This is a genomic window from Thauera sp. 28, assembly GCF_000310145.2.
GTDB classification, from domain to species: domain Bacteria; phylum Pseudomonadota; class Gammaproteobacteria; order Burkholderiales; family Rhodocyclaceae; genus Thauera; species Thauera mechernichensis.
Window position 1 is genome coordinate 1 of the sequence record NZ_AMXA01000001.1, and the last position, 54,605, is coordinate 54,605.

At 67.5% G+C, this 54,605-nt stretch carries 61 protein-coding genes and 1 pseudogene (1 of these 62 running past the window's edge); 45 read left to right on the plus strand and 17 right to left on the minus strand.

Annotated elements, in window-relative coordinates; translation table 11 throughout:
- Positions 1-160: 160 nt before the first annotated feature.
- Genes C662_RS00005 through C662_RS00015 form a run of 3 tightly spaced genes read right to left on the minus strand, consistent with a single transcriptional unit; the run spans position 161 to position 2,864 of the window.
- Positions 161-811 carry a response regulator gene (locus C662_RS00005; protein ID WP_002923373.1) on the minus strand — a complete coding sequence of 217 codons (651 nt, stop codon included), beginning with the start codon at positions 809-811 and terminating at the stop codon, positions 161-163.
- Positions 808-2,175, minus strand: a complete 1,368-nt coding sequence (locus C662_RS00010) for a sensor histidine kinase (RefSeq protein ID WP_002923375.1) — start codon at positions 2,173-2,175, stop codon at positions 808-810. Before C662_RS00010 ends, C662_RS00005 begins: the two co-directional genes overlap by 4 nt.
- Positions 2,172-2,864: a hypothetical protein gene (locus tag C662_RS00015; RefSeq protein WP_002923376.1), complete on the minus strand. Its 693-nt coding sequence runs from the start codon at positions 2,862-2,864 to the stop codon at positions 2,172-2,174. The genes C662_RS00010 and C662_RS00015 overlap by 4 nt, the downstream gene beginning before the upstream one ends.
- A gap of 332 nt (positions 2,865-3,196) precedes the next feature.
- On the opposite strand from C662_RS00015, the gene C662_RS00020 reads away from it, so the two are divergent.
- The 8 genes from C662_RS00020 to C662_RS00055 all read left to right on the plus strand — a co-directional run bounded on the left by C662_RS00020 (position 3,197) and on the right by C662_RS00055 (position 10,823).
- Complete coding sequence (locus C662_RS00020; protein WP_002923377.1) at positions 3,197-4,198, plus strand: ABC transporter substrate-binding protein; 1,002 nt, start codon at positions 3,197-3,199, stop codon at positions 4,196-4,198.
- Positions 4,199-4,260: 62 nt separating this feature from the next.
- On the plus strand, positions 4,261-5,055 hold the full coding sequence (locus C662_RS00025) for an ABC transporter permease (RefSeq protein WP_002923378.1): 795 nt from the start codon (positions 4,261-4,263) through the stop codon (positions 5,053-5,055).
- 3 nt (positions 5,056-5,058) lie between these two features.
- Positions 5,059-5,853 carry an ABC transporter ATP-binding protein gene (locus tag C662_RS00030; protein WP_002923382.1) on the plus strand — a complete coding sequence of 265 codons (795 nt, stop codon included), beginning with the start codon at positions 5,059-5,061 and terminating at the stop codon, positions 5,851-5,853.
- Entirely contained in the window at positions 5,846-6,601 is a 756-nt protein-coding gene (locus tag C662_RS00035) for an ABC transporter ATP-binding protein (RefSeq protein ID WP_002923384.1), read from the plus strand. Before C662_RS00030 ends, C662_RS00035 begins: the two co-directional genes overlap by 8 nt.
- An 89-nt stretch (positions 6,602-6,690) precedes the next feature.
- Positions 6,691-7,680, plus strand: a complete 990-nt coding sequence (locus C662_RS00040; protein WP_002923388.1) for a PQQ-dependent catabolism-associated beta-propeller protein — start codon at positions 6,691-6,693, stop codon at positions 7,678-7,680.
- Positions 7,681-8,098: 418 nt separating this feature from the next.
- The gene (locus C662_RS00045) at positions 8,099-9,334 is read left to right on the plus strand and encodes a hypothetical protein (protein ID WP_002923390.1); all 1,236 of its coding nucleotides are present in this window, start codon (positions 8,099-8,101) and stop codon (positions 9,332-9,334) included.
- Between the two features lie 92 nt (positions 9,335-9,426).
- A complete protein-coding gene (locus C662_RS00050) occupies positions 9,427-10,236 on the plus strand; it encodes an ABC transporter permease (RefSeq protein ID WP_002923400.1) in 810 nt (269 codons plus the stop codon).
- A 44-nt stretch (positions 10,237-10,280) separates the two neighbouring features.
- Positions 10,281-10,823, plus strand: a complete 543-nt coding sequence (locus C662_RS00055) for an SRPBCC family protein (RefSeq protein ID WP_037983877.1) — start codon at positions 10,281-10,283, stop codon at positions 10,821-10,823.
- Between the two features lie 28 nt (positions 10,824-10,851).
- Here the strand turns inward: C662_RS00055 and C662_RS00060 are convergent, their stop codons facing one another.
- On the minus strand, positions 10,852-11,847 hold the full coding sequence (locus tag C662_RS00060; protein WP_002923402.1) for an MBL fold metallo-hydrolase: 996 nt from the start codon (positions 11,845-11,847) through the stop codon (positions 10,852-10,854).
- 26 nt (positions 11,848-11,873) lie between these two features.
- On the opposite strand from C662_RS00060, the gene C662_RS00065 reads away from it, so the two are divergent.
- Positions 11,874-12,413 carry a DUF3280 domain-containing protein gene (locus tag C662_RS00065; RefSeq protein WP_002923403.1) on the plus strand — a complete coding sequence of 180 codons (540 nt, stop codon included), beginning with the start codon at positions 11,874-11,876 and terminating at the stop codon, positions 12,411-12,413.
- Positions 12,414-12,434: 21 nt separating this feature from the next.
- Here the strand turns inward: C662_RS00065 and C662_RS00070 are convergent, their stop codons facing one another.
- The 7 genes from C662_RS00070 to C662_RS00100 all read right to left on the minus strand — a co-directional run bounded on the left by C662_RS00070 (position 12,435) and on the right by C662_RS00100 (position 18,851).
- Positions 12,435-13,271, minus strand: a complete 837-nt coding sequence (locus C662_RS00070; protein ID WP_002923404.1) for a quinoprotein dehydrogenase-associated SoxYZ-like carrier — start codon at positions 13,269-13,271, stop codon at positions 12,435-12,437.
- 21 nt (positions 13,272-13,292) lie between these two features.
- A complete protein-coding gene (locus tag C662_RS00075) occupies positions 13,293-14,261 on the minus strand; it encodes a quinoprotein relay system zinc metallohydrolase 2 (RefSeq protein WP_002923405.1) in 969 nt (322 codons plus the stop codon).
- A 37-nt stretch (positions 14,262-14,298) separates the two neighbouring features.
- Entirely contained in the window at positions 14,299-14,670 is a 372-nt protein-coding gene (locus C662_RS00080) for a hypothetical protein (RefSeq protein WP_002923406.1), read from the minus strand.
- A 25-nt stretch (positions 14,671-14,695) separates the two neighbouring features.
- A complete protein-coding gene (locus tag C662_RS00085) occupies positions 14,696-15,433 on the minus strand; it encodes a hypothetical protein (RefSeq protein WP_002923407.1) in 738 nt (245 codons plus the stop codon).
- A gap of 53 nt (positions 15,434-15,486) precedes the next feature.
- Positions 15,487-16,383, minus strand: coding sequence for a quinoprotein dehydrogenase-associated putative ABC transporter substrate-binding protein (locus C662_RS00090; RefSeq protein WP_002923409.1), 897 nt, complete (start codon positions 16,381-16,383; stop codon positions 15,487-15,489).
- A 16-nt stretch (positions 16,384-16,399) separates the two neighbouring features.
- Complete coding sequence (locus C662_RS00095) at positions 16,400-16,822, minus strand: c-type cytochrome (RefSeq protein WP_002923410.1); 423 nt, start codon at positions 16,820-16,822, stop codon at positions 16,400-16,402.
- Positions 16,823-17,012: 190 nt separating this feature from the next.
- Complete coding sequence (locus tag C662_RS00100; protein WP_002923413.1) at positions 17,013-18,851, minus strand: methanol/ethanol family PQQ-dependent dehydrogenase; 1,839 nt, start codon at positions 18,849-18,851, stop codon at positions 17,013-17,015.
- 427 nt (positions 18,852-19,278) lie between these two features.
- Between C662_RS00100 and C662_RS00105 the strand changes: the two genes are divergently transcribed.
- The 7 genes from C662_RS00105 (at position 19,279) to fae (C662_RS00135) (ending at position 26,163) form a co-directional block, all read left to right on the plus strand.
- Complete coding sequence (locus C662_RS00105) at positions 19,279-20,472, plus strand: ATP-grasp domain-containing protein (protein ID WP_002923414.1); 1,194 nt, start codon at positions 19,279-19,281, stop codon at positions 20,470-20,472.
- Positions 20,469-21,368: a triphosphoribosyl-dephospho-CoA synthase gene (locus C662_RS00110; protein WP_002923415.1), complete on the plus strand. Its 900-nt coding sequence runs from the start codon at positions 20,469-20,471 to the stop codon at positions 21,366-21,368. Before C662_RS00105 ends, C662_RS00110 begins: the two co-directional genes overlap by 4 nt.
- A gap of 73 nt (positions 21,369-21,441) precedes the next feature.
- A complete protein-coding gene (locus tag C662_RS00115) occupies positions 21,442-22,491 on the plus strand; it encodes a beta-ribofuranosylaminobenzene 5'-phosphate synthase family protein (RefSeq protein WP_002923418.1) in 1,050 nt (349 codons plus the stop codon).
- Between the two features lie 80 nt (positions 22,492-22,571).
- On the plus strand, positions 22,572-23,477 hold the full coding sequence (locus tag C662_RS00120) for an NAD(P)-dependent methylenetetrahydromethanopterin dehydrogenase (RefSeq protein WP_002923420.1): 906 nt from the start codon (positions 22,572-22,574) through the stop codon (positions 23,475-23,477).
- 13 nt (positions 23,478-23,490) lie between these two features.
- Complete coding sequence (mch, locus tag C662_RS00125) at positions 23,491-24,495, plus strand: methenyltetrahydromethanopterin cyclohydrolase (RefSeq protein ID WP_002923422.1); 1,005 nt, start codon at positions 23,491-23,493, stop codon at positions 24,493-24,495.
- 1 nt (position 24,496) lies between these two features.
- Positions 24,497-25,456 (plus strand): ATP-grasp domain-containing protein, encoded by a 960-nt coding sequence (locus C662_RS00130; RefSeq protein WP_002923423.1) that lies wholly within the window; start codon positions 24,497-24,499, stop codon positions 25,454-25,456.
- 197 nt (positions 25,457-25,653) lie between these two features.
- A complete protein-coding gene (fae, locus tag C662_RS00135) occupies positions 25,654-26,163 on the plus strand; it encodes a formaldehyde-activating enzyme (protein WP_002923426.1) in 510 nt (169 codons plus the stop codon).
- An 88-nt stretch (positions 26,164-26,251) separates the two neighbouring features.
- Here the strand turns inward: fae (C662_RS00135) and C662_RS00140 are convergent, their stop codons facing one another.
- Positions 26,252-26,773 (minus strand): dihydroneopterin aldolase, encoded by a 522-nt coding sequence (locus tag C662_RS00140; protein WP_002923428.1) that lies wholly within the window; start codon positions 26,771-26,773, stop codon positions 26,252-26,254.
- A gap of 267 nt (positions 26,774-27,040) precedes the next feature.
- Between C662_RS00140 and C662_RS00145 the strand changes: the two genes are divergently transcribed.
- The 5 genes from C662_RS00145 to C662_RS00165 are packed head-to-tail and all read left to right on the plus strand — an operon-like array spanning position 27,041 to position 31,318.
- Entirely contained in the window at positions 27,041-27,697 is a 657-nt protein-coding gene (locus C662_RS00145; RefSeq protein WP_002923430.1) for a flavoprotein, read from the plus strand.
- Complete coding sequence (locus C662_RS00150; protein WP_002923431.1) at positions 27,676-29,103, plus strand: DUF6513 domain-containing protein; 1,428 nt, start codon at positions 27,676-27,678, stop codon at positions 29,101-29,103. The genes C662_RS00145 and C662_RS00150 overlap by 22 nt, the downstream gene beginning before the upstream one ends.
- A complete protein-coding gene (locus C662_RS00155; RefSeq protein ID WP_002923432.1) occupies positions 29,100-29,681 on the plus strand; it encodes a DUF447 domain-containing protein in 582 nt (193 codons plus the stop codon). The genes C662_RS00150 and C662_RS00155 overlap by 4 nt, the downstream gene beginning before the upstream one ends.
- 1 nt (position 29,682) lies before the next feature.
- Complete coding sequence (locus C662_RS00160; protein WP_002923433.1) at positions 29,683-30,435, plus strand: (5-formylfuran-3-yl)methyl phosphate synthase; 753 nt, start codon at positions 29,683-29,685, stop codon at positions 30,433-30,435.
- 7 nt (positions 30,436-30,442) lie between these two features.
- The gene (locus C662_RS00165) at positions 30,443-31,318 is read left to right on the plus strand and encodes a trypsin-like serine peptidase (RefSeq protein WP_002923434.1); all 876 of its coding nucleotides are present in this window, start codon (positions 30,443-30,445) and stop codon (positions 31,316-31,318) included.
- Between the two features lie 41 nt (positions 31,319-31,359).
- Here the strand turns inward: C662_RS00165 and C662_RS00170 are convergent, their stop codons facing one another.
- Genes C662_RS00170 through C662_RS00180 form a run of 3 tightly spaced genes read right to left on the minus strand, consistent with a single transcriptional unit; the run spans position 31,360 to position 34,185 of the window.
- Complete coding sequence (locus tag C662_RS00170; protein ID WP_002923435.1) at positions 31,360-31,929, minus strand: amino acid kinase family protein; 570 nt, start codon at positions 31,927-31,929, stop codon at positions 31,360-31,362.
- Positions 31,917-33,101, minus strand: a complete 1,185-nt coding sequence (locus tag C662_RS00175) for a hydantoinase/oxoprolinase family protein (RefSeq protein WP_002923436.1) — start codon at positions 33,099-33,101, stop codon at positions 31,917-31,919. Before C662_RS00175 ends, C662_RS00170 begins: the two co-directional genes overlap by 13 nt.
- Entirely contained in the window at positions 33,079-34,185 is a 1,107-nt protein-coding gene (locus C662_RS00180) for an ATP-grasp domain-containing protein (protein ID WP_157354405.1), read from the minus strand. The genes C662_RS00175 and C662_RS00180 overlap by 23 nt, the downstream gene beginning before the upstream one ends.
- Between C662_RS00180 and C662_RS00185 the strand changes: the two genes are divergently transcribed.
- From C662_RS00185 to C662_RS00270, 24 genes and pseudogenes are all read left to right on the plus strand, one after another.
- Positions 34,184-34,894 (plus strand): HisA/HisF-related TIM barrel protein, encoded by a 711-nt coding sequence (locus C662_RS00185; RefSeq protein WP_002923440.1) that lies wholly within the window; start codon positions 34,184-34,186, stop codon positions 34,892-34,894. The two genes, C662_RS00180 and C662_RS00185, sit on opposite strands and share 2 nt — an antisense overlap.
- Before the next feature lie 14 nt (positions 34,895-34,908).
- Positions 34,909-35,076 (plus strand): annotated as a pseudogene (locus tag C662_RS20190) (IS91 family transposase); the annotation flags it as partial.
- Positions 35,077-35,792: 716 nt separating this feature from the next.
- The gene (locus C662_RS20195; RefSeq protein ID WP_157354406.1) at positions 35,793-36,395 is read left to right on the plus strand and encodes a hypothetical protein; all 603 of its coding nucleotides are present in this window, start codon (positions 35,793-35,795) and stop codon (positions 36,393-36,395) included.
- A gap of 106 nt (positions 36,396-36,501) precedes the next feature.
- Complete coding sequence (locus C662_RS20200) at positions 36,502-36,678, plus strand: hypothetical protein (RefSeq protein ID WP_157354408.1); 177 nt, start codon at positions 36,502-36,504, stop codon at positions 36,676-36,678.
- Between the two features lie 190 nt (positions 36,679-36,868).
- Entirely contained in the window at positions 36,869-37,582 is a 714-nt protein-coding gene (locus C662_RS20205) for a hypothetical protein (protein WP_157354410.1), read from the plus strand.
- Positions 37,583-37,734: 152 nt separating this feature from the next.
- A complete protein-coding gene (locus C662_RS00190) occupies positions 37,735-38,025 on the plus strand; it encodes a hypothetical protein (protein ID WP_002923442.1) in 291 nt (96 codons plus the stop codon).
- Positions 38,022-38,408, plus strand: coding sequence for a VOC family protein (locus tag C662_RS00195; protein ID WP_002923445.1), 387 nt, complete (start codon positions 38,022-38,024; stop codon positions 38,406-38,408). Before C662_RS00190 ends, C662_RS00195 begins: the two co-directional genes overlap by 4 nt.
- A gap of 89 nt (positions 38,409-38,497) precedes the next feature.
- The gene (locus C662_RS00200; RefSeq protein ID WP_002923447.1) at positions 38,498-38,878 is read left to right on the plus strand and encodes a hypothetical protein; all 381 of its coding nucleotides are present in this window, start codon (positions 38,498-38,500) and stop codon (positions 38,876-38,878) included.
- A 120-nt stretch (positions 38,879-38,998) separates the two neighbouring features.
- Positions 38,999-39,376, plus strand: a complete 378-nt coding sequence (locus C662_RS00205; RefSeq protein ID WP_002923450.1) for an NAD(P)H-dependent oxidoreductase — start codon at positions 38,999-39,001, stop codon at positions 39,374-39,376.
- Between the two features lie 80 nt (positions 39,377-39,456).
- Positions 39,457-40,587 carry an ISAs1-like element ISTha2 family transposase gene (locus C662_RS00210; protein WP_083485707.1) on the plus strand — a complete coding sequence of 377 codons (1,131 nt, stop codon included), beginning with the start codon at positions 39,457-39,459 and terminating at the stop codon, positions 40,585-40,587.
- Positions 40,588-40,719: 132 nt separating this feature from the next.
- Entirely contained in the window at positions 40,720-40,854 is a 135-nt protein-coding gene (locus C662_RS20685; RefSeq protein WP_002923459.1) for a hypothetical protein, read from the plus strand.
- A 98-nt stretch (positions 40,855-40,952) separates the two neighbouring features.
- A complete protein-coding gene (locus C662_RS00220) occupies positions 40,953-41,699 on the plus strand; it encodes an SAM-dependent methyltransferase (RefSeq protein ID WP_002923460.1) in 747 nt (248 codons plus the stop codon).
- Between the two features lie 148 nt (positions 41,700-41,847).
- Complete coding sequence (locus C662_RS19840) at positions 41,848-42,288, plus strand: hypothetical protein (RefSeq protein WP_002923467.1); 441 nt, start codon at positions 41,848-41,850, stop codon at positions 42,286-42,288.
- 74 nt (positions 42,289-42,362) lie between these two features.
- Positions 42,363-42,548, plus strand: coding sequence for a DUF4124 domain-containing protein (locus tag C662_RS20710; RefSeq protein ID WP_353736325.1), 186 nt, complete (start codon positions 42,363-42,365; stop codon positions 42,546-42,548).
- Positions 42,549-42,713: 165 nt separating this feature from the next.
- The gene (locus tag C662_RS00225; protein WP_037983882.1) at positions 42,714-43,217 is read left to right on the plus strand and encodes a DUF3291 domain-containing protein; all 504 of its coding nucleotides are present in this window, start codon (positions 42,714-42,716) and stop codon (positions 43,215-43,217) included.
- Between the two features lie 27 nt (positions 43,218-43,244).
- Entirely contained in the window at positions 43,245-44,036 is a 792-nt protein-coding gene (locus tag C662_RS00230; RefSeq protein ID WP_232433179.1) for a class I SAM-dependent methyltransferase, read from the plus strand.
- A 56-nt stretch (positions 44,037-44,092) separates the two neighbouring features.
- On the plus strand, positions 44,093-44,611 hold the full coding sequence (locus C662_RS00235) for a CIA30 family protein (RefSeq protein ID WP_002923477.1): 519 nt from the start codon (positions 44,093-44,095) through the stop codon (positions 44,609-44,611).
- 148 nt (positions 44,612-44,759) lie between these two features.
- Positions 44,760-46,070 (plus strand): hypothetical protein, encoded by a 1,311-nt coding sequence (locus C662_RS00240; RefSeq protein ID WP_002923479.1) that lies wholly within the window; start codon positions 44,760-44,762, stop codon positions 46,068-46,070.
- On the plus strand, positions 46,067-47,743 hold the full coding sequence (locus tag C662_RS00245; protein ID WP_002923481.1) for a formylmethanofuran dehydrogenase subunit A: 1,677 nt from the start codon (positions 46,067-46,069) through the stop codon (positions 47,741-47,743). Before C662_RS00240 ends, C662_RS00245 begins: the two co-directional genes overlap by 4 nt.
- The gene (gene fhcD / locus C662_RS00250) at positions 47,740-48,717 is read left to right on the plus strand and encodes a formylmethanofuran--tetrahydromethanopterin N-formyltransferase (RefSeq protein ID WP_232433180.1); all 978 of its coding nucleotides are present in this window, start codon (positions 47,740-47,742) and stop codon (positions 48,715-48,717) included. Before C662_RS00245 ends, fhcD begins: the two co-directional genes overlap by 4 nt.
- Entirely contained in the window at positions 48,714-49,577 is an 864-nt protein-coding gene (locus C662_RS00255; RefSeq protein ID WP_002923487.1) for a formylmethanofuran dehydrogenase subunit C, read from the plus strand. The genes fhcD and C662_RS00255 overlap by 4 nt, the downstream gene beginning before the upstream one ends.
- Positions 49,578-49,622: 45 nt before the next feature.
- Positions 49,623-50,156: a formaldehyde-activating enzyme gene (gene fae / locus C662_RS00260; protein ID WP_002923488.1), complete on the plus strand. Its 534-nt coding sequence runs from the start codon at positions 49,623-49,625 to the stop codon at positions 50,154-50,156.
- Positions 50,157-50,166: 10 nt separating this feature from the next.
- A complete protein-coding gene (gene pabB / locus C662_RS00265) occupies positions 50,167-52,134 on the plus strand; it encodes an aminodeoxychorismate synthase component I (protein WP_002923491.1) in 1,968 nt (655 codons plus the stop codon).
- A complete protein-coding gene (locus tag C662_RS00270; protein WP_232433181.1) occupies positions 52,127-52,873 on the plus strand; it encodes an HAD family hydrolase in 747 nt (248 codons plus the stop codon). The genes pabB and C662_RS00270 overlap by 8 nt, the downstream gene beginning before the upstream one ends.
- A gap of 9 nt (positions 52,874-52,882) precedes the next feature.
- Here C662_RS00270 and C662_RS00275 read toward each other — a convergent pair whose 3' ends face one another.
- Both C662_RS00275 and C662_RS00280 read right to left on the minus strand, forming a co-directional pair.
- Positions 52,883-54,538, minus strand: a complete 1,656-nt coding sequence (locus tag C662_RS00275) for a ShlB/FhaC/HecB family hemolysin secretion/activation protein (protein ID WP_002923500.1) — start codon at positions 54,536-54,538, stop codon at positions 52,883-52,885.
- Positions 54,539-54,579: 41 nt separating this feature from the next.
- Positions 54,580-54,605: the final stretch of a leukotoxin LktA family filamentous adhesin gene (locus C662_RS00280; protein ID WP_002923505.1), read on the minus strand. 16,021 nt of this gene lie beyond the right edge of the window; the window shows 26 of its 16,047 coding nt (coding positions 16,022-16,047); its start codon lies beyond the right edge, outside the window; its stop codon occupies positions 54,580-54,582.

Genomic DNA, 54,605 nt, shown 5'->3' on the forward strand with positions numbered 1-54,605 from the left:
CGTACGAGCGGCCCCAGCCGCGAGCTTTTCATCGCACCCGCCCCACGCCCGTCGCCTTCAACCCCTCGCGGCTCGCGCCGCTCCTACGGCGGGAACGAACGCTGCGGCGCTCTCCTGTAGGAGCGGCGCCAGCCGCGAGCTTTGCCTGGTTCGAGACCGGTCAGACTTCGATAAGGCCGCTGCGGATTGCCACCAGGGCAAGCTCGGCGGCGTTGGAGACGTTGAGCTTCTGCTTGATGTGATACAGGTGCGTCCCCACCGTGCTGGGGCTGAGATTGTGGCTGTCTGCGATCTCGGCCACCGTGCGGCCTTGGGCGAGCTGCAGGAAGACGGCGAACTCCTTTTCGGTGAGCGCGGTGACCGGATCCTGACCACCGGAGAACTGCGCGAGCGCGAGCGCAGGGGCGATGTCGGGGTCGATGTAGCGTTGGCCGCGGGCCACGGTGGCGACTGCGCGCAGCAATTCCTGGGGCTGGGCACGCTTGGACAGGTAGCCGGTGGCACCTGCACGCAGGGCGCGCGCGGGAATCTGGGCGTCGTCGTGTGCGGACAGGATCAGCACGCGTGCATCGGGGTGGTGGGCGAGCAGGCGCTCGAGCGCGCCCAGACCGCCGATGCCGGGCATCGAGACGTCCATCATCAGCATTGAAGGCTTCAGTTCGGAGAAGGCGGTCACCGCCTTCTCGCCGCTGTCGGCTTCGCCGACCACCTCGGCGCCCGCGCCTTCGAGCAGCAGGCGAAAACCCATGCGCACGGCGGCGTGGTCGTCGGCCAGCAGGATGCGGAGGCCCTGGAGGGTGTGCACGGTCATCCTTGTTCGGTGTGGAGGGGGTGCGGCAGGCGGGCCCGCACGCACAGGCCGCCTTGCGGCGGGCGGCAGAGCTCGAGCCTGCCGTGCAGCTCGGCAACGCGTTCGCGCATGCCCATCAGCCCGTAGCGGCCCGGGCCCGGATTCTCGCCGAGGCCGCACCCGTTGTCGATGACCTCGATCTCGATGTCGCCGTCGCGCAGTCCCAGCCGCACCTCGACGCGGCTGGCGCGGGCGTGGCGCACCACGTTGGTCAGGCTCTCCTGCACCATGCGCAGGATGGTGAGGCCGACGGCGTCGGACACCGCCTGTGCCAGGGGTTCGATGGTGCATTGGATCTCGATGTCGCCATGATGCCTGGCCCACAGTTCGCAGTAGCTGCGGATCGCTTCCTCCACGTGCAGGCCATCGTCGCCGGTGCTGGTGCGCAGGCGCTGCAGGATGGTACGCACGCCTTCCTGCATCTGTCCGGTCATGGCGAGGATGGCCTGTGCGCTGCCGTTGAGCCCGGGCTGGTCGGTGCTGCGCTGGATGATGGCGCCGGCGATGGCGCGCACTGCGGTGATGCCCTGGCCGAGCTCGTCATGCAGTTCGCGCGCGATCAGGCGCCGTTCCTGCTCAAGTCGCAGTTGCACCGCATGGGCGAGGGCCTGGTCGTGCTCGAGGCGGGCGTTCTCGGCCAGGCTCTGGTCGAGGCTGTCGGCGAGCCTGTTGTAGCTGCGCGCGAGCAGGGCGAGCTCACGCGTAGGGTATTCGGGCAGGCGCAGGTCGAAGCGGCCCTGTGCGCTGCGTTCGAGTGCCGAGTGGATCTCGGCGACCGGTGCGAGCGCGCGATTGATCGCGAACCGGGTGGCGAGCCAGATCAGCATCAGCAGGGCGACGGCCCAGCCGAGCGCGGCCGTGAGCTTGTCCCAGGCGTCGAGCACGGCGCGCGAGGTGTCCGGCGTGAGCACGATGGTGAGCTCGCCCGCAGGCAGGTTGCGCGGCGCCACGGTGGGTTCGACCCAGCGTGCGAAGCCGTCGGGGGCGAAGCGACCGGCCTTGTACGGTGAGTCGGGGGACAGGTAGAGGCGCCCGCCAAGGCTGTCGAAGACTTCGAGGCGGTTGGCGCGGATACGGCCGACCGCTTCGAGGTGGTGCATCAGGCGCTCGCGGGCTTGCGGGCCGTCGGCCAGGGTTTCGGGAATCAGCACGTTGAGCCATTGCTCGGCGACGCGGGTGGCGGCCTCCACCTCCTCGTGGATGGCATTGCGCGTCTCGCGCATCCAGACCACGGCGGTGACCGCCATCATTACCGCGATGAGGGCGGTGAGCACGAGGCTGATATGCGCCTTGAGGCTGGGCGTGTGGTGGAGGCGGTCGGTCATGGGTGGGCTCCCCGGCGCAGGCTTGCACGGGCGGAATACTGCATGCCGCGGCGGTCGCGCAGCGTGAAGGGCTGGCGCAGGCCGAGTGCGGCGTAGCCGACGATGCCTCGCCAGTGGGTGGTGAAGCAGGCGGGCGCATCGGTGGCGCCGTCTTCGGTGCATGAGGCCAGCAGTTCAAGAGCGACCCGGTTGGCGGCGAGCACGCAGCCTTCGGCGTCGAACAGCGTCAGCGCCTCGAGCGGCGTGCCGAGCACCGCGGGGTAGCGATGAAAGCGCAGCAACAGAAAGCCTTCCGGTTCGGACTCGATCAGGCGGTGCTCGATGATGCGAGCCGCCGTCTGCACCAGGGCGTTGGCATGCGTGAGCCAACCGAGTTGCGAAATATCGACATCGATGAAGCCGAGCAGACCGCCGGCGGGCGGCAGGATGGGGGCGGCGATGCCGATGCCCTGGGGCGCGATGGTGTCCGCCGCGCGCGGGCGTGTGCCGATGGCGCGCAGCACGGTGCCTGCGCTGTCGGTCAGGATGACGGTGACCGAGGGGCTGTCGAGCTGGCGGTGGAGGTCTTCCATGGCGGGGGCCGACAGTGTCACCAGGCGTGCATGGCGCTCCGGCTGCAGCGTGCTGGGCGGATGTGCGGACGGCGTGAGCGCGTCGGGTGAGGGGCGCGAGTCGTGCTGTTGCTTCATGTTGCGCGTGGCCGGCAGTCCTGCGATTCGGGTGTCCGGGCGGACATGCAGGATCCATGCCGGCTGGATGCATGCCCGGTCGCGGCGCCTTGTGCGGCGCAATAGCCGCAGTCGGGGTGCCTGGCGTTCGTGGGGGGCTGCTGCGGGATTGAACAATTGATGTTCCCATTTGGAACAGGTTCGCCCGCGCGACACTGCGCAGCGTCGGGCAGATCGCCGGACGGTGTCCCGCATGTGCCGCGTTTCGGCTTCGTGGCACGGAATCTGCAGGTGTCGGAAAAACAATGCGTCTGTGCCCCAAGGCAAAGGCGCGGACATGGAGACACGGGTTCATGCGAGGGTTCTGGAGCAAGCTGGCGTGTGCGCTGATGCTGGGCGGTGCGATGGTGGCGGGGGCCGTGGCGGCCGAGCGCCAGGTGGTGCGCGTCGGCATCCTGCAGTTCGGTACCGTGAGCTGGGAGCTCGACGTCATGCAGCGCGAAGGCTTTGCCGAGCGCGAGGGGGTCGAGATCCGCATCGTTCCGCTGGCGCTCAAGGATGCGGCCAACGTGGCGATCCAGGGCGGTGAGGTCGATGTCATCGCCAACGACTGGATCTGGGTTTCGCGCATGCGCAGCGAGGGGCGCGACTATGTGTTCTCGCCCTACTCGCAGGCCGTGGGTGGCGTCAGCGTACGCCCGGATGCGGGTATCGCGAGCTTTGCCGACCTCAAGGGCAAGCGCCTGGGCATTGCAGGCGGGGCGCTCGACAAGAGCTGGCTGCTGCTGCGCGCCTATGCGCGCAAGACGGTTGGCGAGGACGCAGCCACCTTCGTGCGCCCGCAGTTTGCCGCGCCGCCCCTGCTCAACGAACTCGTCATGCGCGGCGAGCTGCCCGCGGCGATGAACTTCTGGCACTTCAGTGCTCGCCTGTCTGCTGCCGGCATGGCCGAGCTCATCACCATGCCGCAGATCCTCGCAGGGCTGGGCATCGAGGATGCGTTGCCGCTGGTGGGCTGGGTGTTCAGCGAGCGCTGGGCACGTGCCAACCCGGGCGCCATCGAGGGCTTTCTGCGTGCCTCGGCTGCGGCCAAGGACCTGATGCTTGCCTCGGATGCGGCCTGGGAGGTGCTGCGGCCGCTGATGCGGGCCGAGAACGAGGACACCTTCATCGCCCTGCGCGAAGGCTTCCGGGCCGGGATCCCGCGTGCCGATGGCGAGGATGGCGAACGCGAGGCCGAGCGTGTCGCAGCCCGCGTATTCGCCATCCTCGCCGCAGAAGGCGGTCCGGCACTGGTCGGCAGGTCCGACGCGCTTGCGCCGGGCACCTTCTGGCGACGGGGAGGGGCGCAGTGACGGGGCGGCCTCAGGTAAGCGCTCAGGCTGGCACTCAGGCAAGCATCGATCCGCCACGCTTCATGCCGTCCAACGCACGCAACCAGGCCCAGACCACGAGCGTGTCGCCGGCCAGCCGCCGCGACCGCTGGCTCCGCCTTGCCTCCCTGCTCGTATTCGTGCTGGTCTGGCAGCTCGGCGCGTTGATCGCCGACAACCACACGCTGCCCACGCCGGCTGCAGTGTTGGCGCGCATCTGGGACGAAGTCGCGTCGATGGCGCTCCCTGGTCATCTTGCCGTCACCCTTGGCCGGGTGGTGGTCGCCTTCACGGCAGCGATGCTCATCGGCGCCCTGGTGGGCATGGCAATGGGGCGGTGGCGGCAGTGTGACGCCTTCTTCGACGCCTGGCTGGTGCTCGGCCTCAACATCCCGGCGCTGGTCACCATCATCCTGTGCTACGTGTGGTTTGGCCTCAACGACTGGGCCGCCATCCTGGCCGTGGCGATCAACAAGATCCCGACCGTCATCGTCACCGTGCGCGAGGGCGCGCGGGCGGTGGACCCCAAGCTGCTCGACGTCGCGCGCGCCTACCGTCTGTCGCGCCGGACGACCTTCCTGCGTGTGTACCTGCCCCAGCTCGTGCCCTACCTGATGGCGGCGGCGCGCTCCGGACTGTCGCTGATCTGGAAGATCGTGCTCGTGGTGGAACTGCTCGGCCGCAGCGACGGCGTGGGCTTCCAGCTCAATGTCTTCTTCCAGTTCTTCGACATCACCGGCATCCTTGCCTACACCCTGGCCTTCGCCGCGGTGGTGCTGACGGTCGAAGCCTGGATGCTGCGCCCGCTCGAGCGCAGGCTGACCCGTTGGAGGGGCTGAGCGATGCTTGAGATCCAGATCGACCACAAGCGCTACCCGGACCGTGGCGGGCGTCCGCACCTTGCCCTGTCCGGGTTGCGGCTGTCCGTGCGCCAGGGCGAGTTCGTCTGCGTGGTGGGGCCGTCGGGTTGCGGCAAGAGCACCCTGCTCAACATCGTCGGCGGGCTCGATCGCGACATGAGCGGGCGAGTCGATCTCGACGGCGCGTTTCCCGAGGACATCGGCTTCATGTTCCAGGAGCCACGGCTGATGCCCTGGCTGAGCGTGCTCGACAACGTGCTGCTCGTCGCCCGCGCGGCCGACCCGCGTGCGGCTGCTGTGGTACGCGAGCGTGCCGTTGCCTTGCTGCGGGCGATGGAACTGGGTGACGTGCTCGACGCCTATCCCGGCAGGCTCTCCGGCGGCATGATGCGGCGCGTCGCGCTGGCGCGGGCGTTCGTCAATGAACCGCAACTGCTGCTGATGGACGAGCCCTTTGTGTCGCTCGACACCCCGACCGCCAATCGACTGCGGGAGATGCTGGTCGAGCAGTGGCAACGCTGCGGTGCCAGCGTGCTGTTCGTGACCCACGACTTGCGCGAGGCGCTGGCGTTGGCCGATCGCGTGTGTTTCCTGTCGTCTGCGCCAGCCCGCGTCGTGCTCGAGCATGAGGTCGAATTGCCGCGCCCGCGCCAGCCGGGCTGCGCAGAGGTCGGGCGGCTGCAGGAAGCGCTGCTGGCCCGTCACCCCGACCTGCTCGGCGGCTTGCCGCTGGCCGGGCATGCACGGGCAAACTGCGAGGGGGATGCACATGCCTGATTCGGCGCGTGAAGTGTTGCTGTCCGTAAGTGGCGTGCGCAAGTCCTACGGTGCGCGGCCGGCGCTGAAGGGCGTCGACCTGCAGGTGTGCGCCGGTGAGTTCGTGGCCTTGCTCGGCCCCAACGGCGCCGGCAAGAGCACGCTGTTCCAGCTGCTCACCGGCCTGTTCAATGCCGACGCCGGCCAGGTACAGGTGTGCGGCCACGACATGCGGGTTGCGCCGGTGAGCGCGCTCGGGCGCATCGGCGTGGTGTTCCAGCAGATGACGCTGGACATGGATCTGAGTGTCGAGGCCAACCTCGTCTTCCATGCCCGCCTACACGGGCTCGGCCCGCGACTGGCGGCGGCGCGCATCGACGACGCGCTGGCCCGCCTGGGCCTGGGCGATCGCCGCGGCGACCGTGTGCGCGAGCTCTCGGGCGGCAACCGGCGCAAGGTGGAATTGGCGCGCGCGCTGGTCCACCGCCCCTCGGTGCTGCTCATGGACGAGGCCACGGTGGGTCTGGATCCGGCCTCGCGCCGCCACCTGCTTGACGAGGTGCTGGGTTTGCGGGCCACCGGCGTGGGCGTGCTGTGGGCTTCGCACCTGGTGGATGAGGCCGAGGCCGCCGATCGCGTGCTTGTACTGCACCGTGGCGAGCTGCTCGCCGAGGGCGCGCCGGCTGCGCTGGTACAGGCCTCTGGCAGAGCCAGCCTGGCCGAAGCCTTCCTGGACATGACCGGCGCGGGAGCCGCAGAGCCGGCTTGATGTTTTCGTGCGGGGATCAGCCCCGTTTTTTTGCAGCAGCCGGGCCAGGAACGGTCCGGTCACCATCGACCAATGAGGAGACGACAATAATGAACCGACTGAAGACCCTGGGCTGCGCAGTGGCCACCTCGCTCATGCTTGCCTTGCCCGCCGGCGCCGCCCTGGCCAAGGACACCGGCTACATTTTCGTCAGCAGTGAGAACGACAACGCGGTCACGGTGCTCGACGGCAAGACCTTCCAGGTGGTCAAGACCATCCCCACCGGTGAACGCCCGCGCGACATGAAGCTGACCGCCGACCGCGAGCAGATCTTCGTCATCGCCAGCAACAGCGAGCGGGTGGATGTGATCGACATCGCCAAACTCGAGGTGGTGCGCAGCATCGACGTCGGCGAGGACCCGGAGATGTTCGATTTCAGCAAGGACGGCAGCAAGATCTACGTTTCCAACGAGGATGACGCCGAGGTCTCGGTGGTTGACGTCGCCAAGAACGAAATCCTCGCCACCATCGAGGTTGGCGAGGAGCCCGAGGGCGTCCTGGTCAGCAAGGATGGCAGCCGCCTGTACGTGACCTCCGAGGTCGCCAACATGGTGCACGTGATCGACACCGCGACCAACGAGATCCTTGCCAACGTGGTGGTCGGTAACCGCCCGCGCCGCTTCGCCGACACCCCGGACGGCAGCGAGGTGTGGGTGACCAACGAGCTTGGCGCCTCGGTGACGATTCTCGACGCCAAGGCCAACACCATCAAGGAGACGGTCAGCTTCGCGCCCAAGGGCTTCCGCAGCGAGGAGGTGACCCCGGTCGGCATCACCATGACACGCGATGGCAAGACCGCCTACGTCACCCTCGGCCGCGCCAACCACTTCGCCGTGGTCGATGTCGCCAGCCGCCAGATCAAGGACTACGTGCTCGTCGGCAGCCGCGCCTGGGGCGCTACGCTGAGCCGAGACGAGTCGATGCTGGTGATCGTCAATGGCCTGTCCGACGACATCTCCATCGTCGACACCAAGACCAACAAGGTGCTCCGTTCCGTGCCGGTCGGCCGCGTGCCGCACACAGCGGTGATCGACGACTGATGTAAGGCTCGCGGCGCGCATCGCCCTGTAGGAGCGGCGCCAGCCGCGAGGGTTTGAAGGCGACGGGCGTCGGCGGGTGCGATGAAAAGCTCGCGGCTTGCGCCGCTCCTACGGGAGAGCGCCGCGGTGCCTGTTCCCGCTGTAGGAGCGGCGCCAGCCGCGAGGGTTTGAAGGCGACGAAGGTTGTGGGTGCAACGAAAGGCTCGCGGTTTGCGCCGCTCCCACGGAAGTGCGGCGCAGCGTTTGTTCCCGCCGTGGGAGCGGCGCCAGCCGCGAGGGTTTGAAGGCGATGCGGGCGGTGGACGCGACACAAGGCTCGCGGCTTGCGCCGCTCCCACGGGAAACCGTCGCGCCTATGTCGGACCTTGGTTGGCGAGGCTCGCGGTGCTGACCTGGAATATGGATGGAGAACGATAAGATGAAACTGCGTTTCCCCACGCATCTCGCTTGCGCGGCGGGCGCTCTGCGTCCGCCGCCGATGGCTGGCCTCATCCATCTGGCGCTGGCGATGGGCTTGCTGCTCTTCACCCTGGCTGCCACGGCAGCCGAGGTGATCCGCTTCGGTTACCTGGAGCTGGACAAGGATCCGCGCTACGACGACAAGAAGGCCTTTTTTCGCACCCTGTCGCGTCCGCTCGGGCCGCCGCTTGCCGGTGCCGAGGTGGCGATCCGCGAGGTGCGCTTCGTTGGCCAGGCCCTGGGCGTGGGCTTCGAGCTCGCGCGCGCAAAGGGTGCCGATGCCGCAGCCTTGCTCGCCGAACTCGACAGGCTCAACGGCGAGGGCGTGCGCTTCTTCCTGATCGACGCGCCGGGTCCGGTGGTGGCCGAGCTGGCGGCGAAGACGCGCGGCCGCGAATTGCTGCTGTTCAACGTGTCTGCGGCCGACGACGCGCTGCGCCAGGCGCAGTGCCAGGCTCACCTCTATCACACCCTGCCCAACCACGGCATGCAGACCGACGCGCTGGCCCAGTTCCTGGTGTTCAAGAAGTGGCGCAACGTGCTGTTGCTGCAGGGGCCACGCGACGAGGACAAGCTCATCGGCGCCGCCTTCGAAAACTCCGCGCGCCGGCTCGGCCTGAAGATCGTCGCCAGGAAGGAGTTCGTGCTCAGCAATGACCCGCGCCAGCGCGAGCAGGGCAATGTCGGCCTGTTGACCGCCGGCGCCGATCACGATGTCGTCTTCGTCGCGGACAGCGACGGCGAGTTTGCGCGCAGCGTGCCCTACGACACCGTGCGCCCGCGTCCGGTGATCGGCGCCGAGGGCCTGGTGGCCGAGGCCTGGCACTGGGCCTGGCCACGCCATGGCGCGCCCCAGCTCACTGGCCGCTTCGACAAGCAGGCCAAGCGTCATATGGGCAGCGCCGACTGGGCGGCGTGGATCGCGGTCAAGGCGGTGGTCGAGGCCGTGGTACGCACCGAGAACGCGCCCTTCGACAAGCTCGTTGCCTACCTCGGCAGCGAGGAGATCACCATCGACGGTTTCAAGGGCAACCGCCTCAACTTCCGCGACTGGGATCGCCAGTTGCGCCAGCCGATGCTGATCGCCACCCACAACGCGGTGATCGAGCGCGCGCCCATCCAGGGCTTCCTGCACCAGAGCAACAACATGGATACGCTCGGTTTCGACCGCCGCGACAGCCAGTGCAAGCCCTGAACCGCCAGAGCCGAACGGAGTGGATGCATGAATGGACGCATGAAGGCCAGGCCCGGATCGATTGAACGCTGGCGCTGCCGGGAGGGCCGTGCATGAGGCTCGCCCACGCTCTGCTTGCGCTGCAGGCGGTCACCAGTCGCGAGGTCGCCAAGTTCGTCCGCCAGGGCGGGCGGCTGGCGTCCGCCCTTGTGCGCCCGCTGCTGTGGCTGGTGGTGTTCGCCGCCGGTTTCCAGAACGTGTTCGGCGTCTCCATCATCCCGCCCTACGACACTTACATCCCCTACCAGACCTACATCGTGCCCGGGCTGCTGGGCATGGTGCTGCTGTTCAACGGCATGCAGTCCTCGCTTGCGATGGTCTATGACCGCGAGATGGGGGTGATGCGCCTGCTGCTCACGGCGCCGCTGCCGCGCTGGTACCTGTTGTTCTGCAAGTTGCTCGCCGGCACCCTGCTGTCGGTGCTGCAGGCCTACGTCTTTCTCGCCATCGCGGCGCTGTTCGATGTCGACGTGCCGTTTGGCGGCTGGCTCTACGCGCTGCCGGTGCTGGTGCTGGCCGGCATGATGCTGGGCGCGCTGGGCCTCCTGTTGTCGGTGCATGTGCGTCAGCTCGAGAACTTCGCCGGCACGATGAACTTCGTCATCTTCCCGATGTTCTTCATCTCGCCTGCGCTTTATCCGTTGTGGAAGCTGGAGGAGTCCGGCGCGCGGGTGATCCACTTCCTCGCCACCTGGAACCCCTTCACCCACGCCGTCGAGGCGATCCGCTTCGCACTCCATGGCCAGGTGTCGGTGCAGTCGCTCGCCATCGTCGGTGCTTGCCTGGTCGTCTTCTTCCTGCTTGCAGCCTGGGGCTACGACCCGCAGCGCGGCATGCTCAAGCGCACCGGCAAGCCGGGCTGAACGCCATCCCCCGCAAGTCATCAAGACCCACTCCTGGAGACGACATGACAACCACTCGCAGAAGCGTATTGAGCCTGGCCCTGTGCGGCCTGCTGGTCGGCAGCGCCTGGGCGCATGGGCCGAGCCGGCAGAAGGTGGCGCTCAGCATCGACATTGCGGCGCCGGCCGACAAGGTGTGGGCGCGGATCGCCAATTTCCACGACATGTCCTGGCATCCTGCGGTGGCCCGCACCGACGGCGCCGCGGCGAACGAAGTGGGTGCGGAGCGTGTGCTGGTCCTCAAGGGCGAGGGCGAGCCGAGCATCGGCGAGCAGCTCACCCGCTACAGTGCCGAGCGCATGAGCTACTCGTACAAGATCAGCAAGGGCGACGTGGCGGTACTGCCGGTAAGCAACTACGTGTCCCACCTTACGGTGACGGCCGACGGCGACAAGGGCTCGAAGGTCGAGTGGCGCGGTGCCTTCTACCGGGGCTTTCCCAACAATGATCCGCCGCCCGAGTTGAACGACGCGGCTGCGATCGCTGCCGTGACCGGCGTCTACCAGGCCGGGCTCGATGCGCTCAAGCGCGAACTGGAAGGGCGCTGAGCGCCGTGGCCGGCGGGCGCCGCCCCTGTCAGTCCTCGAACAATTCGTTTTCGAGCGCGAGGTAGCGCCGCTGCACGTTGCGCTCATGCTGCAAGGGGTAGCGCGCCCAGTGGCTGTAGGCCGGCAGGTCCGCGGCCTTGATTGCCTCCAGCAGCGGCGTTCCGGCGGCGAGCAGGGCGTGCACCCGGGTGTCGATGTCGCGCAGGTAGTGGCGCAGGGCGGCCAGTGCGTGCGTGCCGGCAGGTGCGCCATAGCCCGGCACGATGAGGTCGCGGTCCTGCCCAGCGAGGGCTTCCAGCCTGTCCAGTGCGGCCAGCCAGCCCGCCATGTCGCCGTCGCGCAGTTCCGGGACTCGCCCGAAGCCCGCCAGCGCACCGGCAAAGACGATCCCGCTGCGCGTGTCGCGTACGATCAGGTCGCCCGGCGAACTGCCCCAGCCCGGGTGGATCAGCTGCAGTTCGCGTCCGCCGACGGTGACGACGGTGTCGCCGTCGATCCGCTGTGTGGGCACCACGACGCGCGTGCCGGCCATTTCGTCCTCGCCGAGTTGCGTGCGCAGCGTGCGCAGACAGGTTTCGCAGCGCGCCTCGATGAGCTCGGCACTCGCGCGATGGCTCAGTACGGGGATGCCGCGTTCGGCGAACGCGCTTGCGCCCATCACGAACTCCTGCAGCGGCTGGGTGATGATCGCCAGCACCACCGGCTTGCCACCGATGCGTTCGGCCGTCTCGATCACGGCGCGACCGTGGCGATACGAAGCCCCGCAGTTGATCACCACCGTGCCCTGCTCACCGACCACGAAGCCGATGTTGCCGATCTCGCCGCGGTTGGCCGGCGTCGGTGCGTCGACATCGCCGACGAGCACGTGGACGCCTTCGGCCAGGCCTTGCGGCATGCGCCCGGCCGCCGCGGCGTCCAGCTGCGCGAGGACGGCTGCGGGGGCGAACGCGATCAGGCACAGCAGTGCCGCAGCAAGCCGCAGGGCCGCAGGGCCGCACGTCCACCGCCTGTCCGAATGTCTCATCCCACCTCCTGCTGGAGACGAACGCCATGAATGCAACGATACGCCGTCTTCGCCGCTTGCTTGTGGCGGCGCTGCTGTGCGCTGCGGGCGGTGTTGCCCTTGCCGCACCGCCATCGCTGGCGATGATCGGTTTCGAACTGCTCGAGGACCATCCGGATGGCAGCCGGGATGCCGAACAGCAGGCGCGGCTGAAGATGATCGACGCCGAGTTCCGCGCGCTCATCGCCGAGCGCGGGCTCTACCGGCCGGTGGATCTTGCTCCCCAGCAGGCGCTGGTGGACAAGGTGCGCAACAGCGCAGAATTCGTGTTCCGCTGCGTGCATTGCAAATCCGATCTCGCCGCAGGGCTTGGCAGCGACTATGTGGCTGTGGGTTGGGTGCAGAAGGTCAGCAACCTGATCCTCAACGTCAATATCGAGATCATCGAGGCGGCCAGCGGTCGTGTCGCCCTGGTCAAGTCGGTCGATCTGCGCGGCAACAACGACGAAAGCTGGCTGCGCGGTGTGCGTTTCATGGTGCGCGACATGGCCGAGAAGCGTGCGCTCAACCCGGGCTACGGCTTGTAGGCGCTGCCCGGGCGCATGGCACTAGCGCGGCGAGATCTTCAGCGCGCTCTCGAAGCGCAGATCGTTGGTGTCGATGACCTCGGCCTTCAATTCGCCCTCGCCGTGCGGCAGGAAGTAGAAGCGGAAATTGGGATTCTCGCTGATCGAGAAGTCCACCTCCGCGCGCAGCACCGGCTCGCCCGCATAGCTGACCTGGATGTGGCGCACGAAATAGGCCGGCGTATAGAGCCGGGTGAGCTGATCCATGGCCAGGCCGGAGTTGTTCGGATGGCTGATCATCAACTGCGCGAGTGCCGGCTTGCCGGCCTCGACCTTGCCGTCGGCGGCAGCCTCGACGCGAAAGCGCATCTTGCCCAGATTGGCCAGCGCTGCCGTCATGTCCTTGCCCGGCGGTGCGGAGCAGCCGCCCGAGGCCTTGACGAAGCGGGTCGTCATGAACAGCTCGCCGTCATTCATCTGTGCGATCGCACGCACGTGGGTATAGGCCTCGATCCGGACCCGCGTCTCGATGTCGGCGCGGCCGCTGGCGGGCGTGAAGTGGAACACCGCACCGACCGGCGAAGGGTTGTTGTCGATGACGAGGTAGAGCTTCTCGATGTAGCGCTCGGCGCGCTGGTCGATGTGGGTGCGGATCGACAGTGGGACGATGGCTGCATCCTGGGCGCGGTCCGGGGCCTCGATGCCGATGACGTCGGGGGCAGGGCTGGTGATGTCGCGGCCCTGGAACATGGCCTTGCGCACCTGTTGCCAGGTCGCGTTGGCCTCCGCGTCGTCTGCCGCGGCCTGCTGCGCCAGGCCCGTGCCCGGCAGGCCGAGCAGGAGCGTGCACCACAGCAGTAGTGATCTGAGCGTGTTCATGGCTTCTCCTGTGGGGTGGTCCTAGTCTTCCCATTCCAGCTCGGCAAACGCCGCAGTCAGGTTGCGGCGATGAAAGTCGTCTGCCAGCAGCCAGCCTTCGATGCCGGTGCCGGCCAGCGCCTCGACCGTCTCGGCAATGCCGCGCCCCTCGGCGATGGCCTGGCGTGTGCGATCGCGGACCAGCGCGAGGTATTCGTGCTGGCGGGCGAAGGCGTGCGCCCATTCGCTCGTGGGGTGGCCGTGGCCGGGTACGACGAGATGTCCTGCCAGCCCGCCATTCGGGCCGGAGAGTGCGTCCATGACGGCCAGCCAGCCAAGCAGGCGGCCGTCGATCACCGGCAGGTGCGTCGAGAACAGCAGGTCACCCAGGAAGACGACGCCGCGCTCGGGGACATGCACGCTCAGGTCGTTGTCGGTGTGGGCGGTCTGCCAGGCGCGCAAGTGCAGGCGGACGTCGCCGAGCTCGAGCGTGAGGCTGTCGTCCACAAGGATCTCGTAAGCCGGGAACGCTGGCGCTCCCGCAGTGGCGCCGGTGTCGCGCCCGAGCGCGTGGATATAAAAGGGCGCGCGCGCGGCGAGTGAGGCGGGCAAGCGCGCGTGCGCAACGAAGCGGGGCCGCGGCTCGAGCGCGGCGAAAGCCGGGTTGCCGAGGATGTGGTCGGGGTGCACATGGGTGTTGATCACATAGCACACCGGTCGCGGCGTTGCCGCGCGGATGCTGGCGAGCAGGGCTGCGCCGGTTGCCGGGCTGCCCCCGGTGTCGATCACGGCGACACAGTCGGAGCCGACCACGAAGCCCAGGTTCGCCACATCGTCCGCGTCGGTGGCGGCCCAGGGCTGGTGCCGGCTCTGATGCACGAACACGCCCGGGGCCAGCTCATCGACCGGCAGGGGCTGGGTTGCCAGCAACTCGCCCGCGGCGCCTGCCAGCACGGCAAGCACTGTTACGAGGATGCCTGCGCGGGAGGCTCGGAGGGTGCGCACGGCCATGGGCCGCAGGGGCTCGGTGTGTCGGCGACCGGGGCGCTCAGCGGCTGGCGGCCGAGGTGTCGATGAAGCAGCCCTTCTTGGCCTTGGCCTGCAGTTCCTGGTACTTGCGCACTTCGCCGCGCCAGTGCTTGCCGCGGTAATAGCCGCCACGCTCGCCGCCGATGGTGTTGGCCAGGGAGGCAGTGTGCATGCTGCGGTAATCCTCGAAGCTGACCTCGCGCGCGAGCGCATCGAGTGCACACGAGCACTTGCTCGACATCTCGAACTGCGGGCCAGGGTGGTCGCGCATGCACTCGAGCACGTAGTTCACGCGCTCGATGGTGGGAAAGTCGTTGGCCACTGCCGGCAGGCTCGCCGACGCGGCAAGGGCGATGATGACGGTCGCGAGGGGTTTGAAGGACTTGTTCATCGGGCGTGCTCCACAAGGAGGCGGTTCATCTTCCGAGTGCCGCCTGTCTGGGTGGGAGGGCGGGCAGGGTGGCGCCATCGAGAACCAGCTCCTCGACCACCAGCGGTTCTGCGCCCGCCTCGGGGTTGTTCATGCGTGTCGCCATGCCGAGCACGCCGCCAGGGACGGCTTCCGACAGCCAGAACACATACTGCTTGTCCGCGTACTGGGCGAAGCGCTCGCGGTTGGGGTCGTCGTCGTACGGGGAGATCGACACCTCCTGCACCGCGACGCTGCGGCCCCGGTAGTGGGCATCGCGATGCTCGACCCGGGCGCCGTCGTAGATGGCCATGCGGATGCGCTTGCGGAAGTGGTTGGGCTGGCCCTTGGTCAGGCGGTTCATGTCGCGCACGTCATGCTCGAGGAAGTACAGGATGACGGGGTTGGCGCGCGCGTCCTCGACCTCGGGGAGCCGGGTGCGCCGCTCTGCGCTGAGGAAGTCGGCTTCGGCGTCGCAGCAGACACCGGCATCGGTCGGCGACAGCCGCAGCGCCACGCGGTCCTCGAAGCCGGCCTCGAGCGTGCCGTGCTTGCGGAAGCTGTACTCGAGCAATTGCGGCGGCTTGACTGCAGACAGGTGCTCGGACATGAAGATGATGCGTTCGGCCGCCGAATAGTCCTGCGCCTGCGCCGCCGCCAGTGCTGGCCTGTCCGCAAGTGCGAGGCAGCCCAGGGCTAGCACGGTGGCCCACTGCGCAAGGCGGATCGGAGTGTGACGGTGCATGCTGCCCTCTGTCGGTGTCTGCTGCGGATGGGGTGAGGATGGCGCAAGGCGCATCAGTTCGCCGCCGTGCGTTGATCGAGCTCGACCAGCGGGACGTGATAGGCCTTGAGAATGTCCTGGATCTCGTCCTGATGACTGTCCAGGAAGCCCTCGATCTGTTTCTGCCACTCGGGCTCGCCGCGGCGAATCCCCATGCCGAATGCGAAGTCGAACTGGATGCCGGGCTCCGACTTCAGCGGCACCACCTTGAGCGGCGGGTCGACCTGGCGTGCGTAGTAGCCGGCGACCGGACCCCAGACGATGGCGACGTCGATCTTGCCCGACACGAGGTCCTTGTCGATGATGTCGCCCACGTAATGATCCATGGCGACGTTGATCGTCTGGTAGGGCACGCCCTGGTCGACGAGGTTGTGGCGATCCATCCACTTCGACACCGGCGACTTGTCATAGAGGCCGATCTTGAGCTTGCCGAGGCGCTCCTGGCCAAGCGCGAGGAAGTCGTCCACCGTGGCGACGTCGTCCAGGCCCTTGCCGGGCGGGATCACCATGGCATAGGTCGAGCGGTAGTAGGGCTTGGTGACGGCGACCTGGTCGAAGCCCACCGGCAGCCCGATGATCACGTCGCAGGGGTAGTCCTCGCCCGGTAACTTGTAGCGCAAGGTGTTGCGGATGAACACGAAGCGCTGCGGATAGTTGAAGTAGGTGACCGGGACGCCGAGATGCTTGCCGAACAGCTCGGCGATGCGGTTCTCGAAACCCTCCTCACCGGCATTGGAGAAGGGCATGTTGTTCGGGTCCTGGCACACGCGCAGCGCGTCGCGGCCGTTGGCCTTGCCTTGCTCGGCGTGTGCCTCGATGGGCGCGAGCAGCAGCAGGATTGCGGATAGTGCGCCGACGGTGCCGGCGGCGAGGTGCGGGACGCACGGGCGTCGGGCTTGGCTCTCAGTCATCGGAAGTCCCGTCGGCTCATTCGATCGCGCTCACTCGCGCGCGGGTTATGGCACCGTCCGACCGCCCCTTGAGGTAGGCATAGAGGTGGTCGATGTTGTCCATCACGCGCTGGTCGCTGCCAAAGCTCTGCATGCCCTTGTCCAGGCGACCGTCGCGCACGACGGTGACGAACTCGTCCCTGCTCAGCGTCTTCAGGCTTTCGATCAGCGAGGGGCCAACCATGCCTTCCTGGTTGGCGCCGTGGCAGCGGTCGCAGGCGGCAGCTCGCCAGGTACGGAAACCCTGCAAGGTGTCGGCATCCACCTTGTAGCCGTCTACCACGGTGTACAGGGGCTTGTCGGACGCGCTGCTCTTGGCCGCGGCCCGGGCGTCTTCCGCCTGGGTCGCGGAACCGAAGCAGAGCAGGGCGAATGCAATGGCGAACTGCCTGTGTCTCATGACTCCTCCTCCATCCGGGCTCGATGCGGCCCGTCGGTCTCGATCGGCGGGCTCGATCACGCCGCCTTGTCTTTGTGTTGTCTGATCCCTTGTGCCGCCCGGGGTTCATGGCCCGGGGGCGGAGATCGAAACGGCCTGTTGCAGGAGGGCTGGCCGGTGGCCCGTGCTGCGGCCACCGGTGCCCGCACCATCAACGATTGGGCAGTGCGAAGATCGTCAGCGAGCCGCCGAGCTGGGTGTAGTTCTGCAGGTCGCGGTAGCCGCCCACTGCGCCCAGGCCATCGGTGTCCTGCTCCAGCCCTGCCGCCATGCCGATGCCGGCCCAGCCGCCGATACCCGAGAACACGCCCAGGTATTGCTTGCCCTTGTGCAGGTAGGTGAACACGTTGCCGATGATGCCCGAGGGCGTCTTGAAGCTGTACAGCTCCTTGTTGATGTCCTTGGCATCAACACACTTCAGGTGGCCTTCCAGGGTGCCGAAGCAGGAGATGCCGCCAGCCGTGTTGAGCGAACCGCTCCATACCGAGAACTTCTCGGGCTTGGACTGCACGATCTTGCCTTCGCCCGCATCCCAGGCGATGAAGTTGCCCATGCCGCCATGGCTGTTGGGTGTCGGGAACATCGACAGCGTGGCGCCGACATAGGGCTGGCCGGCGACGTACTCGACCTCGAAGGGCTCGTAGTCCATGCACACATGGTTGGTCGGCACGTAGAACAGGCCGGTATTGGGGTCGAAGGAGGCCGGTTGCTGGTCCTTGGTGCCGAGCGCGGCCGGGCAGATGCCCTTCACGTTCACGTCGGGGCCGTGGTTCGGGTTGGTGAACTTCGAGGTGGAGTACTGGGCGACGACTTGCGGCCGGCCGGTCTTCATATCGACATGCGAGGCCCAGTTCACCGTCGGGTCGTACTTCTCGGCCACCAGCAGTGCGCCATTGGTGCGGTCCATGGTGTAGGCGAAGCCGTTGCGGTCGAAGTGCACCAGCGCCTTGGTGTCCTTGCCCTTGACCTTGATGTCGGCGAGGATCATCTCATTGACGCCGTCGTAGTCCCACTCGTCATGCGGCGTCATCTGGTAGACCCACTTGGCGACACCGGTGTCGAGGTCGCGGGCGAAGATGGTCATCGTCCACTTGTTGTCACCCGGGCGCTGCGAGGGGTTCCAGGTCGAGGGGTTGCCGGTGCCGTAGTAGACCAGGTTGAGTGCGGGGTCGTAGCTGAACCAGCCCCAGGTGGTGCCACCGCCGATCTTCCACTGGTCGCCCTGCCAGGTCTTGAGCGAGGAGTCCTTGCCAACCGGCTTGAGCTCGCCGTCTGTCCAGGTCATGGTCTTGTCGGGGTCGATCAGCATCTCGGCATCGGGGCCTACGCTGTAGCCCTTCCACACCTGCTTGCCGGTGTTGATGTCGTAGGCGGCGAGGAAGCCGCGCACACCCCATTCGCCACCCGAGATGCCGGTGATCACCTTGTCGCCGAATACGTGCGGGGCGTTGGTGTTGACTGCGCCGAGCTTCGGATCGCCGTTGACCACGCTCCACAGCACCTTGCCGTCCTTGGCGTCGAGCGCGACCAGGGTGCTGTCGGCCTGCTGCAGGAAGATCTTGCCTTCGGCGTAGGCCAGGCCGCGATACACGGTGTCACAGCACATCTGCGCGATCACCGACGGATCCTGGCGCGGCTCGTGGCGCCAGACGATCTTCTGGGTGTCGAGATCGATCGCAAACACCTTGTTGGGGAAGGGCGTGTGGATGTACATCATGCCGTCGATGACGAGCGGCGAGCCTTCGTGGCCGCGCAGCACGCCGGTGGAGAAGGTCCACGCGACCTGCATGTCGCCCACGTTGTCCTTGTTGATCTGGTCCAGCTTGCTGTAGCGCTGGTTGTAGAAGTCGCCGGCCTGGGCCGCCCAGTTGCCCGGATTGTCGATCTTGGCCTTGAGGTCGGCATTCGCTGACGCGAGCCCCGGAAGTGCGAGCAATACGGCGGCCAGAAGCTGCATGTTGCGACGGGCGGGATTCCCGGTCTGTTTCATTTTTGTCTCCTCACTATTCAACGCTGAGTTGTATTGCCACACGAAACGCACTGCACCTCGCCGCGGCTCACGAGGACTACCGTGGCCTGCCTCCATCGCTGGTGGTCGTGGCCGTGAAACTGGTTCTGCCAATGCAAAGGCTGTGCCATCCACGCCGAAGCACCGCCTGTACGGGCCGGGAGGGCCCTGCGGCGCGCCATTCGCCGGCAAGCATGGGGTCCGTCGGCAGATCTCCGGCAACCAGGGCGGTGGGTGGGCGGCGTGCGCGCCGGAGAGTGCGTGGCGCTGCTGAGGGCGCCTGCTTAAATATGGGGCAGGTGCTACTTTTTGGGACATCCGGCAGCCGTTGCCAGGGCGCGTGGCGGGCTGCGCAGGCCCGACTGCAGGGCGGTGGCGTGCCGGTGGCGAACTGGCACAGAATGCCGCGATGATTCCGCGCACCGATGCCCCCACAATCGCCCTTGCGGCGTATTCCGCCCGCAGCCTCGCCGCCTGCGCGCGCGCGAGCGGCTTCCGAGCGATCGCCCTCGACCTGTTCGGCGACCAGGACACGCTTGCGCTCGCCGACGCCTGGTACGCCATCGGTGGCGACGGGCTGGCGATCGATGCCGACCGCCTGCTGGCTGCGCTGCACCGGCTGCGCGCGCGCGGTGTGCTGGGCTGGGTGGCGGGCAGCGGCTTCGAGGCGCACGGCGAACTCCTGCAGGCGGCCTCGGCAGTGCTGCCGCTGATCGGCAACGGCGCCGAGCTTGTGCGGCGCGTGCGCACGCCGGCGACGTTCTTCGCGGTGCTGGCCGAGCTGGGAATCGCCCACCCGCCTTCGCAGACCGCGCCGCCCGCACGGCTCAGCGGCTGGCTGCTGAAGGATGCGCACGCCTGCGGCGGCTGGCACATCGAACGCCTGGCGCAGCGGGTGGGGGCACCCGTGCGCCCTGGGCCGGGCCTCCATTACCAGCGCGAGCTGCGCGGCGAGGCGTACTCTGCGCTCTTTCTCGCCGATGGGCGCGAGGCTTGCGTCCTCGGCATCGCCCGCCAGATCGTCCGGGCGCTGGGGCGGCGGCCTTTCGTGTACCGGGGCGGTGTCGGCCCGGTCGCCCTGCCGCAGTCCGTCGAGCAGGCCGTGCAGCGGGCGGTGTCACTGCTGGCCGGGGCGTTCGCGCTGCGTGGGCTCAACGGTATCGATTTCATCGTCGATGGCGAGGGCGGCATGCAGGTGCTGGAGCTCAACCCGCGCCCGACCGCGGCGGTCAGTCTGTTCCACGACGCCGTCGAGGGCGGGCTCCTGCGCGCCCATGTCGAGGCCAGCGCCGGCCGCTTGGTCCGGCCCGGCGCGTGCGGGTCGCCCGTACGGGGTTTCGAGACCGTTTTTGCACGCCAGCCGGGGCGGGTGGGGGCCGCGCTGGGGCGCGCCCTGCTCGACCGTGCCTGGGTGTGCGACGTGCCGCCCGCCGGTCGCAGGCATGCGCGCGGTGATCCGGTATGCACCGTGCTTGCACAGGGGCCGTCCGCCGAGGCCGTCCTGCGCGCGCTGGACAGCCGCCGCTGCGCGCTGCTCGAGGCCCTGGACACTGGCGTGCTGTGCACCATCGGTGCCGACACATTGGAGGGAGACGCGCAATGAACGCGATGCAGGGGGCCTTCCTGTGGGCGTGCGGGCTCGATGTTGCGGTGCGCAAGCCTGGCAACGTCAGCTTTGCCTCCGGCGGGCATGACATGGTGGCGCAGCAGTTCCTCACCAGCGCCAGGGTTTCCGCGCCGGCCTTGTGCGAGCCCGGGGCTGCGCCCGGCGCCAGGCTCGAGGCGGCGGTGGCGGCCACGCGCGCGGCAGTGGGCTGCAACACCAACCTCGGGATCCTCCTGCTGGCCATGCCGCTGGTGTGTGCGGCCGAGCGTGCCGGCGAGCGCAGCTACCGCAGTCTGCGCAGCGCGCTGCAGGGCTGCCTGCAGGCGCTCGACCTCGCCGACGCGGCAGCCGCGTACCGTGCGATCGCGCTCGCCAATCCGGGCGGGCTGGGGGCAGCAGACGAGGAGGACGTGTCGCGGCCGCCGACGGTCGGCTTGCGCGCCGCCATGGCCTTGGCCGCCGACCGCGACCTCATCGCACGACAGTACGCCGAGGACTACCGGCTGGTGTTCGAGTTCGGCCTGGATGCCTTTCAGGCGCCCGTGGCCGCGACCCTGGCGCAGCGCGTGCAGGCGGTCTACCTGGCCTGGCTGGCCACGCACCCGGACTCCCACCTGCGGCGCAAGTTCGGCGACGCCGTCGCCGAGCAGGTGCGTTGCGAGGCCGTGCCCTGGCAGGCGCGCCTGGCGCGCGATCCCACCGCGGCCGAGGCGGCGGACTTTGCGCGCTGGGATGCGTCGCTCAAGGCGCGCGGCCTCAACCCCGGCACGAGTGCCGACCTGACGGTGTGCACCCTGTTCGTGGCTGCGCTGCTGCAACCGTCGTGGGTCGATTGCGGGGTCGACTGCCGGACCGATGGTTGTGGCGATGACGTATGGAACGATGCTTGCTAAACAGCACGGGTCGGCACCGTCCGCCGCTGTCGTTCACCGTCATCGTTCATCGTCACCGGGCCCTTCAAAGACCATGAGCTTCCTTCGTTCCGCAGCAGCGTCCACGCGCCACCACGCGCGCAGCGTGACTGTCGATGCGCCGGCGCGTCTCCACCTGGGTTTTCTCGACCCCAACGGCAGTCTCGGGCGCCGCTTCGCCAGCCTGGGGCTGGTCATCGAGGGCTTCGAAGCCCGGCTTGCGGTCAGCGCGGCGGCGCGCAACGCAGTCGAGATCGGAGCGGGCCTGGGCACGGTGCCGGGGCAGGACGAGAACCGCGAACGCATCGCCCGCTACCTCGACCTGCTGCAGCGCGAGACCGGACTGGACACGCCCTTGAGCCTGCGCCTGAATGCCGCACCGCCGCCGCACTCGGGCTTCGGCTCCGGCACCCAGCTTGCGCTCGCGGTGGGCCGGGCCTTCTGCACGTGGCATGGCCTCGAGGTGCCGACCCGCCGGCTGGCCGCGATCCTCGGGCGCGGCAAGCGCTCGGGCGTCGGCATTGCCGGTTTCGATCGCGGCGGGCTGCTGCTCGATGGCGGCCCGGGGGCGGACGGCAGCGCCGCACCCTTGCTCGCGCATGCCACGTTCCCGGCCGAGTGGACGGTCATGCTGGTGCTGGACGAGCGCATGGACGGCTTGTGCGGCGCTGCCGAACGGGTCGCAATGGATGCGCTGGCGCCTTTCCCGCGCGCGCTCGCCGCCGATCTCAGTCACCAGGTGCTGATGCGGGTGCTGCCGGCAGTGATCGAGCGCGATTTCGAGCCCTTCGCCGCGGGCGTCAGCCACGTCCAGCGCCTCATCGGCGACTACTTTGCCCCAGCCCAGGGCGGATCGATGTACACCAGCGCGGCCGTCGGGCACATGCTGGAATGGTTGCGCGGCATCGAGGCGGCCGCGATCGGCCAGAGTTCGTGGGGGCCTACCGGCTTCGCAATCCTGCGCTCGCGGGCGGTGGCCGAGCGTGTGCTGGCGGCGGCGCGCGCGGCCGGTGTGCTCGACCCCGCGCTGCGCGTGGTGCTTACCACGGCGAACAATCGAGGTGCGCGCGTCGGGCTTGGTGCGCCTGCGCTGCAACGCGCCTGAGGGTGCCGCGCGGGCTTCCGGGTCGCCGGCGTGCCGGCGCAGACGATCATTCATCCCCACCCCAGGCGAGGAGGGCTCTCATGGAGCGCAGCTACATCCTTCACATGTTCACCCCAGGCAAGCAGATGAGCCCGTTCGACATCAACATGGCGGTCGATGCCGGCTACCAGGTGGTCGTGCCCTACTGCGGGGTCAGTCTCGACGAGATCACCGGCCTCACCCAGGATGCGATCTTCTCGCGCGGCCCCAAGGGTGTGAAGGCCACGGGCATCTTCATCGGCGGGCGCGACGTCATGCTCGCCGCCGACATGCTGGCGCGGGCACGCAAGGCCATGGTGCCGCCCTTCGAGGTGTCGGTGATCGCCGATCCGAGCGGCGCCTACACCACCGCGGCGGCGCTGGTGGCCTGCGTGGAGCGGCAGCTGGGCGTGGCGCACGGCACCGACCTCACCGGCAAGCGGGTGCTGATCCTGGGCGGCACGGGCACGGTCGGGCGTATTGCCGGCGTGCTCGCCGCCGGGCTCGGTGCGCAGGTCACGCTCGCCAGCCATCGCGACCAGGCCAACGCCGAGCGTGCTGCGGCCGAGACCGCGCAGCGCTTTGGCTGCAGCCTGCGCGGCGCGGGTACAGGGGATGAGGCCAGCCGGCGCGCAGCGCTCGCCGAGGCCGACGTGGTGCTGGCAACGGCCGCTGCCGGGGTACAGGTGATGAGCGCGGACGACCGTGCCCGTGCCGCCGGGCTGCTGGTGGCGGCCGACGTCAACGCCGTACCGCCCGAGGGCATCGCAGGCGTGGGCGTGATGGACAACGGCAAGCCGATCGCGGGTATGCGCGCGGTCGGCGTCGGCGCGCTGGCCGTGGGCAACGTCAAGTACCAGGTCGAGAACGGCCTGCTGGTGGCCATGCGCAACGCCGACAAGCCGCTCTACCTCGGCTTTGCCGAGGCCTTCGACAAGGCGCGCGAGATCCTCGCCGCCAAGGGCTGATACGGGAGGCAGGATGAGCGAAGGACATGCACACGCGGGCGGCGCCTCCAGCCTGAGCGTCAACCGGCTCGCCGCCCCCGTGCTGGCCCGCCTGCTGGAGGATGCGGACGCGCTCGGTGTCGGCGTGGCGCGCCTGGACAATGGCGTCACCCTGGTCGATGGCGGTATCGCGACGCGCGGCAGCGTGGCCGCCGGCCTGCTCATCGGCGAGATCTGCATGGGCGGCCTTGGCGAGGTCCGGCTGTGTGCACGCACGGAGGCGCAGTGGTCGGGCTGGCTGGAGGTGTCGAGCGCGCAGCCGGTGCTGGCCTGCCTGGCAAGCCAGTACGCGGGCTGGAGCCTGGCGGCGAGCAAGGAGGAGGCGGGCGGGCGCAAGTTCTTCGCGCTCGGCTCGGGTCCGGCGCGAGCGCTGGCCCGCCGCGAAGCGCTGTTTGCCGAGCTCGGCTATCGCGACCACGCCGAGGCAGGCGTGCTGGTGCTGGAGGTCGACCGCCCGCCGCCCGCAGTGGTGATCGACAAGATCCTGCGCGACTGCGCACTCCCGCCCGCCGCGCTGACGGTGGTGCTGACGCCCACCACCAGCCTGGCCGGCACCACCCAGGTGGTCGCGCGCGTGCTGGAGGTGGCGATGCACAAGGCGCACGAGCTCGGCTTTGCACTCGCCGACGTGGTGGACGGCCATGCCAGCGCGCCGCTGCCGGTGCCCAGCCCCGACGCCGGTGTGGCGATGGGGCGCACCAACGACGCCATCCTCTATGGCGGGCGCGTGCACCTCAAGGTCAGGGGCAGCGACGAGGCCGCGCAGGCGCTCGCGCAGCGTCTGCCGTCGTCCAACTCGCGCGATTACGGGCGCTCGTTCGCCGACATCTTTCGCGACTACGAGTACGACTTCTACAAGATCGACCCGGCGCTGTTCGCGCCTGCCGAGGTGTGGGTGAGCAACCTCGACAGCGGCCGCAGCTGGCACGCCGGCGGGGTGGACATGGCCTTGCTGCGCAGCCTGTGGCTGGAGCCCTGACATGACAGAGCGCCGCGTCGCCATCTTCACCGACGAGACCGGCTGGCACACGCGCCGGCTGCGCCAGGCGCTGGCACGGCGGGGTTTCGAGGGGCGCTGCGTCGATCTCGCGGCGTGCCGCTTCGACACCGCAGCCTCGCCCCACGGCGTGCTCATCCCCGGCTTCGGCAAGGCCTTGCCATGCGCCGCGATCGTGCGTGGCATCGCCGGCGGCAGCCTGGAACAGATCACCAAGCGCCTGGGCATCCTGCATGCGCTGCGCGAGCTGGGTGTGCCGGTGTACAACGATGCACGCGCCATCGAGCGCAGCGTCGACAAGGCGATGACCAGCTTCCTGCTCCATCGCGCCGGGGTCGCGACCCCGCCGGCCTGGGCAGTGGAGGACGAGGCCCAGGCAAGGCGCATCCTGGTGCGCGAGGCGGCAGCCGGCCACGGCCTGGTGGTGAAGCCGATGTTCGGCTCGCAGGGCAAGGGCGTGCTGCGCGTGGGGGCGGTCGACGGTGGTTTCGTGGCCCTGCCGCCGCTGGGCGAACTGGCCGGGCTTGCCTACCTGCAACGCTTCGTGCCGCAGGCCGAGTCGCCGCAGGCGCCCGGTTTCGACTGGCGCGTGCTGGTGATCGGCGGGCAGGCGCGCGCGGCGATGAAGCGCGTCAGCGCCCATTGGGTGCGCAACGTGGCGCGCGGCGCGCGCTGCCAAGCCTGCGCGCTCGAGCCCGGCCTGGCGGCGCTGGCCGAGGCTGCCGCTGCCGCGTTGGGCATGGACTACGCCGGCGTGGATCTCGTGCCCGATGCTGCTGCCGCGTCCGGGGCGCAGGTCATCGAGGTCAATGGCGTGGCCGCATGGCGTGGCCTGCAGCGGGTGACTGCGTTCGACATCGCGCAGGCGCTGGTGGACGATCTGCTCGCTCGCCGGCTCGGTGTGGGGCTTGATCAGGGCGTGGCACAGGTGTGTCATTTTTGATCAGGTGTATCGCGCTTTTGCAGGCGCCTGAACACACGGCACCGCATCCTCGCCGCGCCGGTGCCGGTTTGCGATGTGCATGCGAGCTGGCACGGAATCTGTATTGAAAGGGGCGATGCCCGGGTCCGTACCCGCTCCCGGACAGATGGCGTCCCCCCCGGGATTGCCAGACCACCACATCGAATGGAGACACAAGAATGGCAAAGATCGATCGCATGCTCGTGGGGGAGTCCCTGGTCGGTGACGGGAACGAGGTCGCGCACATCGACCTCATCCTCGGACCGCGGGGAAGCGCGGCCGAAACGGCTTTCGCCACTGCGCTGACGAACAACAAGGATGGCTTCACGTCGCTGCTCGCCGTCGTCGCGCCCAACCTGCTGTGCAAGCCGGCGACGGTGATGTTCAACAAGGTCACCATCAAGGGCGCCAAGCAGGCGGTGCAGATGTTCGGCCCCGCCCAGCGTGCCGTGGCCATGGCGGTCGCCGACAGTGTCGAGGACGGCACCATCCCGGCGGATGAGGCCGACAACCTGTTCGTCTGCGTCGGCGTCTTCATCCACTGGCTGGCCGAGGACGACAAGAAGATCCAGGACTACAACTACCAGGCCACGCGCGAGGCCATCAAGCGCGCGGTGAACGGCGAGCCGTCAGCCGCCGAGATGCTGGCAAAGAAGGGCAGTTCCGCCCACCCCTTCGCCGCCAACTGAGCCAGGCATCTGCGTCAGCAGGCTGCTGCCGGCAGGAAAAAAGGCCGAAGCGCTCGCTTCGGCCTTTTTGCTGCTTCGCGCCCGGGCTTCAGCCGCGCTCGCCCGGCACCATGCCGGCGCCGAGCAGGCTCAGCACTTCGGCCGGGCCGCGGCGCTCCGTCGCGGCCGGTGGCTGCCGGCGGCGGCGTTCGATCATCACCCCCACGCTGTCCACGTCCTCGAACTTGCGCGGTTTGGTGACGCGGACGCGCACCCAGTGGGCGCCGAAACGGCCGAGCAGCAGGCTGGCCACGGCCTCGGCGAAGGCTTCGAGCAGGCGGTAGCGGTGGTTCGCCATCATCTCGCACAGCGCGCTGCGCACCTCGCTGTAGTCGATGGTGTCGCCGATGTGGTCGGTGTCGCAGGCCAGGCTGCGCGGCAGGCCGGCGGCGAGGTCGATGCGCACGGGCTGGGTGTCGTGCAGCTCGTCGTGGTGGATGCCGATCACCGTCTGGCCCAGGAAGCCGTCGATGAAGATGATGTCGAGGCTTGCGGCGACCGGGTCGTGCATCGAGTGGGTGTGCAGGTTGAGGGTGTCGGACATCGGGCTGGGGTTGGGCTGTGGGGTCAAGGCCGGGGTCTCCATGCGAGGGCGCGAGCAGTGCGGGGCGTGACGAGGCCGCCAGGGCGGTTCGACCACCACTCAAGCGAAAAGCGCGCCATCGGTGGGGGCAGTCCTGCTGCCTTGCCCGTCCTTGCCGTGGCTATAATCGATCAGGCCATGCAGCGCGCCGTGCGTGGCGAGGCGGGCATGCTAGTTGCTGAAGAGCATCCATCACAAGAACATTCGAGACACGCGGCCTGAGTCCTGCCGCGCGCGCCCCAACCGGACCCTTCGATGTCCCACGCCGAAACCCATACCGCGCATCCGCTGCCTGGCGATCTCGACGAGCAGGATTACAGGCTGCCGACGGGCGGCACTGCAGGCGACATGGCACGCCGCAGCCGCTTCGCCTGGGCGCTCACCGGCTCCGGCCACTACCTGCAGGAATGCATCGCGCTCGCCCTGCGCCTGCCGGCGGTCGATCTCTTCCTGTCGGCGGCGGCCGAGGAAGTACTGCCGCTCTACGACTTCCGTATCGCCGAGCTGCGCGAGCGCTGCCGCGTGTTCCGCGACAAGACGGCCAGCTCGGTGCCGGTCGGCATGCTCTACGACGACGTCTATCACACCGTGATCGTCGCCCCGGCGACCAGCAACACGGTCGCCAAGTGCGCCTTCGGCATATCCGACACGCTGCCCACCAACATCTTCGCCCAGGCCGGCAAGCTGGAGATCCCCGGCATCGTGCTGGCCTGCGACATGAAGCCGGTGGTCGTCACCAAGGCCCCGCGCGAATGGGTCGAGCTCAAGCCGCGCAACATCGAACTGGAGAACGTCGAGCGCCTGCGCCGCATCGACTTCTGCGAAGTGGTCGAATCCCCCGATGAACTCGAGCAGCGCCTGCAGCGCCGCCTCGACGAGCTGGCACTGACATGGAACGCATCCTCTTCCTGACCGGCCGGCTCGCCCACCACAGCCTGGAAAAGGTGCTCGCCGGCATGGCCCCCGCGCCCTTCGAATGGGAGGTGCGCGAACTCGGCCTGCAGGTCGCCGGGCTGATGACGGCCGACATGATCCAGCGCCGCCTGCACGACGTCGCCGGCTTCGACCGCGTGCTGGTGCCCGGGCGCTGCCGCGGCGACCTCGTCGCGCTCGGTGCCCACCTCGGCGTGCCGGTCGAGCGCGGGCCGGAGGAGCTCAAGGACTTGCCGCGCCACTTCAACCGCGCGGCGCGCGCGGTCGACCTGTCGCGCTACGACACGCGCATCTTCGCCGAGATCGTCGAGGCTCCCCTGCTCGGCGTGGACGGGGTGCTGGCGCGGGCGCGCCAGCTGAGCGCCTGCGGCGCCGACGTGATCGACCTCGGCTGCCTGCCCGAGACGCCTTTTCCGCACCTTGAGGACTGCGTCGCCGCCCTCAAGGCCGAGGGCTTCGCGGTGTCGGTCGACTCGCTCAACCCGCAGGAACTGCTGCGCGGCGGGCGTGCCGGCGCCGACTACCTGCTGAGCCTGTCGCTCGACAGCCTGTGGATTGCCGACGAGGTCGCCTCGACCCCGGTCATCATCCCGCGCGAGCCGTCGGACGAGGCCTCGCTGCATGCCGCGGTGGAGACCATGCTGCGGCGCGGGCGGCCCTTTCTCGCCGATGCCATTCTCGATCCCATCCCCTTCGGCCTGCTCGCCTCGCTGTGCCGCTACCAGCGCCTGCGCGAGCGCTATCCCGAGCTGGCGATCATGTTGGGCGTGGGCAATGTCACCGAGCTTACCGAGGCCGACACCAGCGGCATCAACGCGGTTCTGTTCGGCATCGCCGCCGAGCTCGGCGTAGCGGCCGTGCTCACCACCGAGGTGAGCGGCCATGCGCGGCGCGCCGTGCGCGAGGCCGACGTCGCGCGCCGCGTCATGCATGCCGCACGCGAGACCCGCAGCCTGCCCAAGGGCTTGTCCGACGCGCTGATGACGGTGCATGACAAGCGCCCCTTTCCCGACAGCCCGGACGAGATTGCCGAGACGGCTGCAGCGGTGCGCGACCCGAACTTCCGCGTGCAGGTCTCGGCGCAAGGCCTGCACGTCTACAACCGCGACGGCCACCACGTCGCCGCCGACCCTTTCGCGCTGTGGCCGAAGCTGGGGCTGGAGGACGACGGTGGCCACGCCTTTTACATGGGGGTGGAGCTGGCGCGTGCGGAGATCGCCTGGTCGCTCGGCAAGCGCTACACCCAGGACCAGCCGCTGGCCTGGGGCTGCGCGGTCGAGCGCGCCGCCGAAGACCTGCTCGCCTGGTGTGCCCCCGCATCCACCAAGACCCGGCGCGCGCCTGCGCAGCGGCCGGAAAGCGTTGAGGACAAGCCGCAAACATGATCTTCGAAACCGTGGTCAGTACCCTGTCGCCCGAGGGCGAGGTGCATCTGGCGCCGATGGGCGTGCGTTACGAGGGGGAGGGCGAGGAGGCGGTGGTGGCGTTGATGCCGTTCAAGCCCTCGCGCACGCTCGACAACATCCTCGCCACCCGCTGCGCGGTGCTCAATCTGACGACCGATGTGCGTGTGTTCGCCGGCTGCGTCACCGGCCGCCGCGAATGGCCAACGGTGGCGCTCGAGGGCTTCGCCGGCCGTCGCCTGGAGGGCGCGCTCGCCCACGTCGAGCTCGAACTGCGCGGCGACCAGGACGACGCCCTGCGCCCCACGCTGCGCATGCGGCGCGGCCGCGAGGTGCTGCACGCCAGTTTTCCCGGCTTCAACCGGGCCCAGGCGGCGGTGATCGAGGGCGCGGTGCTGGTCAGCCGGCTCGGCATGCTGCCGCGCAGCAAGGTCGAGACCGAAATGGAGTACCTGCAGATCGCCATCGACAAGACCGCCGGGCCGCGCGAGCAGACGGCCTGGGACTGGCTCTATGCCGCGGTCGAGCGCTACTACGCCGAGAACCCGGAGGCCGTGTGACATGCGCATGCTGGTGAGCGTGCGCGACGTCGCCGAGGCGCGCGAGGCGCTGCAGGCCGGGGTCGATTTCATCGACTTGAAGGAGCCGTCCGCGGGCGCGCTCGGTGGCCTGGCCTTGCCGCTGATCCGCGAGCTTGTGGCTGCGCTGCGGGCGGGCGAAGGTGGCCTTGATGCACGCGCGCGGCCGCTGATCAGCGCCACCATCGGCGACCTGCCGGTCGCTGCCGGCGCGGACATCCTGGCGCGCGCGCGCGCAGTCGGTGCGTGCGGGGTCGACCTGGTCAAGGTCGGCGTGCCCGGCCGTGGCGAAGCGGCGTGTGGGCTGCTGGCAGCGCTGGCCACACTGCCGCTGGCGATCGTGCCGGTGCTGATCGCCGACGACGGGCTGGACGCGGCGGTGATCGACGCCGCTTGTGTGCCGCCTTTTGCCGCGGTGATGGCCGACACCCAGGCGAAGCACGCCGGCAGCCTGCTCGACCTGCTCGGCGCCGAAGCCCTTGGCGCCTTCATCGAGCGCGCCCATGGCGCGGGGCGGATGGTGGGCTTGGCCGGCGCCCTGCGCACCGCCGACCTTGCGCCACTGGCGCGGCTGGGGCCGGACTTCGCCGGCTTTCGCAGCGCAGTGTGTGAGGGGCGCCGCGAGGGCCGGCTCGATCCGCGGCGCCTGCGCGCGCTGCGCGCGGCGATCGACGGCCTGGCCACGCAGGTGGCGACAAAGCCAGCGCGTACGGCCGCGGAAGCGCCCGCCGTGTGAGCCTGCAATGAGCGCGCGACCTGGCTCCGAGTGCGCGCCCGTGTACGCCTGGCGTGTGCTCGGCCTGCCGGTCGTGCTGCTGTGCATGGTGCTTCTCGCAGGCGCGGCGGCTGCCAACGTCTTCGTTGCCGACCGCCGCGCTTACCGCCCCGCCGACCAGCCGCTGCTGCGCTCGGTAGGCATCGTGGTCAATGCCGGCCGCCAGGTCGGCAGCGCCTTCCTGGTCGGCGAATGCCACGCGGTGACGACCTTCCACTCGGCCTTCTTCCGTGACGCGCAGGCGGCCTCCAGCGAGGAGCCCATCGGCGTGCCCGATGACGTTCCGCATCGCGGACATGCGCTCGCCTTCCACATCGGCCCCGATCCCGAGCGGCCGGGCGTGTTCCGCCACCGCAGCGTGGCGCGCGTGGTCGACTTCGGCAACTACCATCCGGCCGCCCCGCGCGGCATGACCGGCGACTGGGCCATCCTCCAGCTCGACGACTGCCTCGGCCGCGAATATGGCTTCCTGCCCACCCTGCGGCCGACCTCTGCCGACTATCTGCCGCAGGGGCCGTTGATGACGATCAGCTTCCCGTATTCGGGCGGAAAGCGGGTGGGTGTAGCGGTCGAGGAGGGCTGCCGGGCACGCGACAGCGGCCCGGTGATTGGCCTGATTGCGGTCGACTGCGCTTTCGAGGCCGGTATGTCGGGCGGGCCGGTGCTCGAGAAGCAAGGTGATGGCCAATGGCGGGTGGTGGGCATCATGCAGCTGCGTTTCAGCCCGGTGAAGCGCGTGCTGCCTGCCTTCGAGTACCGTCACCGCAACCAGATGGTGCATGCCGTGGCCTTCTTCCGGGCGCTCGAGCGCGTGCTCGCGCAGCGCGCCGGGCGGCCACACTAAGGCTCACGCGCGCAAGGCGCGCGCTTGCGCGCGGCGGCTGCTCAGCCGAGGGCGCGGTCGAACTCGGTGCGGTTCAGCACCCGGCAGTCGATGCCTGCGCGCGCGCACTGTTCGGCGTAGGCGGGAAAGGCGCGGTCGACGATGCCGGCGGCGGCGAGTTCGGCCGGCGTGGCGCCTGCCGGCAGCGCGCAAGCCTTCACCAGCACGAGTTCGCTGGCGCCCAGGCGCAGCGCCAGCCAGGCCGCCAGGCTGTCGCTGGTCACGTCCCAGCTGGTGAGCGCATCGGCCGCGTCGCGCTGCAGGTCCAGCGCCAGCCAGATCGTGGCACGGCCTGCGGCCAGGGGGGCGTGCATGCCGGCCACCGACTCGGCGAGCGCCAGTCGCGGCTCGATGCCATGCAGCAGATGAGCGCACTGTGCCATGCCGAGTACCGCCATGTTGTGCGCGGCCACGTCATCCACCTGCCAGTGTGCCTGCGCGGCGCGCGCGGCATCGGCAAAGGCGCCGCCGCCGGGCACGACGGCGGTGCCTCCGGCGCGGGCGATGCGGTCCAGCCAGGCCGGCAGCAGCGGGTCGCGCAGCAGGCTGCCGCCGAGCTTCACGACGCGCATGGGGGCTCCGCTGCGGGTGCTGTTGCGGCGCGGGGAGAGGCGCCAGGCGCTGTGACCAGGTCTGCGTCGCCCGCAAGCTGGGCGACGGCCACGCTCGGCGCGCACACCCGTGCCCAGTCGCGGTATGCAGGCGCGACGCGGGCGAGGGCATCGAAGCCGACCGTGGGGTGGCCGAGCGCCTCGCCGAGCTCACCCACCAGGAAGGCGCCGCAGCCGGCACCGACCAAGGGCATGCCGGCGGGCGGGGCTGCGGCGCGGATCACGCGCTCGAGGTTGCGCCGGATCTCCGCCAGCATCAGCGCACGCCAGCGCCGGGCGAAATCGTCCCAGTCGTCGGTGCCGGCGTCGCGTGCGTCGTGGCCGATCATGCGTGCCAGCCGCAGCCGGCTGCCGGCTGCGTCGCGCGCGCCGTTGTCGGCGGCTGGGTAGTGGTCGTGCGCGGGGTCGAGCTCGCCGGTGAGGCGGAACACGTCTGCCGTGGTGGCGAAGAATTCGTTCATCACGTTGCAGGCCTGGCCGCGAAAGCGGATGCGGCGTGCGAGCGCGCACAGGGGGCTGCGCACCACGCCCAGATAGACCAGCTCGCCGCTTGCCAGCCGCGCCGCGTCGCTGCGGCCGCAGGGGGCCGGGCGGCCGGCGCGGATCGCGATCAGGTCGGTGGTGGTGCTGCCGATGTCGACCAGCACGGCGTCGGGCAGGGCGTGTGCGACCAGGCTGGCGGTGGCGAGCCAGTTGGCGGAGGCGACCGCGGGCCAGTGCGCGGCGGCTGCGCTGGCGTCCAGCCAGCCGGCGTCGCCGGCGTAGAAGCGGGTCGCTGCGCCGAGGCGATCGGCGAGGTGGGCGCACAGTGCGCGCACGCCGGCCTCGCGGTCGGCGAAGAGGTCGGTCATCTCGGCAGTCATCGTCACCGCATGGCGGGCGTGGGCGAATGCCGGCCAGCGCGCGCGCGCGGCGTGCAGCGCCGCGTCCAGATGCGCCAGCCCCTTCCACAGCGGCGTAGCCCACTGGCCGATGGCGGTGACGGTGCCGGCCTCGAGCAGGCTGGCCTTGACGTGGGCGCCGCCGATGTCCCAGCCGATCAGCGGCGCCGACGTGCCGGCCGCGCCCTTGCCTGGAGGCACCACGAGCGCGGCGTCGGGGTCGAGCGTATCAGGCAGGTTCGGTGGGGGCATGGGCCGACTCGGTGGCAGGGTTGGCAAGTGCGGCGTCGTGGCCGGCAATGATGTCGGCGGCGAGCCGGCGCGGCGGGCGTGCGCCGTCGCGCACTGGGCCGGTAGCTGGCGGTGGTGCGGCGAGCCCGGCATAGGCGCAGGTCAGGCGCGGGTTGATCTCGATGACAGACAGCTGGCCGTCGACCTGGCGGACGAAGTCGATGCCCACGAAGCCGGCCAGCCCGGGGACAGCCGCGGCGCAGCGCGCGGCCAGGTCGTGCAACGTAGGCGTTACCGGCGCCACGCCGGCGTCGACACCGGCATAGCCGAGCCGGCCGTCGGCCGCTACCGTCAGGCGCTGGCGGTTGACGCTCAGCACCTCGACGCGCCCGCCGGCGCACAGCAGCGACAGACTGAGCGCATCGCCCTCGACCCAGGCTTCGAGCGTCCATCGGGTGGGCATGCCGGCGGCAGCTTGCACTTCACCCGAGCCGACCACCGCGCCTGTTGCGCCCAGCGCCGCATGCGCAGCGGCAAAATCAGCGAACACCCGGGTGTGCTCGCTGCCGGCGCCGTCGTCGGGCTTGAGCACCCAGCGCCCCGGCTGCGCGGGCAGGGGCAGGCCAGGCGCCCACGCCCGCGGTGTCGGAACGCCCTGCGCGGCGAGGCGTTCGCGGGTGCGTGTCTTGCTGGTCGCCACCCGGATCGCCCCGGCGCTGCAGCCAATCCAGCGCACCGGCGCGACCGCCTGGCACAGGCTGAGCAGGCAGTCGCCCGTCTCGGGTGCAATCACCCACACGAGGTCGAAAGCCGACTGCTGCGCGTGCAACCAGGCGGCCAGGTCGTCGACCCCGGCGGTAGGCAGGCGGCGCATGGCAGTGCCAGGTGTGCGCATGGGCGCAGGCAGCGGCGCCAGGCCCGCGTCGGCGACGCCGATCTCCAGGCCGGGCAGGGCGCTCAGCTCGCCGAGCAGCGCGTCGCGCATGCGCACGCCCTGGGCGAGCAGGGACTCGCCCAGGGCGCCTGCAGGCTCGGCGGCTGCGGCTTCTCCCAGCCCCCCCGCGCTGATAAATTCGAGCACCAGAATCCGTCGAGTCCTTGTCATGCAGCTCATTCCCGTCATCGACCTGATGGCCGGCCAGGTCGTCCGCGGCGTGCGCGGCGAGCGCAGCGCCTACCGGCCGATCCGGTCGTCCCTGTGCGAATCGAGCGCCGCGCTCGATCTCGCCCCCCGTCTGCTGGCGCGTGCGGCGAGCGATACGCTCTATATTGCCGACCTCGACGCGCTGATGGGCGGCGCCCTGCAGTTCGACATCCTGGCCGCGCTGCTGGAACACCTGCCCGCAGCTCAATTCTGGGTCGATGGCGGCTTTCACGACGCAGAGTCGGTCGAAGCCTTCCGCCAGCGCCTCGGCCCGCATGCCGCCCGCGTCGTCCCCATCGTCGCCAGCGAATCCCTTGCCGACGCAGACCACGCCCGCCGCTGCCTCGACGCGCACCGTACGCACTGCATTCTGTCACTCGACCGCCGCCACGGCAGCCTGCTCGATGCCGGCGGCTGCCATGCCCACCCCGAATGGTGGCCCGACCGGGTCATCGTGATGACGCTCGACCGCGTCGGCGCAGACACAGGGCCCGACCTCGACACCTTGCACAGCGTGCAGGCCCTGCGGCCGGACGTGCAGTTGATCGGCGCCGGCGGCATCCGCCAGAACGCCGACCTGCAGTGCGCCGCGGCGTCGGGCGCGCGCGCCTGGCTGGTCGCCTCGGCGCTGCACGACGGGCGTATCGGTGTGGACTGCACCGCAGACTGAAACAGGAATCGTGCCAGGCTGCCTCGATAGCGTTTCGCGGCAAGTTTCTCGGGCGGCTCGACGCGGCCCACCGCAGCGGCGAACTGGCCGACGATCCGAGCGCTGCGCCGGGTGCATGGCAAGCCCGGCGCCGTGTGCTGCTCGCGCACGACTGGGTGGTCTACGCCAAGCCGCCGCCCGGCGCCGCGCTGTCGGGATGGGCCACCATGAACACTCACGCGCCCCCATCTCGATTCTCGCTGATGCCAGGGTCCTGTCGCGCTCTATCTAATGTGGATGAGCCGCGCGTAGAATCCCCAGTGTCACCGCCTGAGCGGCGGTTCAGTTCAACAAGGCTTATCCCTCGCGGCAGGCGCCCGCGCACTGAACGGCGCTTGCGGCGCGAGGGATAAACCCTATTCGCTGGGCTACAACAGAACGCGCAGCATTGTATCAAGGAGAATCGTTATGCCATTCCGACCAAATCCCGATTTTCGAAGAAATATTAATGGAGTTGTTCTTCCTCTGACAGCCGCAATAGCTCGGGTGTACGGCATTCGAGAAAGTGATGGCGCATATCCTTTGGGCGCATTCTATACCGATAACATAGATTCTCGAGTGTGGCGGTCCGCAGGTGGAATCTGGTATCAGCCAGTAAATGCCGAGAAGGTTGCAGGCCGTCGAATCAGCGAAGAGCGAATTGAGCAATTTGCTGAGGGAATCATGTCTGGGAGGGAGATTGCCCTTAACAACGGCTCCGTAGTTATTTGGGAGCGCATACCTGATGCCGTGGCACAATTACTTCCGGCACATCAATGAAGCACAGCCCAAAAAGGCAAATGTACTCGGACGCCAAAAAGCTCCGCTCGTTCCTCGCTCTGCTTTTCTCCGCCGGTAATTTGCGGCGTTGGGGGGCTAAATGACAGAGGTCGCTGAGGTAAAAGAGAAGGGGCTTGTGCTGAGAGGTGATGCTGATGAAAAGCACACCCTCGAGAATCTGAATCGTTTCCTGTCGTTAGTTGGCACACAGGATGATCGCGCAATGGTGCTCTCGTTAGCGACATTTATCGAAGATACGCTCGGTCGGTTACTGATAGCGTATTTCAGAGACTGCAAAGCCACCAAGGAGCTCGTTGAAGGTTTCAGTGCCCCCCTAGGCACATTCGGCTCTCGTACAAAGGCCGCTTACTCCTTCGGTCTTGTGACCGAAGCGCAATACAAAGACATGGAGATTCTTCGCAAAGTTCGGAACCAATTCGCCCATAACTGGGAAGGCGTTTCTCTCTCTCGCAACGACATTCAAGCCCTTATCGGTCAGCTGAGCGGCTACACCGTTGATCATCAAGAGATTAAAGGCGGTAACAGAGAAAAAGTGCTGGGTACGCTTTCGACGTGTTGCATGGAGCTTCAAATATTCTTGGGTAGACTCATCAATAAAAAGGCAGCGAAGGCACCTGATGTAAGTCATCGCCTAACGACGATAAAGCCAACCGAGCCAGGAGTACGATGGTATGTTGCCTGATCAGGAAATTGCTATGTCGCAGTTCCGCAGGCGCGGCCCAACCAATCATTCCACCGGACCTGCGCGAAAAGCCGCGCAGGTCCGGTGAATTCAGACGTTGGGCACCATGAGCATTCTCGACGCTACTGCCTACGCAATTGGCGAGGCCGCTGCTTACGTAGTTGGTCGAATCGCCGGGCGCACCTTCCATCTCGAACCAAAGAGGGCTCAGCGTATTGGCGAATATATTGTGATCGGTGTCATCCTCGGCGCAGCAGTTCTCATTACCGTTATCTATTCGTAACCGCAGAGGGTTCCTGTGCGTTCCAGCATTCCTAGTTTGCCCTCTCGCCAGCGCCGACTATTCAAGGCGCCAAAAAACGTCGCTTCCTCGCTACTGTCCGTGCCCAACCCGGCGGTCGAGGCGCGGTTTCGCCGCTGGGACGCTTCGCCGCAATACGGCTCGCGCCCCTCACCTCTAAGTTAGGCATGCTATGGAAATCTCATTAACTTTAAGCGACCTAGTTGAATGGATCGAGGCTCATGCCACAACCATCGACGTATTAAAGTGGATAATTGTCGGCTTGCTTGCATGGGGGCTCGGTGCATTTCGCTTTATAAGAACAAAATTTAAAAGACCAAAGCTTGAGGTTGAGTCTTTTACCAGTCGCTGCATCTGGCAAGAACTTGGAGTCGTAGACGGTAACGACCATAATGCCAGAGTTGTATTTATTATCGAGGCGGGGGTCAATAATCCGACAACAGATCCAATTGTTGTTCGCGGCTTCACTCTTAAGGTTAAAAGACTTAAAGGTTGGCCAGTCCGCAATCACCCATTGAATGCCGTCACACTTCCCTCGCGGGTACGACACAACATAGGAAATATCACAAGATTTCTGAAAAATTGGTTCTCCAATTTCCCGGAAGGTCCTGAAAACCTAACTTTAGGTCCGCGAATTGAGTCCCGTGACCATCAATCTGGTTTCTTACTTTTTGTTTCTGCCTCGTGGGGGTACATGCGGCCCCTCGTAAGGGGGGGCGCCATCCCAATAGAGCTCAATGCCCGCCTAACGACTGGAGAAAATCTGACTGCTCGCGCTAACATCGAAATCATGGAGGATCATGCTGCCTTTGAAGAAATGGTTCCGGGAATACTTGATCACGTGCAACACAGAAGCACTTGGAACATTATTCGAACGCAAGCCTAACAACTGGTTTAAATCGTTCGCTTCGCTCACTGGGACGGGCTAAAGTAAAGCCCGCCCTTTAACCAAACGTTGAGGCTGTAGAAAAACCTTCCGCCCGTACGCGGTGCGCGATGCGAAAGGTATAATTCAGCATCGCTTCCCGGAGCCCTGCGATGCCCCGCTTCAAGACGCCCGCCTATGGCCTGAAGATGACTCCGGTGGATTTCGACCGGCAGGTGATTCCGGGGAGTTTCGAGCACGCGCTCTGTCACCTGATCGATCAAGAGATCGATCTTGCGCCGCTGGTGGCGTGCTGCCACAACGACACCAGCGGTGCCTCGGCCTTCGTGTCAGCTGTACAGCGTCGGCAACCGCTGACCAGGACTGCTTGCCCGAAAATCGGGTTTTTCTACACCGTCGTTAGGCCTCTTCACCATTTGTTCGCAGAAGGAGAAACACCATGAAAAGCAATCCGGTTGCGTGGTTTGAAATCTACGTTCAGGACATGCCCCGTGCGAAGGCGTTTTACGAAGCTGTGTTTCAAGGCACATTAGAAGAGCTGAGAAATCCTGATCCCAACGGCTTCCCTGAAATGGAGATGTGGGCATTTCCGATGTCAATGGAGGGGGCCGGTGCAGCAGGAGCGCTGGTGAAAATGGCAGGGTGCCCTTCTGGTGGTAGTACGTTGGTCTATTTCTCCTGCGAGGATTGTTCAATTGAGGCTGGGCGAGCGGCGGCGCATGGAGGTGAGATCTTCAAAGGCAAGATGTCTATTGGTGAGCACGGCTTCATTGCGATGGTTGTCGATACTGAAGGCAATATGATTGGCCTTCATTCAATGCAGTGAATGTGTGGTCTGACACTGCGCTCTGGGGACGGGCCGCAAGCGACGCGCCCCTGAGCTTTTGAGTTAGACGCCACGGGGAGTCTCCCTGCATGACACTAAGCAATCGGGTCGTCCTGGCCCTCGCGTTCTTCGGCTCATTCTTTGTGGTGGGGGCATCCTATTGGCCGATCCCCTACGCCCAGATTTCGCTGCCCAATGCCGTGTGGGGCTTGCCCCTCGTCGTCGTCGCTGCCCTCGCTGCTCTACCACGCGTCCTTTCGAGCGCTCGTTTTTGGCCTTCCGCCCTGATCGTCGGGGCCTCGGTCCCTGCCGCAGTCCTGGCTCGCGTCATCTACGATACTTCGTCGAACCCCAGCTCTCACAATCTGTGGCCATTCGAGATCATCCTGGCCACCGGGCCTGGCCTTCTGGCGGGCGTTTCGGGTGCACTCGTGGGTGGTTTTCTGGGCAACCGGAAGCGTTATCGGTGATCTGTCGCGTGGGTGCGCCCCGGTTTGCCATGATGATGAGCGACAGCGTCGGCGACCGCCGATGGGGACCGAATTAACGGTAATGGCATTTTTATACACAGTCTTCAGGCTTTCACATTCATGAACAAGCGCATTCTTGTAGTCCTTGGCCACCCAGACAATGATAGTTTTTGTCGTGCTATCGCTGATTCGTACATTGACGGAGCCAAGGCCGCGGGTAATGAAGTTCAACTGATTTCCGTTGGTGATCTGGCTTTTGATCCCGTGCTCCACAAGGGCTACACTGCCATTCAGGAGCTTGAGCCCGATTTGGTGGCTGGACAAGCTGCAATCACCTGGGCGCAGCATATCGTTTTCGTGTATCCCATCTGGTGGGGTGCTATGCCTGCTTTGCTCAAAGGCTTCATCGATCGAGTCTTCCTGCCGGGCTTCGCGTTCAAGTACCGGGAGGGTTCTCTCAGGGCAATCGCACCGACTTCGCATAAGCAAATGCAATAACGCTTTTACTTTCATGACCTTGCGAGACTCCTGTTCACATTGTCATAAGTTGTGTAGTTTCCTACCTTTTTGGGTATCCCATGAAGGCAGGAAACGTCATGCCGCTGACGCAGGTGTTCGTCTCGATTTCCGACCCGCGCAGCGCGCGGCATGCGCGCCACGTCCTGGCCGAGTTGCTGACGGTGGCGGTGTGCGCGGTGCTCTCGGGTGTCGACGACTTCGTCGACATCGAGTTGTGGGCCGAGGCCAAGATCGACTGGTTGCGAGGCTTCATGAAGCTTGAGCATGGCATCCCGTCTCACGACACGATCGGACGCGTGTTCGGCCTGATCGCGCCCGACGAGTTCGAGTCCGCGTTCCGGCGCTGGGTGGGCATGGTGGTGCCGGCGCTGGCCGGGGATACGGTCGTGGCGATCGACGGCAAGACGAGCCGGCGCTCGGGCGGCAAGAGCAAGACTGACGCCAGTCCGTTGCACCTGGTGAGCGCGTTTGCGGCCGGCATGGGCGTCGTGCTGGGCCAGACGGCGACCGCCGAGAAGTCGAACGAGATCACCGCGATTCCCGAACTGCTTGCCAAGTTGGCGATCGAGGGCTGCGTGGTGACGATCGACGCGATGGGCACCCAGACAAAGATCGCCCGCACGATCCGCGAGCGCGGCGCGCATTACGTGCTGTGTGTGAAGGAGAACCATCCGAACCTGCACGATTCGATCCTGTTTGCCGACATCGATCCGCGAGGGCCGCTGACGCCGAGCTCGACCCATGAGACCACGATCAAGGACCACGGTCGCATCGAGATCCGCCGATGCCGCGCCTACGCCGCGATCGATCGCCTCTACAAGTCCGAGGACTGGCAGGATCTGGCAAGCTTCGCGGTGGTCGAGCGCATTCGCACCGTGGGCGATCACACCAGCACCGAGCGCGTCTTCTACATCAGCAGCCTGCCCGCCGACGCCGAGCGCATCGCTCGGGCCGTACGCAGTCACTGGGAGGTGGAGAATCGGCTTCACTGGTGTCTGGACGTGCAGTTCAACGAGGATCAGTCACGGGTGCGCAGCGGCTATGCCGCCAACAACCTGGCCATCGTTCGCCACATTGTGATGAACCTGCTGCGGCTCAACACGACGCGCAAGGCGAGCATCAAGTCCAAGCGCATGCTGGCGGCGACTATCGACGAATTTCGTGCCGAGTTGCTTGGGGTTATGACATGAAGGTGCGATTGCCCTGAGGGTTCTCTGTTCTGGGATCGCCTGCTTTCAGGGCGTTCAGCTCACCTGCTCGTTACCATGGATACACCGCCGTGGTATTTTCGCTGGGTGTATCGCATGCCAGGGCATAATCAGATGAAACGCACCATTCTCGAGTTCAGCGGCATCAAACCTGTCGCCATTTCGAGCTTTGGCCCCATCAAGGATTCGAGCCAGGAAAAACGTGAGAAATGGCTCGCCAAAGCAAATGCATATGGCCGCCATGCGTAACATGCTGGACCAGCGAGGCGTGCCAATAATGTCGCGTCTCTTAACAGAGTGTTAAGCCTCCACCAAATCTATCCGATCCCAAGAGAGGGTTTTTGACGATGGACATCCCGCGGATATTCAACATCACGGAGCGTGCGCACCGCATCCACAATCCGTTCACCCCCGAGAAGTTCGCGACTCTTGGCGCTGCATTGCGCCTGGAGCCAGGGGCGCGCGTGCTCGACCTTGGTAGCGGTTCGGGGGAAATGCTGTGCATGTGGGCGCGCGATCACGGCATTATCGGCACCGGCATCGATATGAGTTCGTTGTTCTCCGAACAGGCGAGACAACGAGCTGAAGAACTCGGTGTTGCCCATCAAGTCAGGTTCATTCACGGCGATGCGACTGGTTATGTCGCTGATGAGAAGGCCGACGTGGCAGCTTGTGTTGGTGCCACGTGGATCGGCGGAGGCGTCGCTGGCACCATTGAGCTTCTGGCACGTAGCCTGCGGACCGGCGGAATCATCCTGATCGGCGAACCTTATTGGCGTCAATTGCCGCCAACGGAAGATATCGCCAAGCGATGTCTTGCAAGTTCGGTCTCTGATTTCCTCGTGCTTCCAGAACTGATTTCGTCTTTCGGCAAGCACGGCTACGACGTCGTTGAGATGGTTCTAGCTAACCAGGACGGTTGGGACAGATACGAGGCGGCCAAATGGCTCACTATGCGCCGATGGCTTGAGGTCAATGCCGATGACGAGTTGGCGGAAGAGGTGCGCGCACAACTGACTACGGAGCCTGCACGCTATGCCGCTTACACCCGTGAATATCTTGGCTGGGGTGTGTTCGCGCTCATGCGACGGTAAACCTCGCATCTTTGCCGTATTGCCAGAGGCGCAACGCCGACCTTTGCGCTTTGGGCTGTCGGCCCGAGCCAACATTCCACCGACGCTGCGCTACAAAGCTATGCGGCGCCAGTGAATTCAGACGTGAGCTCTACAAGGAACTGACTCGGTGCAAAAAAACAAACTCCTGATCGCGGCAGCCATTTGTAGTGGGGTGGCTGCATTGTTGCATTTGGGTTGCATCATCTTCGGCGGTGACTGGTATAGGTTTCTTGGCGCTGGAGAACAAATGGCGCAAATGGCCGAGGCGGGCCATATTTATCCGACAATAGTTACATCGGTAATTGTTGCAGTGCTTTCAATTTGGTCGCTTTATGCTCTGTCTGGTGCAGGTGTTATTTTAAGACTCCCATTATTGCGGTTGGTGCTGTGCGTAATCGCTGCAATATATTTGATACGGGGGGTGGCTTTTATGCCATTAATGCATGTTTTTCCAGAAAACAGCCTTGCATTCTGGGTGGTGAGCTCGGCTGTATGCGTTGTATTGGGTTTGCTTTATGTGTTGGGTATCAGGCAGTCATGGGTATATATTAGCGAAAGGCATGCTTGACATTGCCATCGTTTATCGCAACGGTAGGCACTGGAGTTCATGCAGTGATCCGACTCGTCTTCTTCGCTGCGGCGATGCTGTTCGCGCAGACGGCCCCCGCTGCGGGGTATAAGTGCGTGTCGGCTGACGGGAAGGTAACGTATCAAGCCACTCCTTGCCCTACTGCAAGAGGGAGCACTCAAGGCATCCTCCCCTCGGCCTCGCAGGTGCCGTTGCAATCGGCCTCATCGAGCCCTTCCGTGGGACATCATACTCAGTGACCTTGCAGCGGATTACGATCTTAATGTCAGAGTTGAGGCCGGGGTCATCTATGTCCGCGCAACGTAGGGAGCTTGATCCAACAATGCCTAAACGCTCGTTCAGTCAGCCCACGTCGAAGTGCGCCCGTTAGTTTAAACGTCGTTACTTTCCACTCCTCTCACAAAATGAACGCATACCACCTTGCACAAGTTAATGTCGCGTTGGCGCGTGCCGAGATGACTTCCGAGATCATGAGCGGCTTTGTCTCACGCCTCGATGAGATCAATCGCCTTGCTGAAGATTCAAAAGGTTTCGTTTGGCGCCTCGTCGGCGACGGCGCTGATGCGACCAGCATCCGAGCGTTCGATGACCCCATGCTCCTGGTGAATATGAGTGTCTGGAAAGACATGGACTCCTTGAAGGCCTATGCCTACAAGTCCGCGCATGTAGAACTCATCCGTGATCGGGATGCCTGGTTCCACAAGCTGGCTGAGGCACATCAAGCGCTCTGGTGGGTTCCTGCCGGTCATATTCCGACGGTGCTTGAGGCGAAAGCCAAGCTTGAGCACATCAGGGCGCATGGGCCAACGCCCAAGGCGTTTACCTTTGCCAAGTCCTTTCCGCATCCCGTCCCACTCGATGATTCTGCCGCTTTCCGGCCAGGAACCCGCTCCTGTGCCGGGAGTTAGCGTTCGCGTGAGGAGCAGTTGATGCCCATGGATAAGCAGAAGTGGAATCCGGCGCAGTACGCCGAGGAGGCGCACTTCGTCTCGGAGCTCGGTGCCCAGGTGGTTGATCTACTGGCGCCGTGTGCGGGCGAGCGGATTCTGGATCTCGGCTGCGGAGATGGAACGCTCGCGAAGGCGCTGCATGATGCCGGTTGCCGAGTGGTCGGCGTGGACGCAAGTCCCGAGATGGTCGCCGCGGCCATCAGCACGGGAGTGGATGCCCGTGTCGTCGATGGGCATGCGCTACGGTTCGATGCCGAGTTCGACGCCGTGTTTTCCAACGCTGCCTTGCACTGGATGACGCGTCCGGGCCTCGTTTTGGATGGGGTCTATCGAGCGCTGAAGCCCGGTGGTCGTTTTGTGGGGGAGTTTGGCGGCCATGGCAATGTGGCGACAATCCTGCGGGCGCTGGAAGAGGCGCTTGCCGCCAGAGGCATTGACGCTACGCCCTTGAACCCGTGGTTCTTCCCAAGGGCTGACGAGTACCACGCACTACTAACGCGCTATGGCTTCGAGCCGGTGAAGGTGCAGGCTTTTTCTCGGCCGACGCCTTTGCCAGGAGACGTGACGGGTTGGCTCGAGACCTTCGCGCAGAGCTTCAGCAATAGCCTTCCGAAAGAGGCGCGCAAGGCGTTTGTCGTGGAGGTTGTCGAGCGTTGCCGGCCGGCTCTTTGCGATGGAGACGGGCGTTGGATGGCGGATTACGTCCGCTTGCGGTTTGTTGCGACCAGGCCTTCCGGAGCCAGCGCGGTGGTTAAGCCGAACGTTTCTTCCGCTTAACGCGACACGGCTTCGCCCTACACCGCGATACCGATCATCGGCGCGATAATCCCACCATGCTCAAAACGCTCTTCGTCTTCGATTGCTCCGAAGCGGTCTCCGCCTGGTCCGCGATCGATGATCGTGTGATGGGGGGTGTGTCGCGCAGCGCCCTTCGTTTCGATCCGGCCGGCCATGCCGTGTTCAGCGGGCAGGTTGCGCCCGACAACAATGGCGGTTTCGCCTCGGTGCGTGCGTCGGTCACGCCGCTGCCGGCAGGGGACATCGACGCCATTGAACTCGTCGTGCGCGGGGATGGCCGCCGCTACAAGCTCAACCTGCGCATCGATCGCGGCTTCGACGGCGTCAATTATCAAGCCGGCTGGGTGACGCCGGCCGGTATCTGGACCCGGCTGGCATTGCCCCTGGCTGACTTCCGGCCCACCTGGCGCGGGCGCGCGGTGGCCGACGCGCCGGCGCTGCGCAGTGCGAGTATCGAACAGGTGGGGCTGATGATCGCCGATGGCCAGTTCGGGGGCTTCGAGCTGGCCATCCAGGGGATCTGGGCGGCCGGCCGGGGGGCTGCTCAGTTGTGACACAGTCGGCCGCCGCGCCGCGGTGGGGGTGTGCCAGAGTTGAACGCTGCCGCGTGCCATTGGGCTGGGGCCTGGGGCGCGAGCTTGCCTTGGCGGCGGTCTGCGCCCGCCCGAGCGGGCTGGCATATCGCTTGCATGATTCGTGCGCATGAGTACGACGACCGAAACGATTCCATCCGCAGCCATGTCCGCGGCCGGCGTGCAGCCCCGGGACTGGACTTGCCCGTTCTGCAGCCTGCTGTGCGATGGCTTGGCGCTCGCGCCCGGGCCGGTGCTGCAACTTCGCGGCGGGGATTGTGCGCGTGCGCGGGCGGGGCTGGCGGCTTTCGATCATCCGGCGGCCGCGGTGTCCTGCGTCGATGGCGTACCGCGGGGGCTGGATGCGGCGCTCGATGCGGCGGCGGCGAGGCTTGGGGTGGCGCACTTGCCGCTGTTCGGCGGCCTGGCCACCGATGTGCAGGGCATGCGCGCGCTGTATCGCCTGGCCAACGTGCGCGGCGCCATTCTCGACCATGCCCACGGCGAGGCCATGATGCCCGCGCTGCGCATGTTGCAGGACCGTGGGCAGATGTTCACCACGCTGGCCGAGATCCGCAACCGCGCCGACCTGATCGTGTGCATCGGCACCGATGCGCGGTCGAGCCATCCCGAGTTCTTCCGCCGCTGCGCGCCGGCCGCGGGGCGCGAGGCCGGCGGCCGGGTGGTGTTCCTGGGCGCAGGCGGGGGCACGCCTGGGGCTGCGGAGATCCCGTGGGCGAGCACGGTCGATGCGCTGTGCGCCGAGGGCGACATCTTCGACACCGTGGCGACCCTGGCGGCGCTGGTCGACAGCCGCCGCCTTGCGGCCGTACCCGCTGCGCTCGCTGAACTTGCCGACGCCATGCGCGCCGCGCGCTACTGCGTGCTGGTGTGGGAACCGGCCCGCCTGGCGCAGCATGGCGCGCTGGTGGGCGAAGCCCTGCTGCGCCTGCTGATGAACCTCAACCGCAAGACCCGCGCCGGGGCCTTCACGCTCGGCGGCAACGACGGTGCGCAGACCGCGAATGCGGCGATGAGCTGGCTGTCCGGCCTGCCGCTGCGCTCGCGCGTGGGGCAGCAGGGCGTCGATCACGATCCCTTGCAGTACGCCACTGCCCGCCTTCTCGACGAGCGCGCGGTCGACCTGCTGCTATGGGTGGCGAGCTTCACGCCGGATCTTCCGCCGCCGCCGGCTGCGCTGCCGCGCATCGTGCTCGGCCATCCGGCGCTCGCCGCCGGCTGCGCGCAGCCGGGCACGGTGTTCATCCCGGTGGCGACGCCGGGTATCAATGCCGACGGCCATCTGCTGCGCGCCGACAGCGTGGTGTCGCTGCCGCTGCATGGCGTGCGCGACGACGGCCTGGCGACCGTGGCCGAGGTGGCGCAGGCGCTGGTCGCGCGCCTTGCGAGCGGCGCGGCGGCGAAGGAGGGCGCGCGATGACGACGATCAGGCTCAAGGGCGGTCGCGTCTACGACCCCGCCAACGGCGTCGATGGCGAGGTGCGCGACATCGGCATCCGCGACGGCCGCATCGTCGCGCTGCATGCGCAGGACAAGGTGGATGCGGAGTACGACCTGACCGGCTGCGTCGTGATGGCCGGCGGCATCGACCTCCATACCCACATCGGCGGCGGCAAGGTCAACCTCGCGCGCATGATGCTGCCCGAAGACCACCGCCTGAACCGGCCGCGCGACTCGCTGCTGGAGCTCGCCTCCAACGGTTGCTGCACGCCGGGCACGCTCGAGACCGGCTACCGCTATGCGCAGATGGGCTACACCGCGGCCTTCGAGCCGGCGATGCTGGCCAGCAACGCGCGCCAGGCCCACATGGAGATGGGCGACACGCCGATCCTGGACCACGGCGCCTACGTGATGCTGGGCAACGAGGAGCTCTTCCTCGAGATGCTGGCGCGCGGCGAGGACCCGCAGCGCATCCGCGACTACGTCGGCTGGGCGATCGGCGCCAGCAAGGCCATGGGCGTCAAGGTGGTGAACCCGGGCGGCATCTCGGCCTTCAAGTTCAACCAACGCAAGCTCGACGTCGACGAGGACCATGTGCATTGGCAGGTGACGCCGCGCCAGGTGGTGCACAGCCTGGCGCGCGCGCTGTCCGAGCTGGGCGTACCGCATCCGCTGCACATCCACGCCAGCAACCTCGGTGTGGCGGGCAACATCGAATCGACGCTTGCCACCATCGACGCGCTCGAAGGCCTGCCCGGCCACCTGACCCACATCCAGTTCCACAGCTACGGCCGGGAAGGGCCGAAGAAGTTTTCCTCGGCGGCGCGCCAACTCGTCGAGCGCGTCAACGCCGCGCCCAACGTCAGCATCGACGTCGGCCAGATCATCTTCGGCCAGACCGTTACCGCCTCGGGCGACACCATGCGCCAGTTCGCCAACGCCGAGCTCGGCAACCCGCGCAAGTACGTCGGCGGTGACATCGAGTGCGATGCCGGCTGCGGCGTGGTGCCTTTCCGCTACCGCGAACAGAGCTATGTGAACGCGCTGCAGTGGGCGATCGGGCTGGAGATTTTCCTGCTCATGGACGACCCCTGGCGGGTGGTGCTGACCACCGACCACCCCAACGGCGGCCCCTTCACCAGCTACCCGCACCTGATCAAGCTGCTGATGGACAAGCGCTTCCGCGACGAGCAGCTCGCCCGCCTGCACCCCGACGTGGCGGCGATGGCGGACCTGCGCGAGATCCGCCGCGAGCTCTCGCTGTACGAGATTGCGATCATGACCCGTGCCGCGCCCGCGCGCCTGCTGGGACTGACCGACCGTGGCCAGCTCGGCATCGGCGCTGCGGCCGACATTGCGGTGTATCGCGAGGAGGCCGACCGCGAGGCGATGTTCGCCACCCCGGAATACGTCTTCAAGGACGGGCTGCTCGTCGCGCGCAAGGGCCGCATCGAGGCGGTGCCGGTGGGCGGCACCCACTTTGTCGAGGCCGACTACGACCCGGCGATCGAGAAGACGGTCGAAGCCTGGGCCGATCGCCACGCCAGCATCAGCTACCGCCACATGAAGATCGGCACCGACGAGCTGTGCTCGTGCAGCAACGGCGGCGCGCTGCTGGCGTGCAAGGTGCACGGACGCGGGAGGCCGCTGTGAGCAGCCTGCCGCAGGAGACGACAAGCGCGATGGAGATGGCGCCCAACAGCGTGACGCGCAACGGCGTGACGATAGACGACACCTTCGCCGAGGCCTTCCCGATGAAGGCCACAAGGGTGCTGATCACCGCCCACAACGAGACCTGGGCGCGCCATGCCGCGGTCGCCATGACCGGCTTCGCCACCTCGGTGATCGCCTGCGGCTGCGAGGCCGGCATCGAGCGCATGCTGGGCGCGGACGAGACGCCGGACGGCCGGCCAGGCGCGTCGGTGCTGCTGTTCTCGATGTCGGGCAAGGAGCTCGCCAAGCAGCTCGAGCGTCGCGTCGGCCAGTGCGTGCTGACTTGCCCGACCACGGCGATCTACGCCGGACTGGAGCTTGGCCAGGATCAAGGCGAAGCGATCGCGCTTGGCAGGAATCTGCGCTTCTTCGGCGACGGCTGGCAGATCTCCAAGATGATCGACGGCAGGCGCTACTGGCGGGTGCCGGTGATGGATGGCGAGTTCGTCGCCGAGGAGACCACGGCCATGGTGAAGGCGGTGGGCGGCGGCAACCTGCTGCTGCTGGCGCGCGACACCGATGCCGCGCTCGCCGGCGCTGAGGCTGCGGTGAAGGCGATGCGCGCGGTGCGCGGCGCGATCATGCCCTTCCCCGGCGGCGTGGTGCGTTCCGGCTCCAAGGTGGGCAGCAAGTACGCCACGCTGATGGCCTCGACCAACGACGCTTTCTGCCCGGCGCTGACCCCGCTCGCCAGGCGCAGCGAGCTCGACGCCGACACGCGCTGCGTGATGGAGATCGTCATCGATGGCTTGACCGAGGCCGATGTCTCCGCCGCCATGCGTGCGGGCATCGCGGCCATCGTCGCGCGCGGCGCGGCGGCCGGGGTGACGCGAATTTCCGCCGGCAACTACGGCGGCAAGCTCGGGCCCTTCCACTTCCATCTGCACACGCTGATCGGGGAGGGCGCGGCATGAGCGCGACACCAGGCTGGTGCCTGCGCCTCAAGGTGCAGCCCGAATTCCGCGTCGACTTCGGTGGCGTGCTGCCGCTGTGGCTGGCGGCGATGACGGCCGACGAGATTGCGCGCCTGCAGCTGCGCCACGGCAACGACATGCAGGCCATGGGGGCGCTGTTCGACATCATGCCGGTCGAAGGCGCAGCCGCTGCAGTGCCGGGCGGGCAGGCCGAGCCGGGGCCGCAGCTGCGCCTCGAGGGTGACCTGTCGCGCGTCGACGCCATTGGCCAGGGCCTGGAGGGGGGCATGCTGCGCGTCGACGGTGACGTCGGCGACCGCCTGGGGCTGGCCATGCGTGGCGGCGAGATCCGCGTGCGCGGCAGGGCTGGCGAGCTTGCCGGCTGCGAGATGGCAGGCGGGCGGATCGAGGTGGCGGGCGATGTCGGCGACTTCGCCGCCGCTGCGCGGCCCGGCAGCATGGACGGCATGCGTGGCGGCACGCTCATCGTGCACGGCAACGTGGGCGCGCGCTGTGGCGACCGCATGCGGCGCGGCACGGTGGTGCTGCATGGCGACGCCGGCGACTTCCTGGCCTCGCGCATGGTCGCCGGCACGATCGCGGTCGCCGGCCGGGTAGGCGCACACTGCGGCTACGGCATGCGGCGCGGGACGCTGGTGTTTGCCGGCCCGCAGCCTCCGGCACCGCCGACCTTCGTCGCGACGCAGCACGATATCGCCGTGTTCTGGGCCTTGCTGCGGCGCAGTCTGGCCTATCATGGCGGCCTCTTCGCCAGCCTGCCGGCGCCTGCGCCGCGCCGCCTGGTCGGCGACCTGGCGGTCGACGGCAAGGGCGAATGGCTGCTGCCGGGCCGCGGTTGATCCACCGTATTCCGATTGTCCCCAACAACCCCGTACGGAGACCCCATGAGCAAGCGCTACGTATTCCATGCCGGCGAAGCCACGGTGCTCGCTGCCGAAGGCCAGTTCACCGACGCCATGCCCGAGATCCTGATCGGGCGTACCGATGGGCCGGTCGGCCAGGCCTTCGCCAACATGATGGCGCAGAGCAAGGGCCACACCGCCATGTTCGCGATCCGCGCCTGCAACCAGATGGTGCGTCCGGTTACCATCACGGTGCCCAAGGTCACGCTCAAGGACTCGGCCAACATCGAGCTCTTCGGCGGCGTGGTGCAGTCGGCCACCGCCGATGCGGTGCTCGACTGCGTGATCGAGGGCATCATCCCGCGCGCTGTGGCCGACGAGCTGTGCATCATCAGCCTGGTGTGGATCGACCCGCGCTGCGCCAAGGACCCGAACCTGGACAAGAAGGACATGTACCGCACCAACTACGAGGCGACCAAGCTGGCGATCCGGCGTGCGCTCGACGAGCAGCCGAGCCTCGACGAGCTGATCGCCAACCGCCACACCATCAAGCACGACATGGACGACTGGAGCTGAGGCGCCCGCCATGACCTGCTTTGCCCTGCTCGACGACTGCCACGCCACCGCCACCGCGCCCACCAGCCGGCTGTACACCGGCTTCGTGCGCGAGCACCGCTGCGACGACCCCGCCACGCTGGACGCGGTGTGGGCGGCGGCCGACCGCGACCTGCGTGCCGGCCTGCATGCCGTGGTGCTGGCCGACTACGAGTGGGGCGCGCGCCTGCTGCAGGCCGGCCACGAACGGCTCGCGCCCGCCGACGGCGGCAGCCTGCGCGTGCTGATGTTCGCCGAGCTGCAGCTGCTCGGCGTCGACGCCGTCGATGCCTGGCTGCTTGCGCGCGAGCAGGACGAGACCGGAGCCAGCCATGGCAACGATGGCCGCGCGCCGGCGCCCGCGGGCGTGCTCGATATCCGTCCCTCGGTCGACCACGACGCCTTCTGCGCTGCGATCGCGCGCATCCACGCTGCCATCGGCGAGGGCGAGACCTACCAGGTCAATTACACCTACAGGCTGGACTTCCGCACCTTCGGTGCGCCGGTGAGCCTTTACCGCCGGCTGCGCGCCCGCCAGGCCGTGGCCTTTGGTGCCTTCATCGCGCTGCCGCCGGGCACGGCCGGACCCGACTACGTGCTGTCGTGCTCGCCCGAACTCTTCCTGCGCAACCGGGGCGGGTGCCTGTCGGCGCGGCCGATGAAGGGCACCGCGCCGCGTGCGCGCGAGGCCGAGGGCGACAGCGAGATTGCCCGCATGCTCGCCGGTGACACCAAGAACCGCGCCGAGAACCTGATGATCGTCGACCTGCTGCGCAATGATCTCGGCCGCATCGCGCGCACGGGCAGCGTGCGTGTGCCGGCGCTGTTTTCGGTCGAGGCCTACCCGACCGTGTTCCAGATGACCTCCACCATCGAGGCCGAGCTCCCCGACGACACCGGCTTCCCCGCGCTGCTGCGCGCGCTCTTCCCCTGCGGTTCGATCACCGGCGCGCCCAAGCACTGCACCATGCAGATCATCGCCGAGCTGGAGGACACCCCGCGCGGGCTGTACACCGGCAGCATCGGCTGGATCGACGCGCCGACGCGTCCGCACCAGGCCTGTGGCGATTTCTGCCTGTCGGTGGCGATTCGCACGCTGACGCTGCAGCGGCGCGCCGACGCGGCCCAGGGCGCCGGCTGGGACGGCCGCATGGGCGTAGGCGCGGGCATCGTCATCGATAGCCAGGCGGAGGAGGAGTTCGAGGAGTGCGCGCTCAAGGTGCGCTTCCTGACCGGGCTGGACCCGGGCGTCGGCCTGTTCGAGACCCTGTACGCGACGCGCGAGGATGGCATCCGCAATGTCGAGCGCCACCTTGCCCGCCTGGCTGCGAGTGCGGCGGCGCTCGGCTTCGCCTGCCCGCGGGCGGCGATCGTGGCTGCGCTGCGCCAGCAGGTGGCGGGGCTTGCGCCCGGCCAGCCCAGCCGCATGCGGCTGGCACTGCACAAGGACGGCCGCTTCGAGATCGTGGTGGCACCGCTCGAGGCGCTGCCGCCTGGGCCGGTCGAGGTGTTGATCGCAGCCGCACCCATCGGGGACGTACATGGCCTGCTCGCCCACAAGACGACGCTGCGCGCGCGCTACGACGCGGGCATCCGCGCCGCGCAGGCCCGTGGCGCCTTCGATACGCTGTTCTTCGACGCCGACGGCTGCTTGACCGAGGGCGGACGCAGCAACGTCTTCCTGCGCATCGATGGCGCATGGCTCACCCCGCCCGCCGGGCGCGGCGTGCTGCCGGGCACCATGCGCGCCGCCGTGCTCGACGACCCCGAGTGGGCCGCGCGCGAACAGCCGCTGCGCGTGGAGGACCTGCTGCGTGCCGAGCGCATCGTGCTCACCAATGCGCTGCGCGGCACGCTCGATGCGTGCCTGGCGGCGGGCGAGGCCGAGCGCTGGCGAGCCCGGCAGACGACCGCGGCAGCGGATGGCGCCGAGTACCACGCGCGTGCGGACCGTGGCTGAAGGGCGCGCGCAGCGCGCACGCGGGGAGCATGACCACGAGGCCGCCGACCGCGGAGCGCCCGGTCGCAGCGCGTTCGACCTCGCTCTGTTCGATCTCGATTTCACCCTCATCCCGTCGGACAGCGGCTTGCGCTGGGCGCGCTTCATGGTGGCGGAGGGCGTGCTGCCGGGCGGCAGCGACGAGGCCTACCTGAACGTGTGCCGAAGCTACGTCGCCGGCCGGATCGACATCGAGACACTGCATGCCTTCGCCGCGCGCACGCTGCTGGCCGTGGACGCGGATGCGATTCCCGGCCTGCAGGCACGCTTCGAGGCGGCGGTGCGCGCCGAACTGCCGGCGGCGGCGCGCGACCTGGTGGCGCAGCACCTCGAGGCCGGCGCGCTGTGCTGCATCGTCACCACGACCAATGAGATCGTGGCGCGTCCCTATGCTCGCGCCTTCGGTATCCCCAACCTGCTGGCGAGTGTGCCGGCATGCGAGGACGGTCGCTTCTGCGGGGCCTACGTCGGCGCGCTGTGCCATGGCGCAGGCAAGGTCGCGCGTGTGGAAGACTGGTTGCGCGGCAGTGCGGCGCAGGGGGGCGTATCGCGTCCGCGGCGCAGCATTTTCTATTCGGACTCGGCCAGCGACCTGCCCTTGCTGGAGTGGGCGGACGAGGCGGTGGCGGTCCGCCCCGATGCCCGTCTGCGCGCCCACGCCGAACTGCGCGGCTGGCGCATCATCGACGCGCCAGCCTGAGCCGCAGGTTCAGAAGAACTGCGCTACGAGCATGAAGTGCAGCTCGTGGCGACCCTCCTCTCCAGGCACGCGGTTGAAGGCGCGCGCATAGGTGAGGCGGGCGTCGACGCGCTCGCCAAGTGCGGCGCGCACGCCCCAGCCGGCGCTGCCGAGGTGGCGGTGGCGCGGCTGGCGTGAGTTTGATATAGGGGATGGCGTCACCCGGCCGTGGTCGGCAAAGAAGAAGCCGGTGGCGCGCAGGGCGGGGCGATTGCCCTCGGCGGCGAGCGCGATGAGCGGGTGATGGAGCTCCAGGTTGGCGATGAAGCCGCGGTCGCCCGACCAGGCGCCGGACTTGTAGCCGCGCACGCTGTATTCGCCGCCGAGCTGCAACTGCTCGCCCGAAGGCAGCGGCCCGTCGCTGCTGTGCTGGTAGTTCAGGCTGCCCTGCAAGGACCAGTTGGGCGTGATGGCCTGGATGCGGCGCAGGAAGGCGCGGCCGAGCGTGTAGTGCTCGCGCTCGAAGCCGCGCGCGCGCCCGGCGCTCAGGTGGTAGGTCGCGATCCAGTAGCCGTGGTCGTCGGCGGCCTGGTGCTCGATCCCCACGCTGCCGTCGCGGGTGCGCGTCTTCTGAAGGAAGACTTCACTTGTCCAGTTCTTGGTCTCGCGGTGCTTGGTGCCGATGACGAGGTCGGTGCGCGAGCGCTCGCCGAGATGAACAGGCTGGCGCAAGGCGGCGACGAAGCCGGCGGAGCGGCCGGTGATGTCCAGAACGCGCAGCGGCCCCTTCTTGATCTCGACCTCGTCGCTGTAGGCCGCCACGCTCAGCCTGCCGCCGCTGGCGTTGACCGGGAAGGCGTAGCCGAGCGAGTAGCTTTCCTGCCCGCTGGCCCGGACGAAGCCCAGGCTGAGCTCATCGCGAAAACCGAGCAGGCTGCGGTTGGTGTATTGCACACCGGAGCGCCACAGGCCCGAGCCTTCGCTGCCGCCATTGTCGAGGGTCAGGCGCAGCAGGTGGCGCGGGGGCTCCTCGACCAGGATGCGCAGGTCCGAGGTGCCGAAGCGCGTGCCGGCGGCCAGCTCGGCGCGCAGCTGCGCGTCCTGGGTGCGGTTGAAGCGGCGCAGATCCTGCTCCAGCACGGGCAGGTCGACGAGCTCGCCCGGGGTGAGGCCGATGCGGCGGGTGATGAAGGCTGCATCGGTGCTGCTGTTGCCGTCCACGCCGATGTCGCCGACGCGACCCTCGACCAGGCGGATGTCGACCACACCGTCGGAGACGTCCTGCGGCGGGATGACGGCGCGTGCGGTGACGATCCTGCGTTCGCGGTAGCGCGCGTTGATGCGGTCGACCAGTTCGAGCAGGTCGGCGAAAGCGATCTCGCGGCCGACATAGGGTGCCGCCAGTTCAGCCAGTTCGGCCTCGGTGAGGATCTCCGAGGGCGTGAAGCGGATCTCACCGACGGCGAAGCGCACCGGGGGTGCCGCCGGGCGCGGGGCTTCGGGCGGTAAGGTCTCGCGCACCGGGTCGGTGACCTCCTGGCGCTGGAGTTGCTCGAGCTGCCGCCTGCGCTCGTCCTCGTCGATGCGGCGCTGCTGCAGGGCGCCGGGGTCCGCTTGAGGCGGCAGGATCTGCGCCAGGGCAGGCGACACCCAGAGCGTTGCTGCCAGGATCAGCACGGGTTTCATGGCTGCGAGTTCTCCACAGGATGGCATTTGTCGGTGCAGCTTCATTGCGTCTCCGTGTCAGTCGCGA

Coding starts and splice junctions, on each gene's coding strand:
- C662_RS00120 (WP_002923420.1), top strand. CDS start 22,572: ATGGAGCGCAGCTACATCCTTCACATGTTCACCCCAGGCAAGCAGATG.
- C662_RS00050 (WP_002923400.1), top strand. CDS start 9,427: ATGAGGCTCGCCCACGCTCTGCTTGCGCTGCAGGCGGTCACCAGTCGC.
- C662_RS00255 (WP_002923487.1), top strand. CDS start 48,714: ATGAGCGCGACACCAGGCTGGTGCCTGCGCCTCAAGGTGCAGCCCGAA.
- C662_RS00045 (WP_002923390.1), top strand. CDS start 8,099: ATGAAACTGCGTTTCCCCACGCATCTCGCTTGCGCGGCGGGCGCTCTG.
- C662_RS00055 (WP_037983877.1), top strand. CDS start 10,281: ATGACAACCACTCGCAGAAGCGTATTGAGCCTGGCCCTGTGCGGCCTG.
- C662_RS00225 (WP_037983882.1), top strand. CDS start 42,714: ATGAACGCATACCACCTTGCACAAGTTAATGTCGCGTTGGCGCGTGCC.
- mch (WP_002923422.1), top strand. CDS start 23,491: ATGAGCGAAGGACATGCACACGCGGGCGGCGCCTCCAGCCTGAGCGTC.
- C662_RS00235 (WP_002923477.1), top strand. CDS start 44,093: ATGCTCAAAACGCTCTTCGTCTTCGATTGCTCCGAAGCGGTCTCCGCC.
- C662_RS00175 (WP_002923436.1), bottom strand. CDS start 33,101: ATGCCCCCACCGAACCTGCCTGATACGCTCGACCCCGACGCCGCGCTC.
- C662_RS00065 (WP_002923403.1), top strand. CDS start 11,874: ATGAATGCAACGATACGCCGTCTTCGCCGCTTGCTTGTGGCGGCGCTG.
- C662_RS20205 (WP_157354410.1), top strand. CDS start 36,869: ATGGAAATCTCATTAACTTTAAGCGACCTAGTTGAATGGATCGAGGCT.
- C662_RS00245 (WP_002923481.1), top strand. CDS start 46,067: ATGACGACGATCAGGCTCAAGGGCGGTCGCGTCTACGACCCCGCCAAC.
- C662_RS00035 (WP_002923384.1), top strand. CDS start 5,846: ATGCCTGATTCGGCGCGTGAAGTGTTGCTGTCCGTAAGTGGCGTGCGC.
- C662_RS00210 (WP_083485707.1), top strand. CDS start 39,457: ATGAAGGCAGGAAACGTCATGCCGCTGACGCAGGTGTTCGTCTCGATT.
- C662_RS00115 (WP_002923418.1), top strand. CDS start 21,442: ATGAGCTTCCTTCGTTCCGCAGCAGCGTCCACGCGCCACCACGCGCGC.
- fae (WP_002923426.1), top strand. CDS start 25,654: ATGGCAAAGATCGATCGCATGCTCGTGGGGGAGTCCCTGGTCGGTGAC.
- C662_RS00025 (WP_002923378.1), top strand. CDS start 4,261: ATGCCGTCCAACGCACGCAACCAGGCCCAGACCACGAGCGTGTCGCCG.
- C662_RS00165 (WP_002923434.1), top strand. CDS start 30,443: ATGAGCGCGCGACCTGGCTCCGAGTGCGCGCCCGTGTACGCCTGGCGT.
- C662_RS00080 (WP_002923406.1), bottom strand. CDS start 14,670: ATGAACAAGTCCTTCAAACCCCTCGCGACCGTCATCATCGCCCTTGCC.
- pabB (WP_002923491.1), top strand. CDS start 50,167: ATGACCTGCTTTGCCCTGCTCGACGACTGCCACGCCACCGCCACCGCG.
- C662_RS20200 (WP_157354408.1), top strand. CDS start 36,502: ATGAGCATTCTCGACGCTACTGCCTACGCAATTGGCGAGGCCGCTGCT.
- C662_RS00240 (WP_002923479.1), top strand. CDS start 44,760: ATGAGTACGACGACCGAAACGATTCCATCCGCAGCCATGTCCGCGGCC.
- C662_RS00160 (WP_002923433.1), top strand. CDS start 29,683: ATGCGCATGCTGGTGAGCGTGCGCGACGTCGCCGAGGCGCGCGAGGCG.
- fae (WP_002923488.1), top strand. CDS start 49,623: ATGAGCAAGCGCTACGTATTCCATGCCGGCGAAGCCACGGTGCTCGCT.
- C662_RS00075 (WP_002923405.1), bottom strand. CDS start 14,261: ATGGCCGTGCGCACCCTCCGAGCCTCCCGCGCAGGCATCCTCGTAACA.
- C662_RS00130 (WP_002923423.1), top strand. CDS start 24,497: ATGACAGAGCGCCGCGTCGCCATCTTCACCGACGAGACCGGCTGGCAC.
- C662_RS00030 (WP_002923382.1), top strand. CDS start 5,059: ATGCTTGAGATCCAGATCGACCACAAGCGCTACCCGGACCGTGGCGGG.
- C662_RS00190 (WP_002923442.1), top strand. CDS start 37,735: ATGCCCCGCTTCAAGACGCCCGCCTATGGCCTGAAGATGACTCCGGTG.
- C662_RS00230 (WP_232433179.1), top strand. CDS start 43,245: ATGGATAAGCAGAAGTGGAATCCGGCGCAGTACGCCGAGGAGGCGCAC.
- C662_RS00150 (WP_002923431.1), top strand. CDS start 27,676: ATGGAACGCATCCTCTTCCTGACCGGCCGGCTCGCCCACCACAGCCTG.
- C662_RS00195 (WP_002923445.1), top strand. CDS start 38,022: ATGAAAAGCAATCCGGTTGCGTGGTTTGAAATCTACGTTCAGGACATG.
- C662_RS00040 (WP_002923388.1), top strand. CDS start 6,691: ATGAACCGACTGAAGACCCTGGGCTGCGCAGTGGCCACCTCGCTCATG.
- C662_RS00180 (WP_157354405.1), bottom strand. CDS start 34,185: ATGACAAGGACTCGACGGATTCTGGTGCTCGAATTTATCAGCGCGGGG.
- C662_RS00200 (WP_002923447.1), top strand. CDS start 38,498: ATGACACTAAGCAATCGGGTCGTCCTGGCCCTCGCGTTCTTCGGCTCA.
- C662_RS00155 (WP_002923432.1), top strand. CDS start 29,100: ATGATCTTCGAAACCGTGGTCAGTACCCTGTCGCCCGAGGGCGAGGTG.
- C662_RS00090 (WP_002923409.1), bottom strand. CDS start 16,383: ATGACTGAGAGCCAAGCCCGACGCCCGTGCGTCCCGCACCTCGCCGCC.
- C662_RS00020 (WP_002923377.1), top strand. CDS start 3,197: ATGCGAGGGTTCTGGAGCAAGCTGGCGTGTGCGCTGATGCTGGGCGGT.
- C662_RS00095 (WP_002923410.1), bottom strand. CDS start 16,822: ATGAGACACAGGCAGTTCGCCATTGCATTCGCCCTGCTCTGCTTCGGT.
- C662_RS00005 (WP_002923373.1), bottom strand. CDS start 811: ATGACCGTGCACACCCTCCAGGGCCTCCGCATCCTGCTGGCCGACGAC.
- C662_RS00205 (WP_002923450.1), top strand. CDS start 38,999: ATGAACAAGCGCATTCTTGTAGTCCTTGGCCACCCAGACAATGATAGT.
- C662_RS00070 (WP_002923404.1), bottom strand. CDS start 13,271: ATGAACACGCTCAGATCACTACTGCTGTGGTGCACGCTCCTGCTCGGC.
- C662_RS00085 (WP_002923407.1), bottom strand. CDS start 15,433: ATGCACCGTCACACTCCGATCCGCCTTGCGCAGTGGGCCACCGTGCTA.
- C662_RS00170 (WP_002923435.1), bottom strand. CDS start 31,929: ATGCGCGTCGTGAAGCTCGGCGGCAGCCTGCTGCGCGACCCGCTGCTG.
- C662_RS00015 (WP_002923376.1), bottom strand. CDS start 2,864: ATGAAGCAACAGCACGACTCGCGCCCCTCACCCGACGCGCTCACGCCG.
- C662_RS20195 (WP_157354406.1), top strand. CDS start 35,793: ATGACAGAGGTCGCTGAGGTAAAAGAGAAGGGGCTTGTGCTGAGAGGT.
- C662_RS00145 (WP_002923430.1), top strand. CDS start 27,041: ATGTCCCACGCCGAAACCCATACCGCGCATCCGCTGCCTGGCGATCTC.
- C662_RS20710 (WP_353736325.1), top strand. CDS start 42,363: ATGCTGTTCGCGCAGACGGCCCCCGCTGCGGGGTATAAGTGCGTGTCG.
- C662_RS00275 (WP_002923500.1), bottom strand. CDS start 54,538: ATGAAACCCGTGCTGATCCTGGCAGCAACGCTCTGGGTGTCGCCTGCC.
- C662_RS00105 (WP_002923414.1), top strand. CDS start 19,279: ATGATTCCGCGCACCGATGCCCCCACAATCGCCCTTGCGGCGTATTCC.
- C662_RS00185 (WP_002923440.1), top strand. CDS start 34,184: ATGCAGCTCATTCCCGTCATCGACCTGATGGCCGGCCAGGTCGTCCGC.
- C662_RS00100 (WP_002923413.1), bottom strand. CDS start 18,851: ATGAAACAGACCGGGAATCCCGCCCGTCGCAACATGCAGCTTCTGGCC.
- C662_RS00010 (WP_002923375.1), bottom strand. CDS start 2,175: ATGACCGACCGCCTCCACCACACGCCCAGCCTCAAGGCGCATATCAGC.
- C662_RS00110 (WP_002923415.1), top strand. CDS start 20,469: ATGAACGCGATGCAGGGGGCCTTCCTGTGGGCGTGCGGGCTCGATGTT.
- C662_RS20685 (WP_002923459.1), top strand. CDS start 40,720: ATGAAACGCACCATTCTCGAGTTCAGCGGCATCAAACCTGTCGCCATT.
- C662_RS00060 (WP_002923402.1), bottom strand. CDS start 11,847: ATGAGACATTCGGACAGGCGGTGGACGTGCGGCCCTGCGGCCCTGCGG.
- C662_RS00220 (WP_002923460.1), top strand. CDS start 40,953: ATGGACATCCCGCGGATATTCAACATCACGGAGCGTGCGCACCGCATC.